This is a genomic window from Micromonospora sp. MA102 (assembly GCF_025460765.1).
GTDB classification, from domain to species: Bacteria; Actinomycetota; Actinomycetes; order Mycobacteriales; family Micromonosporaceae; genus Micromonospora; species Micromonospora halotolerans.
The window spans coordinates 450,569-504,774 of record NZ_JAMWEG010000001.1 but is presented as its reverse complement, the minus strand read 5'-3'; the positions used below and the strand labels follow the sequence as shown (position 1 = coordinate 504,774).

Genomic DNA, 54,206 nt, shown 5'->3' with positions numbered 1-54,206 from the left:
GGCGCGCCGCGGCCGCTAGCGTGGTGCGGGACATGAGCCCGACCCAGCGCCACCTCGACCCGGATCAGGTCCGGCGCTACGTGGCGGCCTCGCTCGGCTCCACCCCCGGGGTGACCGACTGCGGGCCGCTGACCGGCGGCGGGTTCGCCGCCGTCTGGTGGGCGACCCTCGACGACGGGCGGGCCGTGGCGCTCAAGGTGGGCCCGCCGCCGCACGTGCCGCTGCTGCGCTACGAGCGGGACATGATCGGCGCGGAGGCGCGCTACCTGCGGCTGGTCGCCGCGCGGGCGCCCGCCGTGCCCGTGCCACCCCTGCTGCACCACGGCCGCGACCCGGTGCTCGGCGACTGGCTGCTCACCGGCCTGCTGCTCGGCCGCACCCTGTGGGACCTGACCCGGGCCGGCGCCGAGGTGGCCGCCGTCCGGGCCGAGTTCGGCCGGGCGCTGGCCACGCTGCACGGCGTCACCGGCGACCGCTACGGCTACGACGGCGACCGGGCCAGCGCACCCACCTGGCGCGGCGCCTACACGGCGATGCTCGACGACCTGCTCGCCGACGCGGCGGACTGGGCGGTGCCGCTGCCCGTCCCGGCGGCCCGCATCCGCGAGCTGGTCGACCGGCACGCCGCCGTCCTCGACGCGGTGCGCCGCCCGGCGCTGCTGCACTTCGACGGCTGGGCCGGCAACGTCCTCGCCCTCGACGATCCCGACGGAAGGCCCCGGCTCACCGGGCTTGTCGACGGCGAGCGCCACCTCTGGGGCGACCCCCTGCTGGACCTGGTGTCGCCGCTGCTGTTCCGGCGTGCCGAGGACGAGCCGGACGACCCCCTCGTGCGGGCCTACCGGGCGGCCGCGCCGTTCCCGCTGGACGCCGGGGCGCGCCGCCGGCTGGGGCTCTACCGGCTGCACCTCTACCTGCTGATGACCGTGGAGATGCCCAGCCGGGGCATCACGGCCGAGTCCGACCCGGGGCGGGTGGCCCGCCTCGCCGAGCTGCTCGACGCCGAACTGTCCGACCTGGACCGGCCCTGACCGCTCAGAGCCAGCCGGAGCGCCGGAACAGCCGGTGCAGGGTGACCGCGGCCGTCGCCATGAGCAGCAGCGCCCCCGCGTAGCCGTAGCGCCAGCCCAGCTCCGGCATGTGCGCGAAGTTCATCCCGTAGACGCCGGCCACCGCGGTCTGCGTCGCGGCGATCGCCGCCCAGGCCGCGATCTTGCGCATGTCGTTGTTCTGCTCGACGGCCAGCTGCGCCAGCCGGGACTGGAGGATCGAGTTGAGCAGGTCGTCGTACGAGCCGATCCGGTCCACCGCCCGGGTGAGCCGGCTCTCCACGTCGGCGAACCAGCGGTGCAGCCCCGGCGGCGGGCCCTCGCCCCGCTGCTCCAGCAGCGCGCGCAACGGCGCCTGCAACGGCAGCACCGCCCGCTTGAACTCCACCACCTCCCGCTTGAGCTGGTAGATGTGCTGGATGTCGGCGTCCCGCTCGCGGGCGAAGACGGTCTCCTCGGCGCGCTCCAGGTCCCGCTCCAGGTGCCCGGCGACCTCCAGGTAGAGGTCGACCATCCGGGCGCAGACCGCGTACGCCACCGCCCACGGCCCCTCGGCCAGCAGGCCCGGCCGGCGCTGCACGTCCTCCCGCACCGGGGTCAGCGCGCCCGTCGCGCCGTGGCGGACGGTCAGCGCGAACCGGTCGCCGAGGAACACCATCACGTCGCCGGTGTCGATCACCTCGGAGGTGGCGGTCAGCTCGGTGTGCTCGACGTAGCCCGCCGTGCGCAGCACCAGCAGCGTCACGTCGCCGTGCCGCTGGACGGTGGGCCGGTGCCCGTCGGCGAGAGCCTGCGCCACGGCCAGCTCGTCCAGCCCGAAGGTCCGCCCGACCGCGGCCATCACGGCCGCGCCCGGCTCGTGCAACCCGAGCCAGACGAACGCCCGCCGAGTGCGGCGGGCCCGTTCGTACGCGTCGGCGTAGTGCGGCCGGCCCGGCTCCCGCCGGCCGGCCACGTAGATCGCGCAGTCCACCACGGCGTCCGGGTTGGCGCGGCGGGGCACCGGCCCGGTGGCCTCGCCGGCGCGGCCGAGCAGGCGGGTCAGGAGGCCGGGTATCAGTCGCCCGCCCCACCGGGTCCGTGTCGCCGACCGGCCCACCGCACACCTCCGCCGCCCAGGAACTGACGGCCTACCGTACGGCCTTCCGGCCCGGCGGCGGTGTTCGGCCCGCGTCAGCGGGCGGCGGTGGCGAAGACCACGATGTTGTCCGGGTAGTTGCCGGTGCGCGGGTCGAACCGGCCGCCGCAGGTGATCAGCCGGAGGCGGGCCTCGGCGCCGCCGCCGTACACCCGCTCGGTGGGGAAGCGCTCCTTCGGGTACGCGCCGACGCCGTCCACGGTGAACACCGCGACCCGGCCGTCGGCCCGGGTGACCTCGACGGTGTCGCCGGGGCGCAGCCGGCCGAGGTCGAAGAACACGGCGGGACCGCGCAGGGAGTCGACGTGGCCGACCAGCACGGCGTTGCCGGCCTCGCCGGGGGTGGGGCCGCGGCGGTACCAGCCGGCGATCTCCGGGTGGTCCAGCGGCGGCACCTCCAGCGCGCCGTTGGCGTCGGTGGCGACCGGGACGACGTCGGCGTCGACGCCGATCCGGGGAATGGCGACGCGGAGCGGCTCGGAGCGGGGGAGCACCGGGCCGGCCGCCCCGGAGCGCTCGGCGGTCGGCGCGGCCGAGGCGCCCGGCTGGGGCGGCGGGTCCGAGGTGGTGCCGAGGCCGGCGGCGACCAGCCCGGCGCCGGTGGCGCCCGCGAGGGTGACCGCGGCGACGATGACGGCGGTGCGGGCTCTCGACCGCCCGTCCGCGGGGTGGCGCTGCGACGACAGGGTCCCACCTCCGTCCGTCGTGGACGCGGTGCCCGCGCCGGTCGGACCGGCGCGGGCACCCGCTCAGGGATGGGTGGCGGGCCGTCAGGCGACGACGCTCGCGCGCCGGCGGCGGCGCACCATCACGTACGTCCCGCCGGCGACCGCCGCGGCGGCCAGCGCGCCGCCCGCGACCAGCACGCCGGTGTCGCCGTCCCGGCCGCCGGCGCCGGCCTGCGCGCCGCCGATCGGGGTGACGGTGAAGCTGGCCGTGCCGCCGTTGCTGCCGTCGCCGCAGGTGGCGGTGACCGTGTACGTGCCGAGCGTGAACCCGGCGGTGAAGAGCTCGGCGCTCAGCCCGCCGCCCGCCGCGGCCGTGGTGGATCTGACGTTCTGGTCCCGGTTCGGGCCGGTGACGCGGAAGAGCGCGTCGCCCGCCTTCGGGTTGCACGTCGTGGTGAGCACGACGGTCCCGCCGACCGGGGTGGTGGCCGGTGAGACGGTGGTGTCCGCGAGGGCGGCGGCCGGGAGCAGCAGTGTGCCGAGGCCCACGCCGACCGCCGCCGATCCGAGAACTGTCTTTGCCTTCATCCGCGTCTTCCCTCACTTTTCGTCCGCTGTCTGCGTGGGACGTCGTTCGGGTGGCCAACTCCGTGACTAGCACCGGTGTGGCCAACACTAGGAGGGTTGCGGCGGTCACTCGGCGTAATTGAGAAATCTTCGTTGCCGTCACGTGTTCCCGGTCGCTCCCGGGAGCGGCGGACATGCCCGCCCAGCCCGGGCAACCGGGCGGCGCGGGTCGTCCCGGGCTGCGTGCGACGTCCGGTGCCGGGGCGGCGCGGCGCGTCTGTCCGGTTCGGTCCCGCCTGCGCCGCTCGGCCCGGCCTGGGACGGCGTCAGCGGGGCGGTGGCTCGGGGCGGGCCAGGCCCACGTCGTAGGCGAAGACCACCGCCTGGATCCGGTCGCGCAGGCCGAGTTTGGTGAGGATGGCGGAGATGTGCGTCTTCACGGTGGCGGTGCTCAGGAACAACCGTTCGGCGATCTCCGCATTGGACAGTGCGCGCGCGGCGAGCGTCAGCACCTCCACCTCCCGGGCGGTGAGCGCGGCCAGCCGCCCCCGGTCGGCGGGCGCGCCGGGCAGCCGGTCGGCGAACCGGTCGAGCAGCCGGCGGGTCACCGTCGGCGCCAGCAGCGCCTCGCCCCGGGCCACCACCCGCACCGCCTCGGCCAGGTCGGCCGGCCGGGTGTCCTTGAGCAGGAAGGCGCTCGCGCCGGCGCGCAGCGCCGCGTACACGTGCTCGTCGAGGTCGAAGGTGGTGAGCATGACCACCCGTGCGGGGTTGCCGCCGGACACCAGCTCCCGGGTGGCGGCGATGCCGTCCAGCCGCGGCATCCGCACGTCCATCAGCACCACGTCGGGGCGGGTCCGGTTCGCCACCGCCACCGCCTCGACGCCGTCGGCGGCCTCGCCCACGACGGTCAGGTCGGGCCGGGCGTCGATGACCATGGCGAGCCCGGCACGGATCAGGTCCTGGTCGTCGGCGACCACCACGCGGACGGTCACGGTGCCCCCTCGGTTCGCGACTGCGGGGCTCGCAGGCCCGGCTCACTCCTCGCGCTCACGGTGCCACCTCGGTTCGCGACTGCGGGGCTCGCAGACCCGGCTCACTCCTCGCGCTCACGGTGCCACCTCGGTTCGCGACTGCGGGGCTCGCAGGCCCGGCTCACTCCTCGCGCTCACTGGCCCCGCCCCCACCGGCAGCCGGGCCGCCACGCGGAACCCGCCGGCGGGCAGCGGACCGGCCTCCAGCGTGCCGCCCAGCAGCCGGGCCCGCTCCCGCATACCGACGATGCCGCGCCCCGCGCCCGCGCCGGGGCGGCGCGGTGGCGCCGTGCCGTCGTCGACCACCGCCAGGCTCAGCACGCCGTCGCCGTAGCGGACGCTCACGTCGGCCCGGGTGGCGTGGCTGTGCCGCAACGCGTTGGTCAGCGACTCCTGCACGATCCGGTACGCCGACAGCTGCACCCCGCCGGGCAACTCCTCGGCGCCGGTGTCGCGGTCCATCGTCACCTCCAGGCCCACGGCCCGGACGGCGTCGGCGAGGGCGTCGAGCTGCGCGAGGCCGGGCTGCGGTCCGTCCGGATCCGCGCCACCGTCGGCGGCCAGCGCGTGCAGCATCGCCCGCAGCTCGGTGAGCGCGGACCGGGCCGCCGCGTTGATCGCGCCGAGCGCGGCGCGGGCCCGCTCCGGGTGCGCGTCGAAGACGTCCTCGGCGGCGGCGGCCTGCACGGCGATGACGGCCACGTGGTGGGCCACCACGTCGTGCAGCTCGCGGGAGATCCGCTCCCGTTCCCGGGTGAGCGCCTCCCGCTCCCGGTCTCGGCGGCGGTGGAACTGGCCGCGCTGCAGCTCGCCGAGGGTCCAGCCGAGGCCCAGCGCGGTCACCGCGAACAGCAGGTCCCGCCACCCCCCGGTGACCAGCTCCCACGGCGTCGGCAGCACCAGCAGCCCCAGCGCGACCAGTGAGAACCGGGGCGGGCGGAGCCGGGCCACGTACGCCAGCGGCACGGTGACCAGGCCGAGCCAGCCGAGCGGGGGGCAGAGCACCTCCAACCCGACGCCGGCGAGGGCGGCCACCGCGAGCGCGTACCCCGGTCGCCGGCGGATCCACAGCAGACAGCTGGCCTGCGCGGCGGCGAGGCCGACCGCGGCGGCGGTCCCGGACGCCGAGTCCGGCGGGGTGCCGGGGGCGAGCACGACGGTCAGGGCGACGGCGAGCATCACGGCGGCGATGCCGCCGTCGAGCAGCAGCAGGAAATGGGAGCGGGGCCGGCAGTTCACGCCCCGGATGCTAGGCGGTGCACCTGCCCGGGTTCATCGGTCGCCAGACGGAGATCTTGGCCGGATCTGGTCCCTGGGAGGGAGGCGCGAACCGGTCCGCGGCGCGATCCGCGGGGGCCCGGTGCGGGCCTAGCGTTCCCGGTGACCGATCCCGCTGATGGAGGTACGCCGCCATGGACACCACGACCACCCCCGCCGTCATCGCCGCCCGTCCGACGCGCCGCCGCGACCGTGCCCTGGCGGTGCTCGCCGCCCCCGCCGCGACCCTGGCGGTGTGGGCCGCCGCCGTTCCCGGGGCCGGGGTGGACCTGGTGGTGCGCAACGGCGGGACCGAGCAGCCCGTGACCGCCGGGGCGGTCGGGGTCAGCACCCTGCTCGCCGGCCTGGCGGGATGGGCGCTGCTGGCCCTGCTGGAGCGGTTCACCGCCCGGGCGCGGGCCGTCTGGACGGGCGCGGCGGCGCTGGTGCTGCTGGTGTCGCTGCTCGGCCCGGTGGGCGGGGGAGTGGGCACGGGGGCGACCCTGACGCTGGTCGCCCTGCACCTGGTGGCCGCCGCCGTGCTCGTCCCGCTGCTGCGGCGCACGGCCCGCGGGTGACGGTGCCGGTCGGGGCTGTCGCCACGGGGGTGGGCAGCCCCGACCCGACCCGCGCACATCCGGCGCGGGCGGCCCAGCCGGCCCGGCGGATGCCCGGGCCGGCGGGTCGGACGGGCCGGGCGGGCTCAGCCCGCCGGGACCGGCTCCGGCAGCGGCTCGCCGGTCTCCAGCAGGCTCTTGAGGCTGGCCAGCAGCTCCGGCCAGCCGCCGCTGCCGTCGAGCTGGCCGCTGACGGCCCGGTGCATCTCGCTGTCCGGCGAGAAGTCGTCGTGGGTCACCGTCAGCCGCACCGCCTCGGCGTGCGGGGTGAGGTCGAAGGTGACCTTCGAGCGGCGCTCGCCGAGCCGGACGGCCAACTCCTCGTCGGACCAGCCGAAGTGCGCGGCGTGCTCGGGCTGGAAGCCGTGCCAGGTGTACGCGAGCCGCCGGTGGGGCTCGGCCTCCAGCACCCGCTGCCCGAGGTCCTTCGGCTCGCTGTCGGGGGAGTCCTGCCAGAGCAGGGGCGAGCCGGGGCGCCAGTCGGAGACCAGGGTGACACCGCCCCAGTAGCGCCGGGTGAACTCGGGCGCGGTGAGCGCCGTCCAGAGCCGCTCCGGTGTGGTGCGGATGTAGGTGGTGTAGACGAACGTCGGGCCTGCCATGGGCTGCCCCTCCAATGCTGTCTGCAGGTCGGCGAGGGCCTGTGCCCGGGCCCGGTCGTACCGGCCGATCCACCGGTCGGCGACGGCGTTGATCGGGGCGGCGTTGAGGTGGTGCAGCTTCTCCCGCCCGCGTCGCGCGGTGGTGACGAGGCCGGCCGCCTCCAGCACCGCGAGGTGCTTGCTCACCGACTGTCGGGTCATGTCGAGCCCGGCGCTCAGCTCGCGCAGGCTCTGTCCGTTGCGGACGTTGAGGCGGTCGAGCAGCCGGCGGCGGCTGGCGTCGGCCAGTGCCCGGAACACCTCGTCCACTCGTCCTCCGTCCGGAACAGGCAACCCCACGGCTGCCTGTTTCGAGAATAAGCAGCCGCGCGGTTGCCTGTCCAGCGTCGCCGCTATGGAGCTAGCCTCCTAGGATGCCCTAGGCACTGTGCGGGTCCGCACGACGGAGAGAGCCCACGCGGGTGGAGCGGGAACGGGCGGCGCTAGGGGAGGAGGCCGGCGCGGCGGGCGGCCACCACGACCTCCAGGCGCGTGTGCGCGCCGAGCTTGCGCATGGCCGAGCGCAGGTAGCTCTTCACCGTCTCGGGGCGCAGCCCGAGCTGCCCGGCCACGTCCGCGTTCGTGCAGCCCAGGGCGACGCAGGCCAGCACGTCGGTCTCCCGCGGTGACAGGGCCACGGCCGCCGGCGGCCCCGGGCGGCGCACCGCGCCGGCGAGCCGGTCGGCGACGGCGTCGAGGCGGTCGCGCAGCTCGGGATCGGCGATCCGGGTCAGCAGGCCGCGCAGCTCGGCGTGCGCCTGGCGGACCTGCTCCCACTCGGCCCGGTCGGGTCCGGACGGGACGGCACGGTCGGCAGGGCGGCCAGCGCCGTCCGGGCGGCGTCCCGGTCCGCGAGGCGGCGTTCCAGGTCCCGCCCGGCGTCCACGGCGGCGGCGACCAGGCGGTCGCCGAGGGGCAGGCGCTGGCGTACGGCGCCGTAGAGGACCGCGCGGACCTCGCGGCGCACCACCACCGGCACGGCGAGCACCGAGCGCAGTCCCTCGACGGAGACCGGGGCGTCGTACTCGTGGCTGATCGAGCGGGCCGCCCGGTAGTCGTCGACCCGCAGCGGCAGCCCGAGGGCGAGCGCCTTGCCGCCGAGGCCGGCGCCGGCGTGGATGGCGAGGCCGCGCAGCGCGGTCGTGCTGGTGCCGGTCAGCTCGGTGATGGTCATCCGGGGCGGGCCGCCCGGCGCGACCAGCCCGCCGAAGGCGACCGGCAGGCCGGTGCGGCGGCGCAGGATCAGCAGGCCGCGCCGGACCTCGTCGGCGTCGTCTCGCGGGTAGAGCGTCACCACCTGGCCACCTCCCGCCGGCCACCCCCGTCCGGGGGTGGTGAGACGTGCGTCACCCGATCGAGGATCAGCGTACTGCGCGCGGCGCCGTCCGCTCCCGGCCGCGCGCCCCGGACAGGAAGGACACCCCATGGCCACCGCCGGCACCCAGGCCTTCCGCGAGGCACGCGACTTCCTGCTCGCGCACCGGACGGACCACGAGACCGCGTACGAGAAGTTCCGCTGGCCCCGGCTGGACGAGTTCAACTGGGCGCTGGACTGGTTCGACGTGCTCGCGGAGGACAACGACGACACCGCGCTGCGGATCGTCGAGGCGGGCGGCGGCGAGGGAAGCTGGTCGTACGCCGAGCTGTCCCGCCGCTCGAACCGGGTGGCGAACTGGCTGCGCGCCCGTGGCGTCCGCGCCGGGGACCGGCTCATCCTCATGCTCGGCAACCAGCTCGAACTCTGGGAGACCATCCTCGCCGCGATCAAGCTGCGCGCGGTGATCATCCCGGCCACGCCGCTGCTCGGCCCCGCGGACCTGGCCGACCGGCTGGCGCGCGGCGCGGCCCGGCACGTGGTGGTCGGCGCGGAGCACGCCGGCAAGTTCGCCGAGGTGGCCGGCGACTACACCCGGATCGCGGTCGGCCCTCCGGTCGACGGGTGGCACGACTACGCCGACGCGTACGGCGCGGACGACGTGTTCATTCCGGACGGGCCGACCCGGGCCGGCGACCCGCTGCTGCTCTACTTCACCTCCGGCACCACGGCCCGGCCGAAGCTGGTGGAGCACACCCACGCCTCGTACCCGGTGGGGCACCTGTCCACCATGTACTGGATCGGGCTGCGCCCCGGCGACGTTCACCTGAACATCTCCTCGCCGGGCTGGGCGAAGCACGCGTGGAGCAACGTGTTCGCGCCGTGGAACGCCGGCGCCACGGTGTTCGTCTACAACTCCGCGCGCTTCGACCCGGCCGGGCTGATGGCCGCCATGGACCGGTGCGGGGTGACCAGCTTCTGCGCGCCGCCGACGGTGTGGCGGATGCTGATCCAGGCCGACCTGACCCAGCTCGCCCGCCCGCCGCGCAGCGTGGTCGGCGCGGGGGAGCCGCTGAACCCCGAGGTGATCGAGCAGGTCGAGGCGGCCTGGCGGGTCACCGTCCGGGACGGGTACGGGCAGACCGAGACCACCGCGCAGATCGGCAACCCGCCCGGCGCGCCGGTGAGGCCGGGCTCGATGGGGCGTCCGCTGCCCGGCTACGTGGTGCGCCTGGTGGACCCGGTCACCGGGGAGGTGGGCGACGACGGGGAGGTCTGCCTGGACCTGGCGCACCGGCCGACCGCGCTCATGGTCGGCTACCACGGCGACGAGGAGTTGACCGCCACCGCGATGCGCGACGGCTGGTACCACACCGGTGACATCGCCTCCCGGGACGCCGACGGCTACCTCACCTACGTGGGGCGCACCGACGATGTGTTCAAGGCGTCGGACTACCGGGTGTCGCCGTTCGAGCTGGAGAGCGTGCTGCTGGAGCACGAGGCGGTGGCCGAGGCGGCCGTGGTGCCGTCGCCGGACCCGGTGCGGCTGGCCGTGCCGAAGGCGTACGTGGTCCTCGCGCCCGGCTGGGCGCCGGGGCCGGAGACCGCGGCGGCGCTGTTCGCGCACTCGCGGGACCGGCTGGCCCCGTACCTGCGGGTGCGGCGGTTGGAGTTCGCCGACCTGCCGAAGACCATCTCCGGCAAGATCCGCCGGATCGAGCTGCGGGCCGCCGAGCGGGAGAAGCACGGTGACGCGGAGGCGCGGCCGGCCGGCGAGTACCGCGAGGAGGACTTCCGATGAGCCTGCCGTCCTACGCGAGCGGGATCTCCGACGCGCCGCTGCTCGGCGACACCATCGGCGCGAACCTGGCCCGCGCCGTGGAGGCGTACCCGGACCGGGAGGCCCTGGTCGACTGCCCGAGCGGCCGGCGCTGGACGTACGCCGAACTGGGCCGCGCGGTGGGTGAGCTGGCCCGCGGCCTGCTGGCGGCGGGGGTGGCCAAGGGAGACCGGGTCGGCATCTGGGCGCCGAACTGCGCGGAGTGGGTCCTCGTGCAGTACGCCACCGCCGCGATCGGCGCGATCATGGTGAACATCAACCCGGCCTACCGGCGGTACGAGCTGGAGTACGTGCTGAACCAGTCGGGGGTGCGCCTGCTGGTCTCCTCGCCCGGCTACCGCAGCAGCGACTACCGGGGGATGGTCGCCGAGGTCCGCGGCGCCTGCCCGGCGCTGGGCACGGTGGTCTTTCTCGGCGAGTCGAGCTGGGACGACCTGGTGGCCGGCGGGGCGGCGGTGCCGGTCGAGCGGCTGGCCGCCCGGGCGGCGGAGCTGAGCTGCGACGACCCGATCAACATCCAGTACACGTCGGGGACCACGGGGTTTCCGAAGGGCGCGACGCTGTCGCACCACAACATCCTCAACAACGGCTACTTCGTGGGCGAGCTGGTCCGCTACACCGAGCGGGACCGGATCTGCCTGCCGGTGCCGTTCTACCACTGCTTCGGCATGGTGATGGGCAACCTGGCGGCCACCAGCCACGGCGCCTGCGTGATCATCCCGGCGCCGACCTTCGACCCCGCCGCGACGCTGCGGGCGGTCGCCGCCGAGCGGGCCACCTCGCTGTACGGGGTGCCGACCATGTTCATCGCCGAGCTGGCCCTGCCGGACTTCGCGGACTACGACCTGTCCAGCCTGCGTACCGGCATCATGGCCGGCTCGCCGTGCCCGGTGGAGGTGATGAAGCGGGTCATCGACGGGATGCACATGGCCGAGGTGGCGATCTGCTACGGCATGACCGAGACGTCGCCGGTGTCCACCCAGACCCGGCACGACGACGACCTGGACCGGCGGACCGCCACGGTGGGGCGGGTGCTGCCGCACGTCGAGGTGAAGGTGGTCGACCCGGCGACCGGGGTGACCGTGCCGCGCGGCGAACCGGGGGAGCTGTGCACCCGGGGCTACTCGGTGATGCTCGGCTACTGGGACGAGCCGGAGAGGACGGCCGAGGCGATCGACCCGGCGCGCTGGATGCACACCGGCGACCTGGCGGTGATGCGCGACGACGGCTACCTGACCATCGTCGGCCGGATCAAGGACATGATCATCCGGGGCGGGGAGAACGTCTACCCGCGCGAGATCGAGGAGTTCCTCTACCGGCACCCGAAGATCTCCGACGTGCAGGTGGTCGGCGTGCCCGACGAGCGCTACGGCGAGGAGATCCTGGCCTGCGTGATCCTGCGCGACGGGCACGACACGCTCACCGTCGAGGAGATCGCCGAGTTCTGCCGGGACCGGCTGGCGCACTACAAGATCCCGCGGCAGGTACGGGTGATGGACGCCTTCCCCATGACGGTCAGCGGCAAGGTGCGCAAGGTCGAGCTGCGCCAGGCGGGCCCCGCCTGACCGTCACTCCCCGCGCGGCCCGGTTCCGGCCCCGATCCTGGGCGTATCGTGAGCGGTCTTCTCGGGAGATCGGCGTGGGGCACCTGTTCGTCAGGCTGGCCGGGCACGGCGCCCGGCTGGTCCCGTACTGGCCGTACCGGTTCGCCGGGTCCGCGGGGTCGTCGACGGTCGAGGTCACCGTCGGCGACGGAGGTGAGCGGCGGGCGGTCGTCGGGCCCGGCGCCGCGTCGGTGCCCCCTCCCTCCCGGCCGGCGGTCACGGTCGGGAGGGAGGAGGCCCGCTATCTGGTCAGGCGACCGGTTCGGGTGCGGCGCCCGCGCCGGTCTCGGTACGGGCTGCGGGGACGAGCCGGCGGTCGCCCGCGTCGGCGTGGTAGTCGTCGGCGGTCGTGCCGTCGGTGCCGTCGGTCACCTTCGCGGCCCGCAGAATCAGCGTGCCCAGCACCGCGACCAGCAGGTTCACCAGTACGGCTACAAAGCCGACGTAGACAGTCCTGGTGGTATCGAAGCCGAATTCTCCGAGGGAGAAGGCTGAGCCCCCGAAATGCTGCCGGCCGTTCGCGCCCGGGATCTGATAGAGCATCCACATGCCCAGGCCCATCCCGGCGACCCAACCGGCGATCAGCGCGCCCCGGTGGAACCAGCGGGTGTAGAGGCCCAGCGCGACGGCGGGCAGCGTCTGCAGAATGATGACCCCCCCGATCAACTGCAGGTCGATGGAGAATTGCGGGTCGAGGAAGACGATGCAGCCAACGGCGCCGACCTTCACCACAAGTGAGGTGATCTTCGAGACGTTCGCCTCCTGGGCCGGGGACGCGTCGCGCCGCAGATATTCCTTGTAGATGTTGCGGGTGAACAGGTTCGCGGCCGCGATCGACATGATCGCCGCCGGTACCAGGGCGCCGATCCCGATCGCGGCGAACGCGATCCCGGCGAACCACCCGGGGAACTGCTGGTCGAACAGCAGCGGCACGATGGTGTTGTTGTCCACCGAGCCCTCCTTGGCGCCTGGCAACGGGGTTACCCCGGCCGCGATCGCCATGTAGCCGAGCAGTGCGATCAGTCCCAGGAGCAGGGTGTACGCGGGCAGCGCTGACATGTTCCGCCTGATCACGTCACGGTTCCGGCTGGCCAGCACGCCGGTCAGGCTATGCGGATAGAGGAACAGCGCCAGGGCCGAGCCAAGTGCCAGGGTGATGTATTGCCACTGGTTGTTCGCGTTGAGCAGGACCCCGTCACCCGGCGCGGGTGAGGCCTGGAACTTCGCGTCCGCCGCGTCGAAGATCTTTCCCCAACCGCCCAACTTGTAGGGCAGGTAGATGACCGTCACGAGGATCACGATGTAGATCAGAGAGTCCTTGACGAAGGCAATCAGCGCGGGCGCCCGCAGGCCGGACTGGTAGGTGTACGCGGCCAGGATGGCGAACGCGATGATGATGGGCAGATGCCGGGCGATGGTGCTTTCGCCGGTCACCCCCATCGTTTTGAGCACCGCCTCGATCCCGACAAGCTGGAGCGCGATGTACGGCATCGTGGCGGCGATGCCGGTGATTGCCACCAGCAGGGCCATCGTCGGCGAGCCGAACCGTGTCCGAACGAAGTCAGCCGGAGTGACGAAGCCGTGCCGATGCGACACCGACCAGAGCCGGACCAGCACGAGGAAGACGATGGGATAGACGATGATTGTGTACGGCACGGCGAAGAACCCCGCCGCACCGGCGCCGAAGAGCAGCGCCGGCACCGCGACGAACGTGTAGGCCGTGTAGAGGTCACCACCGACGAGGAACCAGGTGATCCAGCCGCCGAAACTGCGCCCGCCCAGCCCCCACTCGTCGAGGTGTGCCATGTCCTTCGGCGCTCGCCACCGCGCGGCAACGAACCCCATGGCGCTGACCAGGAGGAAGAGGAAGGTGAAGATGATGATTTCGGTGAGGTTGTCACGCCACATGGCCGCTCACCCCCGCCGCTTCGTCATCTGGTAGACCACCGTCGTGGTGGTGACGCCGAGGATGATGAAGGCCAGTTGTAGCCAGTAGAAGGTCGGAAAACCCAACAGCCGCGGGGCGTCCCAGTTGAACAAGGGCGTGATCAGCGGCACCACGATCGGTACGAACAACAGCCAGTTCCACGTGCTGCTGTCCTTGGCTCTGGCTCTGGCTCTGGCTCTGGCTCTCGGATTCGGCGGCACAGTCTGCTCCTGTTCGTGTCTGCGGGAGGGCATCGGTGCGATGTGCGAGATTCGGACTGGCCGGCGCGGTAGCCGGAGTCAGTGCGGACCGGAGCGCCCGGTACGCCGGTGGGTCAGGTAGGCGCAGACCAGGCACGCTGCGGTGAAGGGGACCCACGCGAGCTGGTACCAGTGGAAGAAGGGCACACCGAAGAGTCGCGGTTCGGCACGGGCGAACACCGGCGTGGCCACCGCGCCCAGGACGGGCAGCGTCAGAGCGACCGCCTGTAGCCACGCCCAGGCGCGGGCGGGTCGTGCGGTTGGCGCCACGACGTCGCCTTTTTCACCTGAGTCCATACGCGTCTCCCCTTCACCTCGACGCTTGATTCTCATGTTTCGGAGTGGTTAACTCTCGATCAACTTCTCTTGCCCTACTGCGTTCCTCCCTGCTGGTTCCCTCACCACCTCAGTTGCGGTCCGAACCCGAAAGGTTTACCCGCATCGGATGTGGACCCCGCCAGCCGCACGGGAGGAACCAGCACATGGCAGAGTTCGCGGTCCGTAGTCACACCGGACGTGGGAAGTGGACGTGACAGCGGCGGTCGCCGCGGTCGTCGTCCTGTCGGCGTCCGTGGTCGCCCTCGTGGCCTTCCGCGGCCGCGGTCGCCGCTCGCTCGCCGAGCGCGACCTGGCCGGCTGGGCCCTGGCCGACCGCGGCCACGGGCATCTGATGACGTGGTGCGTCCTGGGCGGCACGATCTACACCGCATACACGTTCCTGGCCGTTCCCGGGCTGGTGTTCGGCTCCGGCGGTGTCGGCTTCTACGCTCTGACGTACACGGTCGTGGTGTACGTGTTCGCCTTCATGGTCCTGCCACGACTGGCCGGCATCGCGCGCACCCACGGCTACGTGACGGGGGCCGACTTCATCCGCGGCAGGTACGGCAGCCCGGGACTGGCGCTCGCGGTGGCGATCACCGGGATTCTGGCCACGATGCCGTACATCGCCCTGCAGTTGCTGGGCATACGGGCGGTGCTCAGCGTGCTCGGGGTCGAGTCCGACGGTGTGGTGGGTGACCTGGTGCTCACCGTCGTGTTCGCGGTACTCGCCGTGTCGACCTACCGGCACGGGCTGCGTGCGCCCAGTGCCGTCTCCATCGCGAAGGCGATCCTGGTCACGGCGTCCGCCGTGTCGATCGCGGCGCTCGTGTGGACCCGGATCGGTTCACCGGGCGAGCTGTTCGCCGCGGCGGAGCAGACAATCACCGCGCGGGACAGCCGATTGAGCGTCGTGCTGGACCCGGCGCTGGGGCCCGCGTACGTGTCGTTGGCACTGGGGTCGGCTCTGGCGCTGTTCGCGTTTCCGCACGTGCTGATGGTCGCGTTCTCGGCCCGCACCGACGACGTCGTTCGGCGGTCGACGGTGACGCTGCTCGGCTGGACCGGCCTGCTCGGGCTGTTCGCCGTGTTCGGCGTGGCCGCGCTGGCCTCGAACCTCGTGCCCCCTCCGGGTCGGGCCGACCTCGCCGTACCGATGCTGGTGCACGAGCTGGCACCGGCATGGCTGGCCGGGGCCGTGCTGGGCGGCCTGGTGGTGGCGGCGCTGGTACCGGCTGCCGTCATGTCGATCGGAGCTTCCGCCCTGTTCGCCCGCAACGTGTATGTGGAGTACGTCAACCCGACCGCCACCGCGGAGCAGGAGACCAGGGTGGCCCGGGTCGTGTCGCTGCTCGTGAAGCTCGGCGCCCTGGGCTTCGCCATGGGCCTGCACGATCAGAACGCCATCAACCTTCACCTGCTGGGCGCGGTGTGGGTCCTGCAGACGTTGCCCCCTCTCGTCCTCGGCCTCGCACCCCGGGCACCGCACCGGTTCGCTCTGCTGAGCGGCTGGTTCGTCGGGATGATCGCGGGCACCGCGATGGTCGCCCACGGCGGCTTCTCACCGACGGTGCTGGTGTCCCTCGGGCCGGTCCACACGCAGCTGTACGCGGGGCTGCTCGGGCTCGCGGTCAACCTCGTCGTCGTCGGCATGGCCGAGTTGCTGCTGCGCCGATGGGGGCCCGGCCGGGGTCTCGATCGGACGGTTGACCGACGAAATACGCGGACGCTGCCGGCCACCAGTTCGCCCTCGGTGCCGTCATGAACCTCGACCGAGCGCAGCGCCGCGGCACTGTGGATCGCCGCGACCAGCTTGCGCAATCCGAGATCGTCGGCCCTGACCCCGACGGCTCGCTGGCGAAGGGACCCGGCCTCGATCTCCGCGATGTGGAACGCGAAGCTGCGATGGTCGCCCTTTTCGACGGACTGCACGCCCAACTCGTCCGACTTGCCTTCCTGCTCGGCGCCGACCACGACGCCGAGGACCTGGTCTCGGAGGCGTTCTGCGAGCTGCATCGACGCTGGTACCGGCTGCGTGATCCGGCGGCGGCACCGCAGTACCTGAGGTCGATCGTCTGTAACCTGACTCGTATGCACATCCGGCATCTGCAGGTGCGTCGCAGCCATGCCGGCGACGAGCTGCCTGCGGGCCGGTCCGGCGTCGTGGACTCGGCGGAATCGTCCGTGCTGCTCCGAGAGGATCAGCGGGCGGTCGTGGTGGCGCTACGGCAACTGCCGGTGCGCCAGCGCGAAGCGCTGGTGCTGCGCTACTGGCTGGATCTGAAGGAAGCCGACATCGCCGGCGCCATGGGCATCAGCACCGGTGCCGTGAAGTCACACATCTTCCGGGGCATGGGCGCCCTGGCGGCGCTCATGGGCGCGTCCCGATGACCATCGACGAGACCGAGACCCGGCTCCGGGACACCCTCCAGGTGCTGGCGACCACCGCCGTCACCTCCCCGGATGCATACGCCAACGCCCGCGGCAAGTGGCAGCGGCGGGAGCGGCGCCGGCGGCTGCTCACCATCGTCCTGGCACTGCTGCTGGTCGGCCTGGCCGATGTGGTCGGGCTCTGGGCACTCAGCAATCACCACCACACGAAGCCGACGCCGTACGACAAGCCCGTGGCCCCTGGCAACGAGGTCCGGCTCGACAGCGTCGTGATCATTCCCTGACCTGGGTTGGTGACCGGGGCAGCCCGTCGCGGGCCGGCGGCGCGCGGAAGGGCGAGCGCCGCTGAGATCGCGAGCGCTCGCCCTTCGCCTCGTGGCAGGTGTCAGGCCATCTTGCCGGACAGTTCCCAGGCCGCGTCGACGAGCCGGTCGACGTCCTGGCTCTGGTGGAACAGGTGCGTGGAGATGCGGACGGGACGATGCGACTGGGCCGATCCGATGACCGGGAAGTCGCTGTTCCGGATCGTGATTCCGTACTCGTCGTGCATCCGCGCGACGAACGCGGCCGACTTCTCCGCGTTGAGCACATCGGTCGGATTGCGGAAGGGGTTGAACGACGTCAGGGCGCAGACCAGGCGCGGGTCGTCCTTCGGGGAGTACAACGATCGGACCCCCCACCGCTCGACGACGAGTTCCTTGAGGTACGACGACAGGCCGACGACGTGGTTCTCGATGCGCTGTCGTCCGATGCGGTCCCACACCCCGCAGACGGTCCTGACTCCTTCGGTCAGGGCAATGCTGCCGTTGCCGACGGACTGGAGGTAGCTGCCGATGTTGTAACTCGCCGTGTCGGTCGACGAGCGGGGCGGCACGCCGCCTTCCTGCGGGTAGCTGCTGGACACGACCGGCCAGAACTCGGGCAGGGGGTTCGGGTTGTACTGGGACAGGACCTTGTTGCGGATGTACAGCACGCCGGTCCCGCCCGGGCCGCACTGCCACTTCGCGGCGGAGCCGGCAAGGAAGTCCACGCCGAGCTCGTGGAAGCTGTAGTTCATCATCCCGGGGATGTGCGCCCCGTCCACGACGCTGATCAGTCCGTGGTCCTGCGCGAGCTTGGCCAGCATCCGGATCGGCAGCATCGTCCCGGTCTTGTACGTCGGGGCGGAGAACAGCAGAACCTTGGTCCGGGCGGTGATCGCCTGCCGGAACAGCTCCACGTAGTCCTCGGCCCGCTGGTCGTTGCCCACGGGCAGGGCGACCTTGCGGATGACGACGCCGTGCCGATCCCGGGCCAGGGCCATCGGGACGAGCCCGCCGCCGTGCTCGTGATTGGTCGTCAGGATCTCGTCACCCGCGCGCAGGTTCAGCCCGGCGATGATCTTCGACATGCCGTCACTGGTGTTGTGCGAGATCACGAGCTCGTCCACGTCGCAGCCGTACCCCCGGGCCGCGACGGCCCGGATGTCGGCGAAGTCGCTGTAGGCGGAGAGGGCGTCACGGGCGACGTCCCGATTCGTCTTGTCCAGAGTGTCAAGGACCTCGCGGGGTGGGGAGCCGACTGTCCCCACGTTCATGAAGAGGACCTTCTTGTCGAGGGTGAACAGCTTCTCGACCTGGCGCCAGAAGTTCGCGTCGTTCGCGAGCGGCAACGACGACGACCCGGCAGCGGTCAGCGGGGCTGCCGCCGCGGGAGAGGCGGCGGCGAAGTTCAACCCGGCCGCACCCGCGACGACGGCGCCCGCGCCGGCGCCCATGAACTGGAGAATGCCTCGACGCGAAACGCCCTTGGGCGCCGTGTCCCCAGGGACTGGGGCCTTGTTGTTCAGCACAGTGTGTCCCCCTTCTTGGTGAAGTCAGCGCACCGCGATTGCGGAGATCTCGACCTTGGCGTCCTGCGGCACCCGCGCCACCTGGACGGTGGCCCGGGCCGGCGGCTTACTGCCGAAGAATTCGGCGTACGCGGTGTTGAAGCGGGCGAACTCGTTGAGGTCTGCCACATAGACCGTGGTGCTGACGATGTTGTCCAGGGTCATTCCACCGGCCCGCAGCACCGCATCCAGGTTCCTCAGGACCTGGCGCGTCTGGTCCTCGATGGACGCACCCGCCAGGAGCTTGTTCGTGACCGGGTCGATGGGAAGCTGGCCGGACAGGTAAAGGGTGTCTCCCACAGCTATGGCCTGGGAGTACGGACCTATCGCGGCCGGGGCGTCCGGCGAGGTCACCACCCGGTGACGCTTGCCACCGTTCTTCTGCTCGCTGGCATTGGCGGCCGGTTCGTGTCCTGTGATGACGGCACCGGCTGTGCCAGCCAGCGCGCAGGCGAGAACTGCGGCAACCAGGCGAGTCCGTCGAAATCCGACAATGGAAATTCTAGGAGACACGCGTCTCTCCGCTCGTCGTGGATGTCTGCCGACTTCCGCAGGCCTGCGAGGTTGTCGTCATCCGTAAGTTGCCGCCCACGCGCGTACGGTTTACCGCCTGGAGCTATTTGTTTGGCCGCGATGTCGGCGCCGGCAGTGCGGTGACGGGCATGATCAACGCTGGAGAGCCGGGCATAGCGGCGATGGGAAGGTGCCCGCCACCTCGGTGAGCCGGAGTGGATCCTGGAGGATTACCGGGCTACCACCCTGACGGTCACTGCGCCTGACCGCGCCCGAGCCGTGCGGCCACCCGCTCGTGCAGTGCCGCCAGCGCCGGGCTGACCGTCGCGGTCAGCGGCGTCGGGTCGGCCAGCCGGCGGGCCGGCTCCGGTAGCCAGGCGAGATCGGCGTCGAAGCGGGCACGGGCGGCGCGAACCGCCTCGGCCGGGTCGGTGGGGTCGAGCAGGCGGCCACCGCGCATGACCGGCACCAGCAGCGGCTCCCGGTCGCCCGGTGGTGGCTCGTCGCGCAGCCCCACCACATCGCCCGCCCCGCCGGTGGGATCACGGAAGACCTGCTTGGCGGCGGGCAGCGTGGCCTTGCCCGGGGACAGCTTCAGCACCGGCCGGTCGCCGTAGGCGACCAGCTTGTAGGCGCTGTCCAGCGACGGCGCGTCGTACGAGACGCCCATCCTGGTGCCCACGCCGTACCCGTCGATGGGTGCGCCCTGCGCCACGAGGCCCGCGATGACATCCTCGTCGAGGCTGCCGCTGGCGATGATCGTGGCCTGCCGCAGCCCGGCGGCGTCCAGGATCGCCCGGGCCTGCCGGGCCAGCGCCCCGAGGTCCCCGGAGTCGAGCCGCACGCCGACCGGGCCGGTCAACCCGAGTTCGGTGACGACGTCGACGGCGGCCCGGACTCCCGCCGGCGTGTCGTAGGTGTCGACCAGGAAGATCGGGTTGGTCGGGAAGTCGGCGGCGAACGCACGGAACGCCGCACGCTCGTCGGGGAACGCCTCCACGTACGAGTGGGCCATCGTCCCGGACGGGGCGAGCCCGTACCGCATGGCGGCCTCGACGTCGCTGGTCGCGGCGAAGCCGGCGATGGCCGACGCCCGCGCCACCCCGGCGCCGGCCTCGATGCCGTGGGTGCGGCGGAACGCGAAGTCGATCAGCTGCGCGCCGGCGGCGGCGAGCCGGCAGCGGGCCGCCTTGGTGGCCACCGTGGTGTGGAACGTGATCAGGTTCAGCACGGCGGTCTCCACCAGCTGCGCCTCCGCGATCGGCGCGGTGACCTCCAGCAGCGGCTCGTCGGCGAAGACCACGCGACCCTCCGGCACGGCCCACACGTCCCCGGTGAACCGCAGCCCGGCCAGCGCCGTCAGGGCCGGCTGGTCGAACCCGACGACGTCGCGCAGGTAGCCCAGCGCGGCGTCGTCGAAGACGAAGCTCTCCAGGAACGCCAGGGCCTCGGCCAGCCCCGCGGCGACCAGGAAGCCGCGCCGGTGCGGCAGCCGGCGGACGAAGAGGCTGAACGTGGCGTGCTCCGTCATGTCCCGGCGCAGGTAGCTGGCCGCCATCCGCAGCTCGTACAGGTCGGTCCGCAGTCCCGTCATGCCACCTCCTCCGCCACGCCCCCACTGTGATCCATCCGGTGGCGAGGCGTACCGGAAACGGGAGATCCGCCGCGGGCGGTGGCCGCCGGCGGCTCAGCGGGGGCCGACGGCCCGCCAGAACTGCCGGGGCGCGTAGCCCTCGCGGCGCAGCCAGTGCTCGGTGTAGACGATCCGCTCCGCCGGCACCACCACGAGCGGCCCGGACGGCGGCTCGTCCAGCGGCCGGGACCGCTCCACGTGGTCGGACTGCCACCGGTACGCCGGCCAGTGGTGGTCGAAATCCGCGTCACCGGGGTGCAGCACCCGGGCCCGGCCGAAGACCTGCGCGCCACGGCTGCTGGCCTGGCCGATCAGGGGCGCGAAGATCCCGACCGAGACACGCGGGTCGGCGGCGAGGTTGCGCATCTTCGGCGAGTCGGCGACGGCCGTGAACATCAGGGTGAAGTCCAGGTGGAAGTAGCGCACCGGGGTGGCCAGCGGGCCGTCCGGGCCGGTGGTGGCCAGCACGCACATGTTCTGCGTGGAGAACAGGTGGAGGATGCGCTCCTCCAGCCGGCTCCGGTCGAGGCGGGCGGTGGGGGAGGGGCCGGCGAGCCAGGGGTTCGTGACGGGCATGGGTGATCTTCTCATGCCCGGCGACCGGGCCGGCGCTGCGCCGTTGCCGGAGTTGATCGCTTCGCGTAGCGTCGTCGACCGTGAACACCGGACTGGCGCCACGCCACGCACGGATCGGCGACCCGGTGGACGGCTGATCGCCGGGCGGGTGCGGAGCAGGCACCCCCTCGGTCCGGCACGCGGGCCTCCACGCGCCTTCGCGCGACAGGTCCCGTCCAGTGCCGAACAACAGCGAGGTCAGCCGAATGACAGTCACGTTCAACCACACCATCATCGCCGCCAAGGACCGCGAGGAGTCGGCCCGATTCTTCCGGGAGCTGCTGGAACTTCCCGAAGCCCCGTCCTGGGGCGTGTTCACCAACATCCAGCTCGACGGTGGCGTGCTGCTCCAGTTCGCCGAGCCGCCGGTGGAGATCCAGATGCAGCACTACGCCTTCCTGGTCGACGAGGATCTGTTCGACCGGGCGTATCGGCGGCTGTGTGACCGCGGCATCACCCACTGGGCCGATCCGCAGATGCGCCGTGCCGGCGAGACCAACAATGAGCACGGTGGTCGCGGTGTCTACTTCAAGGATCCCGCGGGCCACGCGATCGAGTTGATCACCCGCCCGTACCTGTAGCCGGGATGCTCACCGGCCGGGCCGACCGGGAACCACCTCGGCCCGGCCGGTGGGTTCGCTCGCCGCACGGGGGCGGCAGCCGGATCGCCGGGGCCCCCTGACGGGCACAGTGGACGCTAGGGTCTGGGTCCATGCGGTATCGACTCCTGGGCAACACCGGCCTGCGCGTGTCCGAGCTGTTCCTCGGAGCGATGACCTTCGGCGAGCAGGGTGGCGTGGGCGCGCCGCTGGACGAGTGCCGCCGGATGCTCGACCGGTACGCCGACGCGGGCGGCAATGTGGTGGACACGGCGATCAACTACCGCGCGGGCGCCAGCGAGGAGTTCCTCGGCGAGCTGCTGACCGGCCGCCGGGACCGGTTCGTGCTGGCCACGAAATACACCGTCTCCCGCGACAGCGGTGACCCCAATGCCGCCGGCAACCACCGCAAGAACCTGGTGCTGTCGCTGGAGACCAGCCTGCGGCGGCTGCGTACCGACTACATCGACCTGTACTGGGTGCATCTGTGGGACCGGCACACCCCGGTCGAGGAGACCATGCGGGCACTCGACGACGCGGTCCGCGCCGGCAAGATCCTCTACGTCGGCATCTCCGACACCCCGGCCTGGGTGGTGTCGCGGGCCAACGTGCTGGCCGAGTGGCGCGGGTGGACGCCGTTCGCCGGGCTCCAGGTGCCCTACAGCCTGCTCAACCGGGACGCCGAGCGGGAGCTGCTGCCGATGGCCGAGGCGAGCGGGATGACCGTGGCGGCGTGGAGCCCGCTCGCCGGTGGCATCCTCTCCGGCAAGTACACGCGGCGCGAGGCGGCCGACAGCGCTCGCCTGGCCACCGCCACCCTCACCGAGCGCGACCACGCGGCGGCCCGCGCCGTCCAGGAGGTCGCCGACGAGCTCGGCGCCACCCCGTCGCAGGTCGCCCTGGCCTGGCTACGCGCCCGCTCACGCGCCGTGCACCCGATCGTCGGCGCACGCTCCGTCGAGCAGCTCACCGACAATCTCGGGGTGCTCGACGTCGACCTTCCCGACGAGGCGGTCCGGCGACTCACCGCCACCACCGAGATCGAGCTGGGCTTCCCCGCCGACTTCATCGGGCAGACCAGCGGCTGGGTCTTCGGCGATGCCGGCGATCGGGTCGACGGCCGCCGGTGACCGGGGCGGGACGCGCGGAAACCCGGTTCGGGTAGCACTCGACCCCTGGTAGGTTCGCTCGCCGTGACGGGGACGGCGGGGGATCGGCTCGACGGGCGGTTCGCCCGGCTCTGGACGGCCAGCACCATGTCGGCGCTGGGCAGCGGCATGGCCACCGTGGCCGCCCCGCTCTACGTGGCCTCGCAGACCGACGACCCGTTGACCGTGTCGGCCGGCGCCGCGGTGGCGTGGCTGCCCTGGTTGCTGTTCGCGCTGCCCGGCGGGGTGCTGGTGGACCGGGTGGACCGGCGCCGGCTCATGGTGGTCATCGACTGGGTGCGGGTGGCCGTGCTGGCCGTGCTGGCGGCCGCGCTGGTCACCGACCGGGCCGGGGTGCCGCTGCTCTACGCGGTGCTGTTCGTGGTCAACACCGGCGAGGTGGTGTTCCGCACCGCGGCCCAGGCGGTCGTGCCGGCCGTGGTGCCCCGGTCCCGGCTGGAGCGGGCCAACGGCTGGCTGGGCGGGGGCACCCAGATCATGCAGAACATGGTCGCCGGGCCGCTCGGCGGCTTCCTCTTCGTGCTGGCCGCGGCGATCCCGTTCGCCGTGAACGCCGGCACGTACGCCCTCAGCGCCGTCCTCGTCGGGCTGCTCGCCGGGTCGTACCGGGGCGCGCCGGGTGCGGGCGGGCGCCGCTCGGTCCGCGCGGAGGTCGCCGAGGGGTTCCGCTGGCTGTTGTCCCAGCGGCTGCTGCGCACCATGGCCCTGTTGATCGGGCTGCTGAACGTCACGCTGACCGCCGCCCTCGCGGTGCTGGTGCTGCTCGCCACCGACCGGCTCGGCCTCGGCTCGGTCGGCTACGGGGCGCTGTTCACCTGCATGGCCGTGGGCGGGCTGCTCGGGTCGGCGGTCGGCGACCGGCTGATCGCCACCATCACCGCCACCTGGACCGTGCGGGTGGGCCTGCTCATCGAGGCCGGCCTGCACCTGGCCCTGGCCGCCTCGCGCAGCGCCGTGGTGGTCGGGGTGGCGCTGTTCGCCTTCGGGGTGCACAGCGCGTTGTGGAACATCGTCGCGAACTCGCTGCGCCAGCGGCTCACCCCGCCCGCGCTGATGGGCCGGGTGGGCAGCACCACCCTGTTCGTCGCGGCGGGTGGCAACTGCGTCGGGGCGCTGCTCGGCGGGGTGCTCGCCGACCGGTTCGGGATCACCGCGCCCTACTGGGTGGGGCTCGTGGTGGCCGTCGCGGTGATCGGTATGACCTGGCGGGTGTTCGACCGGGCCACCGTTGCCGCCGCGTACGCCGACCCGGCCCCGGACGGCCGGGACACCCCGGCGACGGTCGCCTGAGCGGGCCTCAGGGCACCGGCAGGGTCACGCCCTGAGCGGCCGCCTGGTGCGCCAGTTCGATCAGCTCGACCACCCCGACCGAGTCCATCGGGTCCACCGGCAGCGGGGCGCCGTCCCGCAGCGCCGCCGCCAGTTGCGCGTAGAAGTCCTGATAGCGGCCCGCCTCGGTGGGCACCGCCCGCAGTTCGCCGTCGGCGCCGAGCCGGCCGTACCGGTCGGGGTCGACCTCGCCCCAGCCGGGCGTGCCGGGCCGGCCGCCGTCGCGCAGCGCCGCCTCCTGCGGGTCCAGGCCGTACGTCGTGTAGGCGGCGCGGTCGCCGAGCACCCGGAAGCGCGGGCCGAGCTGGGCGGTCACGGCGCTCATCCACAGGTGGGAGCGGACCCCGCCGGCGTGGGTGAGCGCGACGAACGCGTCGTCGTCCACCTCGGCGCCCGGCCGGCGCCGGTCCACCTCGGCGTAGACCCGCTGCACCGGGCCGAACAGCCGCACCGCCTGGTCCACCAGGTGGGCGCCGAGGTCGAACAGGGCGCCGCCGGCCTCGCCGGGCGCGGCGCTCTCCCGCCAGCCGGGCTTGATGGCCGGCCGCCACCGCTCGAACCGGGACTCGAAGCGGGCCACCCGGCCCAGCTCGCCGGCCTCGACCAGCCGGCGCACGGTCAGGAAGTCGCCGTCCCAGCGGCGGTTCTGGAACGCGGTCAGCGGCACGCCGGCGGCGGCCGCCTCCGCGACCAGCGCGCGCCCCTCGGCGGCGGTCGGCGCGAGCGGCTTGTCGACCACCACCGGCAGCCCGGCCGCCACGGCCGCCCGGGCCATCGGCACGTGCTGCCGGTTCGGCGTGGCCACCACGACGAGGTCGAACGTGTCGGCGGCCCGCCAGAGCTGGTCGGCGTCGTCGAGCACCCGGGCGTCCGGGTGCTCGGCGTGGACCTGCGCGCGGCGCTCCGGGTCCCGGGTGACCACCGCGTGCAGCCGTAGGCCGGGCGTGGCGGCGACCAGGGGGGCGTGGAACACCCGCCCGGCGATCCCGTATCCCAGCAACCCCACCCGCAGCGGCGCCTGCGCCATGCCGTCCCCCGTCCTCGATGATCCCCTGCGAATCTACGCGGCGCGCCGGGCCCGGGACGGCGGGTCCCGGGCGGCGGCCCACCCGGGGGTGTGGCAGCGTGGGCGGGTGCATCCCATCCCGGTCGAGGTCGACGTCGCGCTGGTCGGCGGTGGTGGCGCCGCCTCCCTGGTGCTGGCCGCCCTGGACCGGCACGGCGTGACCGGCCTGCGGGTCGCCGTCGTCGACCCGGTACGCAAGCGCGGCCAGGACCGCACCTGGGCGTTCTGGGGCGCCCCGGGCGGCGACCTCGACCCGCTGCTGAGCGCGAGCTGGTCGGAGGTCGACGTGGTCACGCCCGCCGGCCGCCGCGTCCTGCCGCTCACCCCGCTGCGGTACGCCATGCTCCGCTCCGCCCCGGTCTACGACCGGGCTGCCGCGGCCGAGCGGCGGCTGGGCGCGGTGCGGATCGGCGCGCCGGCCGGCGTGCTGGCCGACGACGGTCACCGGGTGACCGTCCACGACCCGGAGGGGCGGCCCCTGGTCCGCGCCGGCTGGGTGCTGGACTCCCGGCCCCGCCCGCCGGCCCGGCCCGGGCGGACGAGCTGGTTGCAGCACTTCCGCGGCTGGTGGCTGGCGGCCGACCGGGCCACTTTCGACCCGGGCCGGGCGGTGCTCATGGACTTCCGCACCCCGCAGCCCGCCCGGGGCGTCTCCTTCGGCTACGTGCTGCCGGTCGACGACCGGTACGCCCTGGTCGAGTACACCGAGTTCGGCCCGGCCGTGCTCACCGACGCGGGCTACGACGCGGCGCTGCGCGGGTACGCCGGCCTGCTCGGCCTGGACCTGTCCGGGCTGCGGGTGCGGGAGGTGGAGAACGGGGTGATCCCGATGACCGACGGCCCGTTCGTGCCCCGCCCGTCGCCGCGGGTGGTCCGGCTCGGCACCGCGGGTGGCGCCACCCGCCCGTCCACCGGGTTCACGTTCTCCGCGATGCTCCGGCAGGCCGAGCAGGTGGCCCGGGCCCTGGCGGCGGGCCGGCCGCCGGTGCCGGCGCCCGCCTATCCCGGGCGGCACCGGTGGATGGACGCGGTGGCGCTGCGTGCCCTGGACCGGGGGCACCTCGGCGGGGTGGCGTTCTTCGAGCGGCTGTTCGACCGGAACCCGCCGGAGCGGGTGCTGCGCTTCCTCGACGGGGTCACCTCGCCGGCCGAGGACCTGGCGGTGATGCGGTCCAGCCCGCTGCTGCCGATGACCGGCGCGGTGCTCGGCGACGCGGCCGGCCGGCTGCGCGCCCGGTGGGGCCGCGGCCCGGCCCCGGCCCCCGTGCCGGAGGCCGGGCCGCGCGCCGCCGGTCAGGCCGGTTCGTAGCGGGCGATCACGACGCCCGTGGTGGTGGTGACGCTGTCGGTCGACCGCAACGCGCCGGGCTCGTCGCCGGGTCGAACAGCCGCGGATTCGACAGCGGTCAGCGGCCGAGTTCCGCGGCGACGCGGTCGCGGACCAGCACCCGCAGCCGCTCCATCGGGTCGCCGTCACCGGCGCCGAGCCGGTTGCGCACCGCCGCCACGGTCAACCCCAGTTCCGGGTACGCGAACGCCAGGCTGCCGCCGCTGCCGGCCGTGCCGAACGACCCGTCGGCGTCGACCGCGTAGCCAAGGCCGAACGTCGCCTCCTGCCCGAACACCCACTCCTCGGCGCGCACCGCCACGGCGGAGACCTCCCGGAGCCGTTCCGGCGAGATCAGCCGCACCCCGTCGACCGGGCCGAGCAGCGCCGCGTACATCCGGGCGACCGCGCGGGCGGACATCGTGCCGACCGCCGGCACGTCGGCGCGGAGCACCTCGGGGCGGCTGCCGGTCGTGGCGTCCGGGCGTACGTGCGGCGGGGCCACCGCGTCGAAGTTCGGCAGGTTCGCGCCCGCCCAGGTCATGAGGGCGGCCAGGCCGGCGTCCTCCAGCCGGGCCAGGCGGGGGAGGTCGGTCTCCGGCACGCCGAGGAACAGCTCGCCGGTCACGCCGAGCGGCCCGGCCACCTCCTCGGCCAGCACCTGCGAGACGGGCTTGCCGGTGACCCGCCGGACCACCTCGCCGACCAGCCAGCCCCACGTCCAGGCGTGGTACGCCAGCCGCTCGCCGGGCGCCCAGAGCGGCTCGGCGTCGGCGAGCAGCCCGCACATCCCGTCCCAGTCGGTGAAGTCCGCCGGGGTGATGTCGGCGGGCAGGGTCGGCAGCCCGGCCGTGTGGGTGAGGGCGTGCCGCAGCGTGATGCCGTCCTTGCCGTGCCGCGCGAATTCCGGCCACACCTCGGCGATGCGCAGGTCGTAGTCGAGCCGCCCCCGCTCGGCGAGCACGTGCACGACGGTGGCGGTGAGCCCCTTACCGGTGGACACGGCGTGCACCGGTGTGTCGGCGGTCATGGGCCGGCCGGTGGTGGTGTCGGCCAGCCCGGCCTGCTCCTCGACGATCGGCGCGCCCGCCACGTACGCGGCCACCTGCACCCCGGTCTCCCGCCCGGAGGTGACCAGCTCGTCGACTGCCGCGCGTACCTCGGCCCGCAGGCCGTCCCAGCGTCCGTCCATGATCAGCGACCCTGCCAGACCGTGTCGCCGGTGTCCCGCGGTTTTCCGTCACCGGCCGGCCGCGGGCGGGTCGGGTGGTCCCGCGCCGGGGCGTACCGGGTAGGTTGCCGGCATGGTGGAGGCGGCGACCGGCGGGGTCGTGGAGATCTGGACCGACGGGGCGTGCAGCGGCAACCCGGGCCCCGGCGGGTGGGGCGTCCTGCTGCGCTGGGGCGGGCACGAGCGGGAGCTGTGCGGCGGCGAGGCCACCCCGACCACCAACAACCGGATGGAGTTGATGGCCGCGATCCGGGCGCTGGAGAGCCTCACCCGCCCGGTCACCGTGCGGCTGCACACCGACAGCACGTACGTGCGCAACGGCATCACCGGCTGGCTGGCCTCCTGGAAGCGCAACGGCTGGCTGACCGCCGCGAAGCAGCCGGTGAAGAACGCCGACCTGTGGCAGCGGCTGGAGGCGGCCTGCGCCCGGCACGACGTGACCTGGCTCTGGGTGAAGGGCCACAACGGGCACCCGGAGAACGAGCGCGCCGACGCGCTGGCCAACCGGGGGATGACCGAGGCGCGCGCGGCGGCGGTGGCCGCTCGCTGAGCCGGGTGGGTTGTGTCGACCCCGGTCGATGGGTAACGTAGCGGATCGGTACCGTCACGGACAGTCGCCCTCCCGGAGGTCCGCGTGACCGTTGCTCCCCTCACCGACCTGCCGCTCTGGCCACCGACCAACCTCGACCGTGATCCGCTCGTCCCGCTCGACGCGGGGGAGCGGCGGCGGTTCGCCGGTCCGGTCACCCGGGTCCGGCTCCCCACCGACGCCACGGCCTGGCTGGTGACCCGGCACGCCGACGTCAAGCAGATGCTGCGCCACCCCGGCTTCAGCGCCGACCTGACCCGTCCCGGCTTCCCCCTGCTGCGCCGGATCGCGCCCGGCGCGTTCGGCGACCGCCGGGGCGGGTTCATCCGGATGGATGGCGCCGAGCACGCCCGGCTGCGCCGGATGCTCACCGCCGAATTCATGATCAGGAACGTGCGGCGGATCGAGCCGCTGATCCGGCAGACGGTCGACCGGGCACTGGACGACCTGCACGCCGCCGGCCCGCCCGCCGACCTGGTCACGCACGTCGCCCTGCCGGTGCCGTCGATGGTGATCTGCCACCTGCTCGGCGTCCCCTACGCCGACCACGAGTTCTTCCAGGAGCGCAGCCGCACGCTCATCGACCGGGACGCCCCGCCCGAACGGGTCCAGCGGCACGTGCGGGAGCTGCGCGACTACCTGCACCGGTTGGTCGAGGCGAAGGTGGCCGCCGGGGAGCGCGCCGACGACCTGCTCAGCCGGCTGGCCCGGGACCGGGTCGACACCGGCGAGCTGGCCGTCGACGAACTGGTCGGCATGGCGGTGCTGCTGCTCATCGCCGGCCACGAGACGACCGCCAACATGATCGGCCTGAGCATCCTGCTGCTGTTGCGCCACCCCGCCCGGTACGCCGCGCTGCGTGACGACGCCGGGCACGCCGAGGGAATGGTCGACGAGCTGCTGCGCTACCTCAGCATCGTGCGCACCGGCCTGCCCCGCCTCGCCACCGAGGACGTCGAGATCGGCGGGCGGCTGATCCGGGCCGGGGAGGGGGCCATCGCGGTGCTGTCCCTGGCCAACCGGGATCGGACCGCCTTCGACCAACCGGACGAGTTCGACCCCTACCGGGCGGCGCAGCAGCACGTCGCGTTCGGCTTCGGGGTGCACCAGTGCATCGGCCAGCCCCTCGCCCGCGCGGAGCTGCGGATCGCGCTGGTGGAGCTGGCCCGCCGGTTCCCCCGGCTGCGGCCGGCCGTCACCGCCGGGCGGCTGCCGACCCGGGACAGCTCGGTCGTCTACGGCCTCGACGCGCTGCCGGTGACCTGGTGAGCGGGGCCGTGCGGGTCCGGGTGGACCGGGACCGCTGCTGCGGGGCCGGCAACTGCGTGGTGACCGTGCCGGAGGTGTTCGACCAGGACGACGCGGACGGTCTCGTGCTGCTGCGCCGGGCCGAGCCGCCCGCCGACACGGCCGACCGGGTGCGGCTCGCCGTGGAGCTCTGCCCGGCCGGGGCGATCACCGTGGCGCCCCGGCCGGTGCCGGAGCGCTCCTCGACACCGTGAGGCGCCGGGCCGCTCACCGCTCGGGCCGGCCCTCCTCGATCTCCTCCGGCTCGTTCGCCGGGTCGGTGGTGCCGGAGACGTCGGCCACGTCGTAGCCGGCCCGGCTGATCTCCCGGGCGGAGCGGCGATCCTCGGCCGGCAGGTCGGCGAAGTCGTCGCCGGTGTCGTCGGTGCTGCGCATCGACTCGCCCGGCGGGCGCAGCGACGCCTCGTACGCGGTCGCGCCGTCGGGCTCGTCGGTGGCGGCGCGACCGAAGGACTCTTCACTGGTCATGTGGCACTTCTGCCCATCCCGGGCGGGGACAAACGCTCACCGGGCCGCGTCCGGGTGCGTCGGCATCGAGGAGCCGCCGGAGCTGCTGCCGGAGGACCCACCGGCCACGCCGGAACCGTCGTCCTCGGTCACCACGTCCGGTTTCGGCGCACCCGGCTCCGGCGCGGGCACGTCGGTGTCCGCTTCCACCTGGACCAGTTGGGCCTGGCCGGCCTCGTCCTCGGCGTGCGCCGGGTCGACCGGCTGCCTGCTCTGCCGTGTCTCGTATTTCACCGGCCGTGTCTCAGGTTTCACCGGTCCGCCTCCCGTCCGTCGCGCGGTGACGCGGCCTACCCGGCGCGCTCGCGGCGAAACCCCGGCCGTCCCAGCGAGGTTGGCGAGGTCAGCGGCGGCGTCGCCCGGTCGGACGCCCGCCCGCCGACCGCCCACCGGACGGCCGGGTGCCGACGGGCGACCCGACCGGGGTGACCGTCAGGGACCAGTGCGCCGGGCGGCGCAGGCCGCGCGGCAGGACCGTGCGGTGGTCGCCGCGGGCCGCGTCGAGCTGGGACTGGTGCACGAACAGGCAGTCGCCGAGGTCGGCCCCGCGCAGGTCCGCGCCGCGCAGGTCCGCCCCGGTCAGGTCGGCCGCGCCGAGGTCCACCCCGCGCAGGTCGGCGCCGATGAGGCACGCGCCGCGCAGGTTCGCCCCGGCCAGGTCGGCCCGGCGCAGGTCCACGCCGATCAGCGCGGCGCCGCGCCGGTCCACGCCGGCCCGGCCGGCCCGCGCCTGCTCACCGGCCCGGGACAGCAGCCGGTTGACCCGGTCCCGCTGCGCGTCGACGTCGACGGCGAGCAGCTCCTCCGGGGTGCCGTCGGTGAGCCGTCCGGTCTCGGTGAGGGCGGCGGCCAGCTCGTCCCGCAGCGGCCCGGCCGGGGTCAGCGCCAGCGCCTCGGTCAGATACCAGAGCAGCTCGTGCAGGGGTCGCATGACCGCGAAGGTGTCGAACATCCGCCGTGCGGTCGCCGGGTCGGCCCGCCAGTCGCGGCCGCCGAAGGTGCCCTGCGCGACGTGCTGACCCGCGCCGAAGCAGTCGAAGACGGTGCAGCCGGGGAAGCCGCGCTGCCGCAGGTCCCGGTGGATGCCGCAGCGGGAGTCGGCGCGCAGGTTCGGGCAGGGCTGCCCGGCGGGCTTGTCGAGGGCGAAGTCGGCGGAGGCGGCGAACGCCGGCGCGACGCAGCAGATCCCGAAGCAGCGCGCGCAGTCGGCGCGCAACTCGCGGGCGCCGCCCGCCGCCCGCCGGTCCACTGCCTCCGACATCCCGCCCGGCCTCCCGCCACCGTCGGGCGCGCCCCTCGCGCCCACCGCCATTCTCCGCCGGGTCCGCCCGGACCGGCCGGCGGGGCGCGGCGGTGTGACGGACCCGGGGGCCGGCGCCCGCGCGGGGCGGGCGCCGGCCCTCCAGCTCAGAAGTCGAACAGCGCGTCGGTGCCGCGGTGCAGCTCGCACCGGTTGTCGAAGGTCCGGGTGTACGCGACCGGCCGGTCCTGCCAGAAGCCCACGGCCCGGGCGGTGACCGGTGCGTACTCGCGGGTGCAGGGGCCGGGCCGCACGTCGAGCGCGTCGAGGTGGCCGTTGACGCGGGCGACGAGCCGGCACGCGGTCGCCGGGTCGGGGTGCAGCCCGCCCGCGGGGCCGCAGACCAGCAGCGTGGCGCGCGGGTCGTCGCCGCCGCCCTCGACGGTGAGCTGCAGCGCCGAGGGGGTCTCCGGGCCGGGGCGCGGCGCCGCGCCGGCCGCCGCCGGTGCGGCCGTCGCGGCGAGGCCGCCGAGCGCGGCGGCCAGGGCCAGGGTCGCGGTACGTCGGGCGAAGGGCATGGGTCGTCCTTCCGTCGGGGCCCCGGGTCGGGGCCGGGCGTCGGCCGGGCGTCGTGCGACCGGGCCGACGAGAACCCTAGGTGGACGGTGTGAACGCGAAGCGTCACGAAGTGTTACACCTCCCGGCCTCCATGGACGGCGGGTGTGACATCGGCGCCGGGAAATGTCCGATCGGTTGACAACCGGGACCGGACCCTGCGGAAAAGCATTGCCGAACTGTCGCGCGAATGGCCGAACGGATGACAACCGAAGTCGGCCGTTATTGCGACGAGGCTTTCCGTAAACCGTATCGTTGTCGATTCCTGACAACCGATCCGGCCGTTACCGTAACGATTCAAAGTGCTGATCCGAAGCGGTTTACCGTCGAATGGCAGGACGTTTCTCGTCGCCGTCGGGAGGACTCCTCATGAGTGACCTGTCCCACCCACCGTCGTTGACCGCGCCCGGCGAACCGGCCGCGCCGGACCCCGCCGTCAACGCCACCGTCCCGCCCGGCGCCGCCCGCCGGGAGATCGTCGGCCGATCGCCCAACCAGCTCGCCTGGCTGCGTCTCAAGCGCGACCGCACGGCCCGGGTCAGCGCCCTGACGCTGGCCGTCGCCGGCCTCGTGGCGCTCGGCGCGCCGCTGCTCGGCCGGCTCACCGGAATCGACCCCACCGACAAGTTCGTCGGCCGGCTCAACGATTTCGGAATGCCGATCGGCTACGCCGGCGGCATCAGCGCCGACCACTGGCTCGGGCTCGAACCCGGCAGCGGGCGGGACATCCTGCTCCAGTTGGTGTACGGCCTGCGCACGTCATTGTTCATTGCCTTCGCCTCGGCCCTGCTGGCGTCGTTCATCGGGGTCGCGGTCGGCGTGCTGGCCGGTTGGGCACGGGGCTGGCTGGACAGCGCGGTCAACTGGTTGATCGACCTCACCCTGGCGTTTCCGTTCCTCATTTTCGCCCTCGCCGTGATCCCGATCCTCCAGGACCGCTTCTACACCGAACGGGAGGCGCCGCCGCCGGCCTTCCGGGTCGCCCTGATCATCGCCACCTTCGGCCTGTTCAGCTGGACCTACACCGCGCGGCTGGTCCGCGGCCAGGTGATCTCGCTGCGCGAGCGGGAGTTCGTCGAGGCCGCCCGGGCCGCCGGCGCCGGCACCGGGCACCTGCTGTTCCGGCAACTGCTGCCGAACATCTGGGCGCCGATCCTGGTCACCGTCTCGCTCAACGTGCCGCAGTTCATCGCCATCGAGGCGGCGCTGGCCTTCGTCAACATCGGCGTCACCGAACCCACGCCCGACCTCGGCCGCATGATCTACAACAGCATCGGCTACGTCGCGAGCGACCCCTGGTACACCCTGTTCCCCGGGTTGACGATCTTCCTGCTGGTCCTGGCGTTCAACCTCCTCGGTGACGCGCTGCGCGACTCGCTGGATCCCCGGTCCACCCGGTAACCCCACGGCCATCGACACGCCCGGCCGGCGGGGGCCGCCGGGCGGGAAGGGAGCACACCCGTGCGTACACGAACCCGGACACTGACCGGTGTCCTGGCCGCGGCGGCGCTCGTCGCCGCCGGTTGCAGCCCCACCACGGACGGCGGAGGCGGCAGCGACGAGAAGGCGAAGACCCAGACCGGCTCGATCTCCTACGAGGCGGCCGACAACCAGGGGCCGGCGAAGGCGGTCGACGGCGCCAAGGCCGGCGGCACGCTCACCGTCATGCAGAACACCGACTTCGAGCACCTCGACCCGGCCCGCAACTACGTCAACACGCAGCAGGTGACCGGCGGGCTGCTCTACCGGGCGCTCAACGGCTACAAGGAGGACGGCAGCGGCAAGCTGCTGCTCGTCGGCGACCTGGCCACGAACCCCGGCAAGGACGTCAACAACGACTGCAAGGTCTGGGAGTTCACCCTGCGCGACGGGGTGAAGTACGAGGACGGCTCCGCGGTGACCAGCAAGGACGTCGCGTACGGCCTCGCCCGCTCGTTCGCCGCGAACCTCAACGAGGGACCGCACTACATCCAGCAGTGGCTCTACCCGGAGGGCGCGTACAACGCCACCTACTCGGGGCCGTACGACGGTGGCAAGGCGACGCCGGACGGCGTCGAGACGCCCGACGACCGGACCATCCGGTTCACCTTCCCGCAGCCGCACTGCGACCTGCCGTACGCGGCCGCGCTGCCCACCACGGCTCCGGTGCCGGCCGCCAAGGACACCCGGGCCAACTACGACCTCCGGCCGTTCTCGTCCGGCCCGTACAAGGTGAAGTCGTACGAGCGGGACGTGGCGCTGGAGCTGGAGCGCAACCCCAACTGGGACCCGAAGAGCGACCCGATCCGCAACGCGTACCCGGACGCCATCCGGGTCACCTTCGGCCTGGAGCAGGCGCAGATCGCCGAGCGGCTGGTCGCCGACGCCCCGGCCGACCAGGCGGCGCTGAGCTGGACCGACGTGCCGCCGGCCGTGCTGCCCCGGACCACCGCCGCCGGGGTGGCCGAACGGGTGGTCAAGGGCCCGACCCAGTACACCTGGGTGCTCAGCATCAACACCCAGCGGGTCACCGACCTGACCGTCCGCCGCGCGCTGAACTACGCCGTGGACAAGGACGCGGCGCTGAAGGCGATCGGCGGGCAGGCCGCCGGCAGCCCGGCCACCACGCTGATGTCGCCGACCACCGCCGGCTGGCAGAAGTACGACGTGTTCAACGCCCCGGTCACCGGGGACAGGGCGAAGGTCACCGAGCTGCTGGCCGGGAAGAAGCCGAAGCTGGTGCTCGCCCACTCCAACACCGAGCTGCGCACCCAGCAGGCCGAGGCGATCCGGAAGAACCTCACCGACATGGGCTTCGACATCGTCATGAAGCCCATCGACAGCACCAGCTACTACGACGAGATCGGCCGCAAGAACAATCCGTACGACCTCTACCTCAGCGGCTGGGGCTCGGACTGGCCGACCGGCTCCACCATCATCCCGCCGGTCTACGACGGCCGGGAGATCGTCGACGAGGGCAACAACAACGTCTCGTACCTCAACGAGGCGTCGGTCAGCGCGGAGGTCGACCGGGTGCGCAACCTGCCCGCCGCCCAGCAGGACGCCGCCTGGATGGCCCTGGACGAGAAGATCATGCGGGAGTACGCCCCGGTCGTGCCCTGCTACTACGACGCCACCTACGAGCTGCACGGCTCGAAGGTCGGCAACGCGTTCCTCAGCGACGCCTTCGGCATCATCTCGCTCAACGGCATCCACGTGAAGCAGTGACCGTCCGTGGGGGCGGTCCACTCCGGACCGCCCCCACCTGTCCACCGGGGGAGGTGCTCCCGTGCTCCGATTCGTCGTCCGGCGGCTGCTCGTCGCCGCGGTGACCCTCGCCGTGATCAGCCTCGTCACCTTCGGTCTCTTCTTCGCGGTGCCGAGCAGCCCGGCCAAGGTGATGTGCGGCAAGAACTGCACCGCCGCGGACATCGCCCAGGTCGAGCGGCGGCTCGGCATCGACCAGCCGCTGCCACGCCAGTACACCGAATTCGTCAAGGGCGTCTTCGTCGGCCGCACGTACGGCGAGGGGGACTTCCGCCAGGACTGCCCGGCGCCCTGCCTGGGCTATTCGTTCCGCAACAACCAGCCGGTCACCCGCATCATCGTCCAGCGCGCCCCGGTGACCTTCAGCATCGTCCTCGGCGGCGCGGTGCTGTGGCTGACCCTGGGCGTCTCGCTGGGCATGGTGTCGGCGTTGCGCCGGGGCTCGGCGCTGGACCGGGCCGCCATCGGGGTCACCCTTGCCGGGGCGTCCATGCAGGTCTACTTCTTCGGCCTGATCCTGCTCTACCTGCTGGTCTACGCCACGGGCCTGCTGCCATTCCCCAGCTACACCCCGCTCACCGAGAACCCGGCCCGCTGGGCGGTGGGGCTGCTGCTGCCCTGGATGACGCTGGGCTTCCTCAACTCGGCGCTCTACGCCCGGCTGGCCCGGGCCCAGATGCTGGAGACCCTGTCGGAGGACTTCGTCCGGACCGCCCGGGCGAAGGGGCTCTCCGCGCGGCAGGTGCACACCCGGCACGCGTTGCGTGCCGCGGTCACGCCGATCGTCACGATCGCCGGCCTGGACGTCGGCACCAGCCTCGGCGGCACCTTCATCACCGAGACGATCTTCGGCCTCCAGGGGCTGGGCAAGGCCACCGTGGAGGCGGTGCAGTTCCTCAACCTGCCGGTGGTCATGGCGACCGTGCTGCTGGCGGCGGTGTTCATCGTGGTCGCCAACATCGTGGTCGACGTGCTCTACGCGGTCATCGATCCGCGGGTCCGGCTGAGTTGACGGGAGGTATCGACATGGTGGAGCTTCCGGCGCCGCGCCCGGGCGGTGGGCCCTACCTGCGGGTGAGCGACCTGCGGGTGCGGTTCGACACGGAGGACGGCGTGGTTCGCGCGGTGGACGGGATGTCGTTCTCGGTGGAGCGCGGTCGCACGCTGGGCATCGTGGGGGAGTCGGGTTCGGGGAAGAGCGTCACGTCGCTGGCGATCCTGGGTCTGCACAACACGAAGCGGGCCACCATTTCGGGGGAGATCTCGGTGGGTGGTCGTCAGTTGGTCGGGTTGCCGGAGGAGGAGGTGCGGCGGCTGCGGGGCCGGGACATGGCGATGATCTTCCAGGATCCGTTGTCGGCGCTGCATCCGTACTACATGGTCGGCAGGCAGATCGCGGAGGCGTATCGGGTGCATCATCCGCGGGCGGGGAAGCGGGAGGCGCGCACCCGGGCGGTGGACATGTTGGGCCGGGTGGGGATCCCGCAGCCGGGGAAGCGGTTCGATCAGTATCCGCATGAGTTCTCCGGGGGTATGCGGCAGCGGGCGATGATCGCGATGGCGTTGGTGAACGACCCGGATTTGTTGATCGCTGACGAGCCGACCACGGCGTTGGATGTGACGGTGCAGGCGCAGATCCTGGATCTGCTCAGTGATCTTCAGGATGAGTTCCGGTCGGCGATCATCCTGATCACGCATGACCTGGGTGTGGTCAGCCAGGTGGCCGATGACGTCCTGGTCATGTACGGGGGGCGGGCGGTCGAGCACGGCAGTGTGGAGCAGGTGTTGCGGCGGCCGCAGCATCCGTACACGTGGGGGTTGTTGTCGAGCGTGCCGTCGTTGCACGGTGACGCGGACGCGGACCTGGTGCCGATCAAGGGCAACCCGCCGTCGTTGATCAACCTGCCGTCGGGGTGCGCATTCCATCCGCGCTGCCGGTACGCCGGCCGTAACGGCGACCGCTCCCGCACCGAGGTGCCCGACCTGCTTCCGGCGACCGAGCGCGGGCACCTGGTCGCCTGCCACCTGCCGGAGGCCGCCCGGCAGCGCCTCTACCGTGACGAGATCGCGCACGTGGGGGTGGCCCGATGACCCAACCGCTGCTCAAGGTCCGCGGTCTCGCCAAGCACTTCCCGGTGCGCGGCGGTTTCCGCGCCGGCAGCCTGGTCCGGGCCGTCGACGGTGTGGACTTCGACGTGCGGCCGGGGGAGACCCTCGGCCTGGTCGGGGAGTCCGGCTGCGGGAAGACCACCACGGGTCGGATGCTGGTGCGGCTGCTGGAGCCGACCTCCGGCACCATCGAGTTCGCCGGGCGGGACATCACCCACGCCCGGCGGGGTGCGTTGCGGCCGCTGCGGCAGGACCTGCAGATCATCTTCCAGGACCCCTACGCCTCGCTGAACCCCCGGCACACCGTCGGGCGGATCGTGGCCATGCCGTTGCAGGTCAACCGGATCAACCCGCCGGGCGGCATCCGCAAGCGCGTGCAGGAACTGCTGGAACTGGTCGGGTTGAACCCGGAGCACTACAACCGCTACCCGCACGAGTTCTCCGGCGGGCAGCGCCAGCGCATCGGCATCGCCCGCGCCCTCGCGCTGCGCCCGAAGCTCATCGTCGCCGACGAACCCGTCTCGGCCCTGGACGTCTCCATCCAGGCCCAGGTCATCAACCTGCTGCGCGACCTGCAACGCGACCTCGACCTGGCGTTCGTCTTCATCGCCCACGACCTCGCCGTGGTGCGGCACTTCTGCCACCGCGTCGCCGTCATGTACCTCGGCAAGATCGTCGAGATCGGTGACCGCGACGACATCTACCAACGGCCGCAGCACCCCTACACCAGGGCCCTGCTGTCGGCCATCCCCGACGTCACCGCGCTCGGGCCGGCCGGGCGGATCCGCCTCACCGGCGATGTGCCCACCCCACTCAACCCACCGTCGGGCTGCCGCTTCCGCACCCGCTGCTGGAAAGCCCAGGAACGCTGCGCCACCGAGGAACCCGCCCTCGTCAGCCGGGACGGCGGCAACCAGGCCACCGCCTGCCACTACCCCGAGAGGGGAGCACTGTCCGAGACCAGGGAGGCTGTGCCGGGCTGACCACCCCTCAGACCGACCGCCACGAATCGTCGGGCAACGACGACGCCTGCGGACCCATCATCAACATCCCCCCGTCCACCGGCCAGGACGCCCCGGTGACATAGGCGGCGCCGGGCGAGGCGAGCAGGGCAACGACCGCCGCCACCTCCCGGGCGTCCCCGGGCCGCCCCACCGGCACCCCCGGGCGTTCCTGGGTGAACGGGTCCACGTCCTCCTGGCCGGTCATCGGGGTGGCGATCTCACCGGGCGCCACCGCGTTGACGGTGATCCCGTCCGCCGCCAACTCCTGCGCCATCACCTTGGTGAGCAGGCCCAGCCCGCCCTTCGCCGCGCAGTACGCCGACGAGCCGACCCGCGGGGCGTGCTCGTGCACGCTGGTGATGCTGATGATCCGGCCGCCCCGGCCGGCTGCCCGCATCCGCCGGGCCGCCCGCTGGGAGCAGAGGAACGGCCCGTCCAGGTCCACGGCGAGCACCTCCCGCCACTGCTCCCAGGCCACGTCGACGAACGGCGTGGCCAGCCCGGTGCCGGCGTTGTTGACAAGCACGCCGAGCCCGCCGAGCCGGTCGGCCAGCTCGTCGACGGCCGCGGCGCCCTCGGGCAGCCGGGTCAGGTCCATCTCGGCCACCTCGCAGCGGCGGCCGACGGCGCGTACCTCGGCGGCGGTGCGCTCGGCGCCGTCCGGGTCGCCGTACCAGGTGATGCCGATGTCGAAGCCGGCCTCGGCGAGCGCCACGGCGCACGCCTTGCCGATGCCGGAGTCCGCGCCGGTCACGACGGCGATCCTGTCGTATTCCTCGTATCGCTGGGGCATGCTGGCGCACTACCCGGATCGGGCGGGCTGAATCAGACGGGGTGTAACCGCTCGCGACCGGGGTAGCCGGGCCGGATGGACCTGGTCGAGGAGTCGCCGTACCGGTTCCGGATCGACCGGCACGAGCCGATGCGGGTGCCGGGCGTGGTCTTCGCCTCCCGCGCGCTGCTGCCGGACGCCGGGGCGGACAAGTCGCTGGAGCAGGTGGCGAACGTGGCCACCCTGCCCGGCATCGTGGGCGCCTCCTACGCCATGCCGGACGTGCACTGGGGCTACGGCTTCCCGATCGGCGGGGTCGCCGCCACCGACGTCGAGGACGGGGGAGTGGTCTCGCCCGGCGGGGTCGGCTTCGACATCTCCTGCGGGGTACGGCTGCTCACCGCCGACCTGGACCGGGCCGCGCTGCGCCCCCGGCTGGACGCCGTCATGGACGGGCTGAGCGAGTCCACCCCCCGCGGCATGGGCAAGGGCGCCGTGTGGCACCTGACCGACCGGGCCGAGCTCGACGCGGTGCTCCGCGGCGGCTCCCGGTACGCCGTCGAGCGCGGCTTCGGCGTCCAGCGGGACCTGGACCGCTGCGAGGACCAGGGGGCGGTGGGCGACGCGAACCCGGCCCAGGTGAGCGAGCGGGCGGTGGAGCGCGGCGCCCGCCAGGTCGGCAGCCTCGGCTCCGGTAACCACTTCCTGGAGGTGCAGGCGGTGGAGGAGGTCTACGACGAGGCCGTGGCGGAGGCCTTCGGGCTGCGCGCCGGCCAGGTCTGCGTCATGATCCACTGCGGGTCGCGGGGGCTGGGCCACCAGATCTGCACGGACTACGTCCGGGAGATGGAGAAGGTGATGCCCCGGCACGGCATCCACGTGCCCGACCGGCAGCTGGCCTGCGCGCCGGTCTCGTCCCACGAGGGCCGGGCCTACCTCGGGGCGATGGCCGCCGCGGCCAACTACGCCCGGGCCAACCGGCAGCTGCTCGCCCACGCCGCCCGGCAGGTGTTCGCCCGGGTCACCGGCTGCGACCTCGACCTGGTGTACGACATCTCGCACAACCTCGCCAAGATCGAGACGCACGACGTGGACGGGGCGCGGCGCCCGCTCTGCGTGCACCGCAAGGGCGCCACCCGGGCCCTCCCGCCGGGACACCCCGAGCTGCCCGACGACCTGCGCCCGGCCGGGCAGCCGGTCCTCATCCCCGGCTCCATGGGCACCGGCTCGTACGTGCTCACCGGCGTGGCCGGCTCGCCGGCCTGGGCGTCCACCTGCCACGGGGCGGGCCGGGTGCAGAGCCGCAAGCAGGCCACCCGGGCGGTCGCCGGGCACGACCCGCGCCGCGAGCTGGAGGCGCAGGACATCGCGGTGCGGGGCGCCAGCCGGCGCGGGCTGGCCGAGGAGATGCCGGCCGCGTACAAGGACGTCACCGCCGTGGTGGCGGCGGCCGAGGGGGCCGGCCTGTGCCGGAAGGTGGCGCGGCTCGTGCCGCTCGGCGTGGTGAAGGGCTGAGCCCGCTCACACGTCCAGCGTCACCGCGCAGCGCCAGCCGGCGGGCTCCGCCGCGAAGCGCAGCTCGTGCAGGGACACCGCCTTGGGAACCGCGCCCACCAGCTCCACCGCGTCGGTGCCGGTGGTCCGCCAGCGCACCGCCAGGCCGCCGTCGTCGGCCGTACGCACCTCGGTCTCCAGCGGCAGCTCGTCCGCCGTCTCCAGCCGGAAGATCACCTCGTCGAGGACGCCGACCAGCAGGTCCGCGTCGGCGCCCGGCGGCACCCGGAACCCGGTCTCCCCGTCGGCGACCGCCCCCGTGGTGTCCACGAAGGTGTCCACCAGCGCGGTGACCGCCTCGGCCACGCAGCCCTCCCGGTCCGGCGCCCACGCCTCGATGCGGACGTCGGCGGTGTGCGGGATGTTCCGGTGCCCGCGGGCCGGTCGTCGCTCCATGCCCCGATCATGCCGCCGCCCGCCCGGCGTCCCACCGGTTTCGACGACCTCCTGAGGACCGACGACCCGGACCACCCGGCGGCGGCACGCCGCCACGCGGGCGGCTAGCGGCCGGCGGCGGCCGCGCCGGTCCGCTCGGACACCACGAAGTCGGGCGCCCCGGCGGTGAGCACCGCCGTCCGGGTCGGCGCCGCCCAGTCCGCGGCCAGCGCGGCGGCCAGCTCCGCGAGCATCCGGGGCACGACCCGGGGCCCGTCGTCGTGCATCGCCTCGATCACCACCAGCACCTCGGCGGTCTCCGCGCGCACCGCCGACGCGCCGCTCTGCCGGTGCGTCCAGCGCCGGGAGTGCGCCCGGCCGGCCGCGTCGGCGAAGATCAGCTCATCCGGCTCCGGATGCTCCTCGTCCCCGCCGAGGGTCCGGTAGACCTCCGTGCCGAGAGCCGGGCGCACGGTCAGGTCCCCGGAGATCCGGGCGAGATCCAGCACGGCCACCGGCACGGCGTAGCCGAGGGAGAGGGCGTTGCCCAGGTCGACCAGCGGGTGCAGCCGGGGCAGCGTCCCCTCGCGGCGGAACCGGCGCAGCAGCGACTCGGCGGCGCACCGGTAGCGGGTCGGGGGCGAACCCGCCCGGGCGAAGGCCCGCCGCCAGGCCTGGATCTCCGGGAAGCCACCTTCCGTGCCGCCGGCGAGGCGGGCCCGGGCGGTGTCGGCGTACCGGGCGAGCCGCGGCGTGACGTCGACGTCGGGGGTGATGCCGGTGGCGTGCAGGACGCCGCAGGTCAGTTCGGGAAAGGTCGACCAGACCTGCGGGGAGTGCCGGAAGCGCACGGGAAACTCCTATCGGGCGGTGAGGGCCAGGCCGAGGCCCAGGGCGAGGAAACTGCCGGCGAAGCCGTGCCGCAGCAGCGCGGTGAGCCGGGGCCGGGCCAGCACGCGGCGGCGCAGGGCGCCGGCCAGCAGCGCGTACCCGGCGAAGACCACCAGGGTGGCCGCCATGAACACCGCGCCGCAGGCCAGCATCCGGACCGGCGCGTCCAGCGCGTCCGGCGGGACGAACTGCGGCAGGAACGCCACGAAGAAGACGGTCACCTTGGGGTTGAGCAGGTTCATCAGCACCCCGTCGCGGAACAGCTGGCCGGCCGGGCGGGGCGGGCGGTGCTCGTCCACCGGCAATGGGCCGCGATCGCGCAGCGCCGCCCACGCCATCCAGAGCAGGTACGCCACGCCCAGCCAGGTCACCACCCGGAACGCCGGGGTGCCGGCGCGGAGCAGGGCCGCCAGCCCGGTCACCGCGGCGACCAGGTGCGGCACGAGGCTGAGGGTGCAGCCCGCGGCGGCCACCAGGCCGGCCCGGCGGCCGGCGGAGAGACCGGTGGCGAGGGTGTAGACGACCCCGGTGCCCGGGGTGATCACCACGACGAGCGTGGTCAGCAGAAAGGCGATGCTCACGAGGTCCAGCCTGGGCCCATAATGGTCGGATGGACAGGGCCAAACAGTCGACGGTCGAGGGGTCCATAACGCCCGGTGCCGACTTCCTCCAGCTCGACGTCGGCGAGGCCCCGCCGGGCGGGCGTGCCGACTGGCTGGCCGCCCGGCTGCGGGCCGCGATCGCCGACGGTCGGGTGCCGGTGGGCGCCCGGCTGCCGGCCAGCCGGGTGCTCGCCGCCGAGCTGGGCGTGTCCCGGGGCGTGGTGACCGAGGCGTACCAGCGGCTGACCGAGGACGGGCACGTGGTCGGGCGGGGCCGGGCCGGCACCGTCGTGGTGGCCACGCCGGCCGCCGTGGTCACCCGGGCGCCGGCGCCACGCCGCCCGCCGGAGGTGTTCGCCGCGCGGCCGGACACCACGGTCTTCGACGCGCTGCGCAACGCTCCGGCGGAGCTGGACCTGACGCCCGGCGTACCCGATCTGGCGGCCTTTCCCCGCGCGGCCTGGCTGCGCGCGGAACGCGCCGTGCTGCACCGCCTGGCGCCCGCCGCCTTCGGGTACGGCGACCCGACCGGCACCCCCGCGCTGCGGCTCGCCGTCGCCACCTGGCTGGCCCGCAACCGCGGCATCCGGGTGGACCCGGCCGAGGTGGTGGTCGTGGCCGGGGTGTCCCAGGCGCTCGGCCTGCTCGCCCAGGTGCTGCACACCCACGGGGTGCACACGGTGGCCGTGGAGGATCCCGGCTCGCTCGGCGTACGCCAGCACCTGAACAACTGGCGGCTGGACACCCCGCCGGTGCCGGTCGACGCCGACGGCCTGCGGGTCGACCGGCTGGAGTCCAGCGGTGCCCCGGCCGTCATGCTCACGCCGGCGCACCAGTTCCCGACGGGGGTGGTGCTCGACGGCGACCGGCGCCGCCGGCTGCTGCGCTGGGCGCGGCGCGGCGGGCTGGTCATCGAGGACGACTACGACGCCGAGCACCGCTACGACCGCCCGCCGGTGCCGGCGCTGCGCGGGATGCTGCCGGACCAGGTCTGCTACACCGGCAGCGTGTCCAAGCTGCTCGCCCCGGCGCTGCGGATCGGCTGGGTTCTGATGCCGGCACGCTGGCACGCCGACCTGGTGGCGGCCAAGCGGATGGCCGACCTCGGCAACGCCGCCCTGCCGCAGCTGGTGCTGGCCGAGCTGATGGACTCCGGCGCGCTGGAACGCCACCTGCGGCTGCTGCGCCGCCGGCACGTCCGCCGCCGGGACGCGATGATCCGGGCGGTCCGGGAGCACCTGCCCGGCGCGGTGGTGCACGGCGCCGCCGCCGGCCTGCACCTGCTGGTCACCCTGCCCGGCGAGGTCGACGACACGGCGCTGGCCGCGGCGGCCCTGCGCCGGGGCGTCAAGGTGCAGCCGCTGTCCTGGCACGGCCAGCGCCCGCAACCACCCGGCCTCGTCCTCGGCTACGCCGCCAATCCGCCCTCGGACATCGACCGCGCCCTGACCACGCTGGGCGCCGTCCTCCGCGGCCTGCGCTGACCCGCCTGCCTGCCCCGTCGACCGGGATCGGGCCCGCGAGCAGATCGATCCGAGACGTACACCTTGGGCGGGCACGCGTTCCGGCCCGCGGCCGCGGGGTAAGGAGTGGTGAGGCAGGCGGTCATGACGGCGGGGGAGGGCAGCGGGATGGTGCTGGAGCGGGCGCCCGCGATGCCGGATGTGGACGGTCGGCCGCGGGCGGTGCTCGGCCGCTACGCCACGGCCGCCGTGCTGGTGCGCCTGGCCGACGAGGGCGCCCGGGTGGCCCTGGTGCTGCTGGCGATCGAGCGGACCGGCAGCGCGGCGTACGGAGGGCTGCTGGTGGCGGCGCTCATGGTGCCGCACGTGGTGGCCGGCCCGGTGGTCGGCGCGGTCGCCGACGCGGTGCGCCGGCGCCGCCTGTTCTACACCTTCGCCCTGCTCGGGTACGGTGGGGCGCTGGTCGCCGCCGTGGCGTCGGCGGCCACGTCCCGGCCGCTGTCGATCGCCCTCGTCGTGCTGGCCGGGTGCCTCGCGCCGATCATGCTGGGCGGGATGACGAGCCTGCTGGGCGACCTCGTCCCGGACCGGCTGGACACCGCGTTCGGCATCGACGCCACGTCGTACAACCTGGCGGGCATCGCCGGTCCGGCCATCGCGGCGGTCGTCGCCGGGGCGGCGGGCGCCACCGCGGCGACAGTGGTGCTGGCCGCGCTCGTGGCCGTGGGCGGCCTCATGCTGTGGACGCTGCCGATCCGCGACCGCGCGGCGCGCGCACGCCGCGACGCGGGGCCCGGCCGGCGCGACCCGCTGGGCGGGGTGCCGCTGCTGTGGCGGCGGCCCCGGCTCGGCGCGGTGACCCTGGCCAGCAGCCTCGGGCAGCTCGGCGTCGGCGCCCTGCCGGTGGTCGCGGCGCTGCTCGCCGGCCGGTTCCAGCACACCTCGTACACCGGGCTGTTCCTGGCGGCCGCGTCGGTCGGCGGGCTGGTCGGCTCGTTGTGGTCCGCGCGCCATCCGATCCGCTCGCACCCGCCCGAGCGGGTGGTCCTGGTCAGCGTGCTCGCCATGGCGGTGCCGTTCGCGCTGGTGCCGCTCGTGCCGTCGGTGTGGGCCACGCTGCCGCTGTTCGCCGCCGTCGGGATGCTGAACGGCCCGCTGTTCTGCGCGGTGCTCGCGGTGCGGGAGCGGGAGGCGCCGCCGGAGGCACGCACCCAGGTGTTCACCGTCGGCGCCGGCCTGAAGTGCGGCGCGGCCGCCGCCGGCGCGGCACTCGCCGGTGCCCTCACCGGCTCGGGGGTCGGCCTGCTGCTGCTCGGCGTGGCCGCCTGCCAGGCCCTCGGCGCTGCGGCGGGCGCCGCCGTCCTGCGTCGGGCGGGCCGCCCGTAGCGCGCGGTCAGGCCGGTGGCCGGTGGTAGAGGGCGGCCAGGGCGGTGGCGGTCTCCGCCAGCCGGTCGCGCAGCGCGGCGGGGGAGAGGACCTCCACCTCGGCGCCGAGCCGCAGCAGGTCGCCGTGCGCGTGGGTGAGCGACTCGATGGGTACGACGGCCCGCACCCAACCCTCCGCGTCGGGCGGCCCGGCGCCGGCGTCCACCGCCCCGACCACCGCGTCGCTGGCGATCTCGCGCAGCCGCGCCCGGCCGGCGGGCGAGAGCCGGATGGTCGCCTCGTCCTGGTGCAGCCCGGCCCGGAAGGCGGCCACGTGTGCCCGCCACCAGGCCGGCAGGTCGAACTCCGGCCGGTCGAACGGCTCGTCCAGCGGGGTCAGGTTGAGGATCTGGTTGACCCGGTAGGTCGCCGGCTCGGCCCGGTCCGGGCGGGCGGCCACCACGTACCAGCGGCCGCCCTTGAGCACCAGCCCGTACGGTTCGAGGACCCGGCTGACCTCGCCGCTCCAGCTCCGGTAGCGGACCCGGACCCGGTGCTCCCGCCACACCGCCTCGGCCGCGGCGGCCAGGTACGGCGACGAATCGCCGTCGGAGTACCAGCCGGGGGTGTCCAGGTGGAAGCGTTGCTCGAGCCGGGCGGCCCGGTCGGCGAGCGGCGGCGGCAGCGCGGCGCGCAGCTTCAGTTGCAGGGTGGCCACCACCGACTCGTAGCCCAGTTCGGCGGCCGGCCCGGGCAGCCCGGCGAAGAGCAGCCGGTCGGCCTCCTCGGCGGTGAGCCCGGTCAGCCGGGTCCGCCAGCCGTCCACGAGCCGGTAGCCGCCGGCGTGCCCGGCCTCGCCGTAGAGCGGGATGCCGGCGGCGTGCAGCGATTCCACGTCCCGGTAGACGGTGCGGACGGAGACCTCCAGCCGGCGGGCCAGCTCGGCGGCGGTCAGCCGGCCGTGGGCCTGGAGCAGCAGCAGGAGGGACAGGAGACGACTGGCCCGCATTCCACTGACACTAGCTGTCAGGGGAGGGGGCCTACCGTCCCGGTATGGCTTTCCAGAACAAGGAACTGACCGTGCCGGGGACCGTCGAGGTCGCGGGCCGGCACGTCAAGCGCTACCACATCGACCAACCGGACCGCCGCCTCGAACCGGAGGTGGTCGAGGCCGCGTACGCGTACCTGCCGAAGCTGCTGCCCGGCCCGGACGGCAGCACCCCGCCGGCGAGCTGGGTGGTGCTGCACCGGGGCGCGGACACCGGCGCGTACCTGCTGGCGTACAGCTGGTTCTTCGACAACGTGGTGGAGTGCCGGAGCGCGATCGCCGGCCAGCCCGCGCTGGACTGCCCGGACGACGACCCGGCGCACTTCGTCCCGCTGGACCGGCCCGCCGTGGGCTGCGTCTGGGAGCTGGGCGTGCTGGAGCACGAGCGGACGGCCTGGGTGCGGCACGTGCTCGCCCCCGACCGGCCGGACCTGGCCGGCTACCTGGCCGACAACCGGACCGAGGGAATGGTGGGTTTCTGATGGGCGACTTCGACTTCCTGGTGGGCACCTGGGACGTGGCCAACCGGCGACTGGTCAAGCGGCACGTGGGCAGCGACGAGTGGGATGAGTTCCCCGGCACCTCGGTGGCGCACTCGTTCTTCGACGGCGCCGGCAGCTTCGACGAGATGCGCTGCCCGACCCGCGGCTTCTCCGGCTCGACGGTCCGCATCCGCGACGCGGAGAGCGGCCTATGGTCGATCTACTGGATGAACAGCAAGCGCGGGGTGCTCGAACAGCCGCCGATGGTCGGCCGGTTCGTCGACGGCGTGGGCACCTTCTACGCCGACGACACCGACGAGGGACGGCCGGTCCGCTGCCGGTTCATCTGGTCGCGGAGCACGCCCACCTCCTGCCGCTGGGAGCAGGCGTTCTCCACCGACGGCGAGCGCACCTGGGAGACCAACTGGACCATGGACTTCACCCGGACGGGCTGACCGGCGGCGTGGTGGTCCGGTAGATCGCGGTCAGCCAGACGTCGAGCAGCACGTCGACCACGTCCCGCTCGGCCACCGCCGGTCCGTCCCCGGCGAAGGTCGCGTACCAGACCCGCTCGTTCATGGAGTTCAACGCGATGGCGAGGTCCCGGGCGGGCAGCCCGTCCGGGGCCGCGCCGCGCGTGCGTTCCCCCTCGATGGCCGCCTCGACCGCGCGTACCCAGCGTTCCAGGACCTCGGCCCAGAGCCGGCGCACCTCGGCGTTGGTGCCGCGCACCTGGGCACAGGCCAGCACCACGTCCCGGTGACCGCCGAAGGTGGCGTGAAACCGGGCGATCAGCTCCCGCCAGCGGGCCCGCGGGTCCTCGGCGAGCCGGACCAGCGCGTCACCCGCGGCCGCGTCCGCCTCCTCGGTCACCCGGTCGAGGAGGGTGAGCAGCACGGCGTCCTTGGACGGGAAGTAGAAGTAGAAGGTGGGCCGGGAGATGCCCGCGCCCCGCGCCAGGTCGTCGATGGAGATGTCGCCGAAGGGCCGCTGCCGCAGCAGCCGCTCCGCGGTGGCGAGGATGGCCACCTCGCGGTCGTCGCCGGCGGAGCGGCCGGGTCGCCGCCCGCGCGTCGGCGCGGTGCCGGTCGGCGTACGGGCGGGTGTCATGTCGGCCGATGTTACACCCGCTCGACACCCTGTCGATTGCACTCGACAGGGTGTTGACTGGTGTCGACGGTGGTGGATAGTGTCCGTCCACTGCCGGCCGAACGGGAGATGTCATGGCCTCCGACCACGTCGACGTCCTCATCGTCGGCGCCGGGCTCTCCGGCGTCGGCGCCGCCGTCCACCTGCAACGCCAGTGCCCGGGCAAGACGTACGCGGTGCTGGAGGCGCGGGGCGCGGTCGGCGGCACCTGGGACCTGTTCCGCTACCCGGGCATCCGTTCCGACTCCGACATGTTCACCCTCGGCTACTCGTTCAAGCCGTGGACCAATCCCAAGGCGATCGCCGACGGCGACGCCATCCGGTCCTACGTCCGGGAGACCGCCCGCGAGCACGGGGTGCAGCGGCACATCCGCTTCCACCACCGGGTGCTGCGCGCCGAGTGGGACAGCGCCACGGCCCGCTGGACGGTGCGTGCCCGCCGTGACGACACCGGCGAGGACGTGGTCCTGACGTGCGGGTTCCTCTTCACCAACTCCGGCTACTACCGCTACGACGAGGGCTACACGCCCGAGTTCCCCGGCGTCGAGCGGTACGCCGGCCGGCTCGTGCACCCGCAGCACTGGCCCGAGGACCTGGACTACGCCGGCAAGCGGGTGGTGGTGATCGGCAGCGGCGCCACGGCGGTCACCCTGGTCCCGGCCATGGCCGAGCGGGCCGGCCACGTCACCATGCTCCAGCGCTCGCCCACGTATGTGATCTCGCTGCCCTCGCGCGACGCGTTCGCGGACGCGGCGCGGCGCTGGCTCCCGGCGAAGGCCGCGTACGCGGTGACCCGCTGGAAGAACGTCGCGCTCGGGGTGGCCAACTTCCAGCTCAGCCGGCGCGCCCCCGGCCTGGTGAAGAAGTTCCTCCGCCGGGCCGCCCGGGGCAAGCTCCCGGTCGGCTACGACCTCGACCGGCACTTCTCACCCCGCTACGACCCGTGGGACCAGCGGCTCTGCGTGGTGCCCGACGGGGACCTGTTCGCCGCGGTCAGCGCCGGGACGGCCTCGGTGGTCACCGACACCATCGACACCTTCACCGAGCGGGGCATCCGGCTCAGCTCCGGCGAGGAGCTGCCCGCCGACATCGTGGTCACCGCCACCGGCCTCAACCTGCTCGCCCTCGGCGGGATGACCCTGGCCGTGGACGGCGCCGAGGTCGACCTCGCCTCGACGGTCGCCTACAAGGGCATGATGCTCTCCGGCGTGCCGAACTTCGCCATGACCATCGGCTACACCAACGCCTCCTGGACGCTGAAGGCCGACCTGGTCGCCACGTACGTCTGCCGGCTGCTGCGCCACCTCGACGACACCGGCCAGCAGGTCGTCACCCCGCTCGCCCCGGACTCGGACGACCTCGTGCCGATCATCGACCTCCAGTCCGGTTACGTGCTGCGCGCCGTCGACCAGCTGCCCAAGCAGGGCCCGGCGGCGCCGTGGCGGCTGCACCAGAACTATCCGCGCGACGTGCTGTTGATGCGGCACGGTCGGCTCACCGACGCCGGTGTGCGTTTCTCCCGCGCCGGTACGCCCGCCACCGTCACCGACCGGCCCGCGCCCGTCGCCTGACCCCTCAGGAGCGTCATGCGTGACTTCGTCTTCCCCGGCGGCACCGCGGTGCTGACCGGCGCGGCCAGCGGCATCGGCGAGGCCCTGGCGCACGGGCTGGCCCGGCGCGGCGCCGACCTGGTCCTGCTCGACCGGGACGCCGAGCGGCTGGACGCCGTGGTCGCCGCGATCCGCGCCGCGCATCCCGAGCGGCGGATCGAGACCCACGTGGTCGACCTCGCCGACGCCGACGCCACCGACCGGGTCGCCGCCGAGATCCACCGCGCGCACCCGCGCGTCCGGCTGCTGGTGAACAACGCCGGGGTGGCGCTGGGCGGCCGGTTCGACCAGGTGACCCTGGACGAGTTCTTCTGGGTCATCGAGATCAACTTCCGGGCGGTGGTGCGGCTGACCCACGCGCTGCTGCCCGCGCTCAAGGCCGAGCCCGGCGCGCACCTGGTCAACGTCTCCAGCCTCTTCGGGTTGATCGCGCCCGCCGGGCAGGCCGCCTACTCGGCCAGCAAGTTCGGGGTGCGCGGCTTCACCGAGGCGCTGCGGCACGAACTCGTCGACGACGGGGTCGGGGTCACCTCGGTGCACCCGGGCGGCATCCGCACCCGGATCGCGGCCAGCGCCCGGGTCGGCAGCGGCGTCCCGGTCGAGGAGTACGAGGCCGGCCGGAAGCAGTTCGAGAAGCTGCTCTCCATCGATCCGGCGAAGGCCGCCGAGGTGATCCTGCGCGGGGTCGAGCGCCGCCGCGGCCGGGTGCTGATCGGCTGGTCGGCGAAGCTGCCCGACCTGCTCGCCCGGGTCGCCCCCGCCGGGTACGGGAAGGTGCTGGCCCTCGGGATGCGGCCGCGCCCGGCCCGGGTGCCCACCCCGCGGCCCGCCGCGGAGGTCATCCCGCCGGAGCCCGTCCCGTCGGAGCCCGTCCCGACGGAGGTCGTGCCGTCGGAGCCTGTCCCGACAGAGGTCGTGCCGTCGGAGCCGGGACGGCCGGCGTGACCCTCGCCCTGCCGCCGGCCGACTCCCGGACCGTCGCCGGGCGGCGGATGCGCTACCGGATCGCCGGCGACGGCCCGCCGGTGGTGCTGCTGCACGGCATCGGCCGGACCATGGAGGACTTCTCCGCCGTGCAGGAGGCGCTGGCCCGCGATCACCGGGTGCTCGCCATGGACCTGCCCGGGCACGGCGGCTCCGCGCCGCTGGACGACCGGCACACGCTGCCGACCCTGGCCACGGCCGTCGCCGAGTTCCTCGACGCCGCCGGGGTCACCGGCCCGGCGCACCTGGTCGGCAACTCGATGGGCGGGGCGGTGGCCATGCGGCTCGCCGCCGACGCGCCGGAGCGGGCGGCCAGCCTCGTGCTGGTCAACAGCGCCGGCTTCGGCCGGGAGGTGACCGCCGCGCTGCGGCTGCTCGCGGTGCGGCCCCTGGCCCGCCTGCTGCTGCGCCCGCACCCGGCGATCGCCCGCCGCACCGAGCGGGCCATCTTCCACGACCCGGCGTACGTCACCGAGGCGCGGATCGCCACCGCCCTGGCGGCGGCCCGGCAGCCGCACGCCCCCCGGGTGATGCTGGAGCTGGTCCGCAGCCTCGGCACCTGGCGCGGGGTACGCCCCGAGTGGCGGGCCGAACTGCTCGACGCGGTGGCCGCGCTCGACCTGCCCACCCTGGTCGTCTGGGGCGACCGGGACCTGATCCTGCCCGCCGCCCACCTCGCGTACGCGCGGTCGCGGCTGCCGCGGGCGCAGGGCCACCTGTTCCGCGACACCGGGCACATGCCGCAGATCGAGCGGGCCGCCGAGTTCGCGGCCCTGGTCAGGCAGTTCTGGTCGCCGTCCGGTGCCGCAGGACCAGCGTGACGGCCACGAGCACGACCAGCACCCCGGCGATCAGGTCGACCGGCGCGAACAGCCACGGCGTCACCAGCACCAGCACCGCCGCGCCGGGGAACAGCGTCAGCCCGGCGCCGCGCTTGGCCGGCAGGTGCACCGCCCAGAGGGTGACCAGGTAGACCGCGACCGGCACGGCGATCGCGTAGCCGGCGACCCGTCCGGAGACGTGGCCGGTGTGCAGGTCGTGGTCGACCGCCACGGCCAGCCCGGCGCCGACCGCGGCGATGGAGGCGAAGACGAAGTAGTGGCCGTAGCCCCAGAACAGCGCGCCGGGCACCGACCGCGGTGGCAGCGGGTCGGGCCGGTCGAAGTAGAGCCACCAGATGGCGAAGACGATGAGCGTGCCGGCGGCGCCGAGCGACCAGAGCTGCTCGTTACCCGCGTCCACCCCGCGCTGGATCGCGACCGACGTGGACAGCACCACCTCGCCCAGCACGATGAGGGTGAACAGCTGGTACCGCTCGGCGATGTGCCGCGGGTGCCACGAGGTCTGTCCGCGCCGCTCGCCGATCACCGGCACCAGCAGGTCGGCGGCGACCAGCACCAAGTACGCGGGCAGCAGCCAGGCGGGCGGCAGGAGGAGCCGGAGCAGCCAGCCGACCTGCACCACGGCCACGCCGACCACGAACGTCAGGGTGGTGGCCCGGCGCTGCGGGTCGCCGGCGGCCGCCCGCATCCAGTTCACCGTGGAAGCCAGGCGCATCACCACGTAGCCGTAGGTGATCGTGGTGAAGTCGCCGTCGGCGAAGGCGCGGGGCACGCCGGCGGCGAGGATCAGCGCCCCGGCGATCTGCACGAGGACGGTCAGGCGGTAGACGTCGTCGTCGGTGTCGTAGGCGGAGGCGAACCAGGTGAAGTTCACCCAGGCCCACCAGATGGCGAAGAACACGCTCAGGTAGCCGCCGAGGCCGTGCGCGAGGTGCCCCTCCACCACGTCGTCGTGCAGGTTCGCGGAGGCCTGTGCCACCGCCACCACGAAGCACAGGTCGAAGAAGAGCTCCAGCGGGGTGGCGGACCGGTGCTCCTCGTCGCGCCGGCGCGCCCGCATCGGCCGGTACCAGGCGCGGACGGGCGCGCTGTTCCTCACTCGGTGCTCCTCGCCGCCGGCCGGTCAGCTGCGCCCACACGATAACCAGGTCAGGCCGCCACGGACCCCGCCGGTCGGGGAAGTCCGGCGGAAAGGGGCGGTGCGACGTCGGCGCGGGACAGCGTGACCAGTGCGGCCTCCAGGCCGGCCGGCAGCCGTCGCCGGTGCCGCAGCACCCAGCCGGCCTGGCGGGCCGCGTCGCGCAGGCCGGCCCGCCCGGCCGGATCCCGCCAGGCGTCGGCGACCACCTCGCGGAGCACCGGCGACGGCCGGCGCAGCGCCGCCGTGAGCACCCGGTTGCGCGCCTCCACCCGGCGGCGGGCTCGCGGGTCCCGGCCGTCCGGCTCCGGCAGGTGGTGGGCCACCAGCTCCGGCACGTACGCGAGGTTCCAGCCCGCGGCGGCCAGGTCCATGGCCAGCAGCGCCTCCTCGCCGTACGTGCCGAGCCGCTCGGCGAAGCCGCCGACCTGCCGGTACGCGTCGCGGCGCAGCACCACGGCGCAGGCCAGGAAGCCGAGCACCGTGGGCCCTGGCGCGTCCGGCTCGGTGCCCAGCGGCGCCCGGGCCATGGCGGCCGAGACCGGGTCCGGCCGGGCCGCCGCGCCGACCCGCACCTCGCCGGTGAGCAGCGCGGTACGCGGGTGCCGGCGCAGCAGCGTGGCGGCCCGGTCGAGTGCGCCCGGCGCCCAGTACGAGTCGTCGTCGGCGAACGCCACGTACGGCGTGCGGGCCAGGCCCACCCCGACGTTGCGGGCCGCCCCGGCGCCCGCGTTGCGGGCCAGCTCCACCACCCGGACGCCGGGGAACTCCCGGGCCACGGCGGCCGGCGTGCCGTCGTCGGAGCCGTTGTCCACCACGATGACCGGCGCGGTGTGCCGGGGCAGCAGGGCGAGGAGCTGGTGGCGCCGGTTGCGGGTGGCCACCACGATCGTCACGTCGGTCGTCATGGCGGCCCTGGTACCCCGGCCGGCGGCTCTCACGCGCGTGGCGCGGCGCGCGGCGGGAACACCCCGGCATGGCCGAGGTGACGCTCTTCCTCGCCGGTGACGTGATGACCGGGCGGGGCGTGGACCAGATCCTCCCGCACCCCGGCTCGCCTGAGCTGCGGGAGGAGCTGATCACCGACGCCCGCCGGTACGTGGCGCTGGCCGAGTCCGTGGCCGGGCCGGTGCCGCGCCCGGCCCCGCCCGGGTGGCCGTGGGGCGACGCGCTGCGCCTGCTCGACGCGGAACGTCCGGACGCGCGGATCGTCAACCTGGAGACGGCGGTGACGGCGCGCGGCGCGCACCATCCCGGCAAGGGCATCCACTACCGGATGCACCCGGCGAACCTGCCCTGCCTCACCGCCGCCCGGCTCGACGTCTGCGCTCTCGC

The 54,206-nt window shown here is 73.8% G+C and carries 57 protein-coding genes (1 of these 57 cut by a window edge); 28 read left to right on the top strand and 29 right to left on the bottom strand.

Going from position 1 to position 54,206, the window contains the following annotated elements:
• Positions 1-32: 32 nt before the first annotated feature.
• A complete protein-coding gene (locus NFX44_RS02440; protein ID WP_262281812.1) occupies positions 33-1,031 on the top strand; it encodes a fructosamine kinase family protein in 999 nt (332 codons plus the stop codon).
• 4 nt (positions 1,032-1,035) lie between these two features.
• On the opposite strand, the gene NFX44_RS02435 is transcribed toward NFX44_RS02440, so the two are convergent.
• From NFX44_RS02435 to NFX44_RS02415, 5 genes are all read right to left on the bottom strand, one after another.
• Positions 1,036-2,148, bottom strand: a complete 1,113-nt coding sequence (locus NFX44_RS02435; protein ID WP_262281811.1) for a magnesium and cobalt transport protein CorA — start codon at positions 2,146-2,148, stop codon at positions 1,036-1,038.
• 74 nt (positions 2,149-2,222) lie between these two features.
• Complete coding sequence (locus NFX44_RS02430; RefSeq protein WP_262281996.1) at positions 2,223-2,873, bottom strand: class F sortase; 651 nt, start codon at positions 2,871-2,873, stop codon at positions 2,223-2,225.
• An 84-nt stretch (positions 2,874-2,957) separates the two neighbouring features.
• Positions 2,958-3,443, bottom strand: coding sequence for a hypothetical protein (locus NFX44_RS02425; protein ID WP_262281810.1), 486 nt, complete (start codon positions 3,441-3,443; stop codon positions 2,958-2,960).
• A gap of 305 nt (positions 3,444-3,748) precedes the next feature.
• Positions 3,749-4,417 (bottom strand): response regulator transcription factor, encoded by a 669-nt coding sequence (locus tag NFX44_RS02420; protein ID WP_262281809.1) that lies wholly within the window; start codon positions 4,415-4,417, stop codon positions 3,749-3,751.
• A gap of 114 nt (positions 4,418-4,531) precedes the next feature.
• Positions 4,532-5,695 (bottom strand): sensor histidine kinase, encoded by a 1,164-nt coding sequence (locus NFX44_RS02415; protein ID WP_262281808.1) that lies wholly within the window; start codon positions 5,693-5,695, stop codon positions 4,532-4,534.
• A gap of 173 nt (positions 5,696-5,868) precedes the next feature.
• Here NFX44_RS02415 and NFX44_RS02410 point away from each other — a divergent pair, with 173 nt between their 5' ends.
• Positions 5,869-6,291: a DUF6069 family protein gene (locus NFX44_RS02410; RefSeq protein WP_262281807.1), complete on the top strand. Its 423-nt coding sequence runs from the start codon at positions 5,869-5,871 to the stop codon at positions 6,289-6,291.
• Positions 6,292-6,416: 125 nt separating this feature from the next.
• On the opposite strand, the gene NFX44_RS02405 is transcribed toward NFX44_RS02410, so the two are convergent.
• The 3 genes from NFX44_RS02405 to NFX44_RS02395 all read right to left on the bottom strand — a co-directional run bounded on the left by NFX44_RS02405 (position 6,417) and on the right by NFX44_RS02395 (position 8,268).
• Positions 6,417-7,241, bottom strand: coding sequence for a metalloregulator ArsR/SmtB family transcription factor (locus tag NFX44_RS02405; protein ID WP_262281806.1), 825 nt, complete (start codon positions 7,239-7,241; stop codon positions 6,417-6,419).
• A 173-nt stretch (positions 7,242-7,414) separates the two neighbouring features.
• Entirely contained in the window at positions 7,415-7,609 is a 195-nt protein-coding gene (locus NFX44_RS02400; RefSeq protein WP_262281805.1) for a response regulator transcription factor, read from the bottom strand.
• A 92-nt stretch (positions 7,610-7,701) separates the two neighbouring features.
• On the bottom strand, positions 7,702-8,268 hold the full coding sequence (locus tag NFX44_RS02395) for a hypothetical protein (RefSeq protein WP_262281804.1): 567 nt from the start codon (positions 8,266-8,268) through the stop codon (positions 7,702-7,704).
• Between the two features lie 127 nt (positions 8,269-8,395).
• On the opposite strand from NFX44_RS02395, the gene NFX44_RS02390 reads away from it, so the two are divergent.
• Both NFX44_RS02390 and NFX44_RS02385 read left to right on the top strand, forming a co-directional pair.
• Positions 8,396-10,087: an AMP-binding protein gene (locus tag NFX44_RS02390; protein WP_262281803.1), complete on the top strand. Its 1,692-nt coding sequence runs from the start codon at positions 8,396-8,398 to the stop codon at positions 10,085-10,087.
• Positions 10,084-11,691, top strand: a complete 1,608-nt coding sequence (locus NFX44_RS02385; protein WP_262281802.1) for an AMP-binding protein — start codon at positions 10,084-10,086, stop codon at positions 11,689-11,691. The genes NFX44_RS02390 and NFX44_RS02385 overlap by 4 nt, the downstream gene beginning before the upstream one ends.
• A gap of 288 nt (positions 11,692-11,979) precedes the next feature.
• On the opposite strand, the gene mctP is transcribed toward NFX44_RS02385, so the two are convergent.
• Genes mctP through NFX44_RS02370 form a run of 3 tightly spaced genes read right to left on the bottom strand, consistent with a single transcriptional unit; the run spans position 11,980 to position 14,187 of the window.
• Positions 11,980-13,638 (bottom strand): monocarboxylate uptake permease MctP, encoded by a 1,659-nt coding sequence (gene mctP, locus NFX44_RS02380; RefSeq protein WP_262281801.1) that lies wholly within the window; start codon positions 13,636-13,638, stop codon positions 11,980-11,982.
• Between the two features lie 6 nt (positions 13,639-13,644).
• A complete protein-coding gene (locus NFX44_RS02375; RefSeq protein WP_262281800.1) occupies positions 13,645-13,911 on the bottom strand; it encodes a DUF3311 domain-containing protein in 267 nt (88 codons plus the stop codon).
• A gap of 45 nt (positions 13,912-13,956) precedes the next feature.
• A complete protein-coding gene (locus NFX44_RS02370; RefSeq protein ID WP_262281799.1) occupies positions 13,957-14,187 on the bottom strand; it encodes a DUF3311 domain-containing protein in 231 nt (76 codons plus the stop codon).
• A gap of 259 nt (positions 14,188-14,446) precedes the next feature.
• Between NFX44_RS02370 and NFX44_RS02365 the strand changes: the two genes are divergently transcribed.
• Genes NFX44_RS02365 through NFX44_RS02355 form a run of 3 tightly spaced genes read left to right on the top strand, consistent with a single transcriptional unit; the run spans position 14,447 to position 16,910 of the window.
• Complete coding sequence (locus tag NFX44_RS02365) at positions 14,447-16,000, top strand: sodium:solute symporter (protein ID WP_262281798.1); 1,554 nt, start codon at positions 14,447-14,449, stop codon at positions 15,998-16,000.
• Positions 15,997-16,626, top strand: a complete 630-nt coding sequence (locus tag NFX44_RS02360) for an RNA polymerase sigma factor (protein WP_262281797.1) — start codon at positions 15,997-15,999, stop codon at positions 16,624-16,626. Before NFX44_RS02365 ends, NFX44_RS02360 begins: the two co-directional genes overlap by 4 nt.
• Positions 16,623-16,910 carry a hypothetical protein gene (locus NFX44_RS02355; protein ID WP_262281796.1) on the top strand — a complete coding sequence of 96 codons (288 nt, stop codon included), beginning with the start codon at positions 16,623-16,625 and terminating at the stop codon, positions 16,908-16,910. The genes NFX44_RS02360 and NFX44_RS02355 overlap by 4 nt, the downstream gene beginning before the upstream one ends.
• Before the next feature lie 101 nt (positions 16,911-17,011).
• Here NFX44_RS02355 and NFX44_RS02350 read toward each other — a convergent pair whose 3' ends face one another.
• The 4 genes from NFX44_RS02350 to NFX44_RS02335 form a co-directional block, all read right to left on the bottom strand.
• Positions 17,012-18,382 (bottom strand): aminotransferase class V-fold PLP-dependent enzyme, encoded by a 1,371-nt coding sequence (locus NFX44_RS02350; protein ID WP_262281795.1) that lies wholly within the window; start codon positions 18,380-18,382, stop codon positions 17,012-17,014.
• 99 nt (positions 18,383-18,481) lie between these two features.
• Positions 18,482-19,009: a RidA family protein gene (locus NFX44_RS02345; RefSeq protein ID WP_315974550.1), complete on the bottom strand. Its 528-nt coding sequence runs from the start codon at positions 19,007-19,009 to the stop codon at positions 18,482-18,484.
• Positions 19,010-19,262: 253 nt separating this feature from the next.
• The gene (locus NFX44_RS02340; RefSeq protein WP_262281794.1) at positions 19,263-20,603 is read right to left on the bottom strand and encodes a nicotinate phosphoribosyltransferase; all 1,341 of its coding nucleotides are present in this window, start codon (positions 20,601-20,603) and stop codon (positions 19,263-19,265) included.
• Between the two features lie 93 nt (positions 20,604-20,696).
• Complete coding sequence (locus NFX44_RS02335) at positions 20,697-21,218, bottom strand: pyridoxamine 5'-phosphate oxidase family protein (protein WP_262281793.1); 522 nt, start codon at positions 21,216-21,218, stop codon at positions 20,697-20,699.
• 245 nt (positions 21,219-21,463) lie between these two features.
• Here NFX44_RS02335 and NFX44_RS02330 point away from each other — a divergent pair, with 245 nt between their 5' ends.
• From NFX44_RS02330 to NFX44_RS02320, 3 genes are all read left to right on the top strand, one after another.
• Positions 21,464-21,838: a VOC family protein gene (locus NFX44_RS02330; RefSeq protein ID WP_262281792.1), complete on the top strand. Its 375-nt coding sequence runs from the start codon at positions 21,464-21,466 to the stop codon at positions 21,836-21,838.
• Positions 21,839-21,969: 131 nt separating this feature from the next.
• Entirely contained in the window at positions 21,970-22,986 is a 1,017-nt protein-coding gene (locus NFX44_RS02325; protein WP_262281791.1) for an aldo/keto reductase, read from the top strand.
• Between the two features lie 63 nt (positions 22,987-23,049).
• Positions 23,050-24,315: an MFS transporter gene (locus NFX44_RS02320; protein ID WP_262281790.1), complete on the top strand. Its 1,266-nt coding sequence runs from the start codon at positions 23,050-23,052 to the stop codon at positions 24,313-24,315.
• Between the two features lie 7 nt (positions 24,316-24,322).
• Here NFX44_RS02320 and NFX44_RS02315 read toward each other — a convergent pair whose 3' ends face one another.
• Positions 24,323-25,381 carry a Gfo/Idh/MocA family oxidoreductase gene (locus NFX44_RS02315; protein ID WP_262281789.1) on the bottom strand — a complete coding sequence of 353 codons (1,059 nt, stop codon included), beginning with the start codon at positions 25,379-25,381 and terminating at the stop codon, positions 24,323-24,325.
• Between the two features lie 88 nt (positions 25,382-25,469).
• Between NFX44_RS02315 and NFX44_RS02310 the strand changes: the two genes are divergently transcribed.
• Positions 25,470-26,729, top strand: a complete 1,260-nt coding sequence (locus NFX44_RS02310; RefSeq protein ID WP_262281994.1) for a lycopene cyclase family protein — start codon at positions 25,470-25,472, stop codon at positions 26,727-26,729.
• A 97-nt stretch (positions 26,730-26,826) separates the two neighbouring features.
• Here the strand turns inward: NFX44_RS02310 and NFX44_RS02305 are convergent, their stop codons facing one another.
• Positions 26,827-27,939 carry a serine hydrolase gene (locus NFX44_RS02305; RefSeq protein WP_262281788.1) on the bottom strand — a complete coding sequence of 371 codons (1,113 nt, stop codon included), beginning with the start codon at positions 27,937-27,939 and terminating at the stop codon, positions 26,827-26,829.
• A gap of 112 nt (positions 27,940-28,051) precedes the next feature.
• On the opposite strand from NFX44_RS02305, the gene rnhA reads away from it, so the two are divergent.
• The 3 genes from rnhA to NFX44_RS02290 all read left to right on the top strand — a co-directional run bounded on the left by rnhA (position 28,052) and on the right by NFX44_RS02290 (position 30,069).
• A complete protein-coding gene (rnhA, locus tag NFX44_RS02300) occupies positions 28,052-28,528 on the top strand; it encodes a ribonuclease HI (protein WP_262281787.1) in 477 nt (158 codons plus the stop codon).
• 84 nt (positions 28,529-28,612) lie between these two features.
• The gene (locus NFX44_RS02295) at positions 28,613-29,836 is read left to right on the top strand and encodes a cytochrome P450 (protein ID WP_262281786.1); all 1,224 of its coding nucleotides are present in this window, start codon (positions 28,613-28,615) and stop codon (positions 29,834-29,836) included.
• Between the two features lie 8 nt (positions 29,837-29,844).
• Positions 29,845-30,069, top strand: a complete 225-nt coding sequence (locus NFX44_RS02290; RefSeq protein ID WP_262281993.1) for a ferredoxin — start codon at positions 29,845-29,847, stop codon at positions 30,067-30,069.
• Between the two features lie 13 nt (positions 30,070-30,082).
• Here NFX44_RS02290 and NFX44_RS02285 read toward each other — a convergent pair whose 3' ends face one another.
• The 4 genes from NFX44_RS02285 to NFX44_RS02270 all read right to left on the bottom strand — a co-directional run bounded on the left by NFX44_RS02285 (position 30,083) and on the right by NFX44_RS02270 (position 32,200).
• Positions 30,083-30,343: a hypothetical protein gene (locus NFX44_RS02285; protein ID WP_262281785.1), complete on the bottom strand. Its 261-nt coding sequence runs from the start codon at positions 30,341-30,343 to the stop codon at positions 30,083-30,085.
• Between the two features lie 36 nt (positions 30,344-30,379).
• Entirely contained in the window at positions 30,380-30,616 is a 237-nt protein-coding gene (locus NFX44_RS02280) for a preprotein translocase YidC (RefSeq protein ID WP_262281784.1), read from the bottom strand.
• A gap of 109 nt (positions 30,617-30,725) precedes the next feature.
• Positions 30,726-31,643 (bottom strand): pentapeptide repeat-containing protein, encoded by a 918-nt coding sequence (locus tag NFX44_RS02275; RefSeq protein ID WP_262281783.1) that lies wholly within the window; start codon positions 31,641-31,643, stop codon positions 30,726-30,728.
• 146 nt (positions 31,644-31,789) lie between these two features.
• Complete coding sequence (locus NFX44_RS02270) at positions 31,790-32,200, bottom strand: subtilase-type protease inhibitor (RefSeq protein WP_262281782.1); 411 nt, start codon at positions 32,198-32,200, stop codon at positions 31,790-31,792.
• 406 nt (positions 32,201-32,606) lie between these two features.
• Between NFX44_RS02270 and NFX44_RS02265 the strand changes: the two genes are divergently transcribed.
• The 5 genes from NFX44_RS02265 (at position 32,607) to NFX44_RS02245 (ending at position 38,575) form a co-directional block, all read left to right on the top strand.
• Positions 32,607-33,638 carry an ABC transporter permease gene (locus NFX44_RS02265; RefSeq protein WP_262281781.1) on the top strand — a complete coding sequence of 344 codons (1,032 nt, stop codon included), beginning with the start codon at positions 32,607-32,609 and terminating at the stop codon, positions 33,636-33,638.
• A gap of 60 nt (positions 33,639-33,698) precedes the next feature.
• Positions 33,699-35,444: an ABC transporter substrate-binding protein gene (locus NFX44_RS02260; protein ID WP_262281780.1), complete on the top strand. Its 1,746-nt coding sequence runs from the start codon at positions 33,699-33,701 to the stop codon at positions 35,442-35,444.
• Positions 35,445-35,505: 61 nt separating this feature from the next.
• Entirely contained in the window at positions 35,506-36,495 is a 990-nt protein-coding gene (locus NFX44_RS02255) for an ABC transporter permease (protein ID WP_262281779.1), read from the top strand.
• Between the two features lie 14 nt (positions 36,496-36,509).
• Positions 36,510-37,574 carry an ABC transporter ATP-binding protein gene (locus tag NFX44_RS02250; RefSeq protein WP_262281778.1) on the top strand — a complete coding sequence of 355 codons (1,065 nt, stop codon included), beginning with the start codon at positions 36,510-36,512 and terminating at the stop codon, positions 37,572-37,574.
• Complete coding sequence (locus tag NFX44_RS02245) at positions 37,571-38,575, top strand: ABC transporter ATP-binding protein (protein WP_262281777.1); 1,005 nt, start codon at positions 37,571-37,573, stop codon at positions 38,573-38,575. Before NFX44_RS02250 ends, NFX44_RS02245 begins: the two co-directional genes overlap by 4 nt.
• A gap of 7 nt (positions 38,576-38,582) precedes the next feature.
• Here NFX44_RS02245 and NFX44_RS02240 read toward each other — a convergent pair whose 3' ends face one another.
• On the bottom strand, positions 38,583-39,389 hold the full coding sequence (locus NFX44_RS02240; RefSeq protein ID WP_262281776.1) for an SDR family oxidoreductase: 807 nt from the start codon (positions 39,387-39,389) through the stop codon (positions 38,583-38,585).
• A 75-nt stretch (positions 39,390-39,464) separates the two neighbouring features.
• Between NFX44_RS02240 and NFX44_RS02235 the strand changes: the two genes are divergently transcribed.
• Positions 39,465-40,883 carry an RtcB family protein gene (locus tag NFX44_RS02235; protein ID WP_262281775.1) on the top strand — a complete coding sequence of 473 codons (1,419 nt, stop codon included), beginning with the start codon at positions 39,465-39,467 and terminating at the stop codon, positions 40,881-40,883.
• A gap of 6 nt (positions 40,884-40,889) precedes the next feature.
• On the opposite strand, the gene NFX44_RS02230 is transcribed toward NFX44_RS02235, so the two are convergent.
• The 3 genes from NFX44_RS02230 to NFX44_RS02220 form a co-directional block, all read right to left on the bottom strand.
• Positions 40,890-41,318, bottom strand: coding sequence for an archease (locus NFX44_RS02230; RefSeq protein WP_262281774.1), 429 nt, complete (start codon positions 41,316-41,318; stop codon positions 40,890-40,892).
• 104 nt (positions 41,319-41,422) lie between these two features.
• Positions 41,423-42,148 carry a B3/4 domain-containing protein gene (locus tag NFX44_RS02225; RefSeq protein ID WP_262281773.1) on the bottom strand — a complete coding sequence of 242 codons (726 nt, stop codon included), beginning with the start codon at positions 42,146-42,148 and terminating at the stop codon, positions 41,423-41,425.
• Between the two features lie 9 nt (positions 42,149-42,157).
• Positions 42,158-42,769, bottom strand: a complete 612-nt coding sequence (locus NFX44_RS02220; RefSeq protein WP_262281772.1) for a LysE family translocator — start codon at positions 42,767-42,769, stop codon at positions 42,158-42,160.
• Positions 42,770-42,798: 29 nt separating this feature from the next.
• On the opposite strand from NFX44_RS02220, the gene NFX44_RS02215 reads away from it, so the two are divergent.
• Both NFX44_RS02215 and NFX44_RS02210 read left to right on the top strand, forming a co-directional pair.
• Positions 42,799-44,274, top strand: a complete 1,476-nt coding sequence (locus NFX44_RS02215) for a PLP-dependent aminotransferase family protein (protein WP_262281771.1) — start codon at positions 42,799-42,801, stop codon at positions 44,272-44,274.
• Positions 44,275-44,397: 123 nt separating this feature from the next.
• Complete coding sequence (locus tag NFX44_RS02210; protein ID WP_262281770.1) at positions 44,398-45,639, top strand: MFS transporter; 1,242 nt, start codon at positions 44,398-44,400, stop codon at positions 45,637-45,639.
• Between the two features lie 7 nt (positions 45,640-45,646).
• Here NFX44_RS02210 and NFX44_RS02205 read toward each other — a convergent pair whose 3' ends face one another.
• A complete protein-coding gene (locus tag NFX44_RS02205) occupies positions 45,647-46,627 on the bottom strand; it encodes a YafY family protein (RefSeq protein WP_262281769.1) in 981 nt (326 codons plus the stop codon).
• A gap of 44 nt (positions 46,628-46,671) precedes the next feature.
• On the opposite strand from NFX44_RS02205, the gene NFX44_RS02200 reads away from it, so the two are divergent.
• The gene (locus tag NFX44_RS02200) at positions 46,672-47,148 is read left to right on the top strand and encodes a hypothetical protein (protein WP_262281768.1); all 477 of its coding nucleotides are present in this window, start codon (positions 46,672-46,674) and stop codon (positions 47,146-47,148) included.
• On the top strand, positions 47,148-47,603 hold the full coding sequence (locus NFX44_RS02195; protein WP_262281767.1) for a hypothetical protein: 456 nt from the start codon (positions 47,148-47,150) through the stop codon (positions 47,601-47,603). Before NFX44_RS02200 ends, NFX44_RS02195 begins: the two co-directional genes overlap by 1 nt.
• Here NFX44_RS02195 and NFX44_RS02190 read toward each other — a convergent pair.
• Positions 47,587-48,258 (bottom strand): TetR/AcrR family transcriptional regulator, encoded by a 672-nt coding sequence (locus NFX44_RS02190; RefSeq protein ID WP_262281766.1) that lies wholly within the window; start codon positions 48,256-48,258, stop codon positions 47,587-47,589. The genes NFX44_RS02195 and NFX44_RS02190 overlap by 17 nt on opposite strands.
• 113 nt (positions 48,259-48,371) lie before the next feature.
• Between NFX44_RS02190 and NFX44_RS02185 the strand changes: the two genes are divergently transcribed.
• Genes NFX44_RS02185 through NFX44_RS02175 form a run of 3 tightly spaced genes read left to right on the top strand, consistent with a single transcriptional unit; the run spans position 48,372 to position 51,712 of the window.
• Positions 48,372-49,868 (top strand): NAD(P)/FAD-dependent oxidoreductase, encoded by a 1,497-nt coding sequence (locus NFX44_RS02185; RefSeq protein ID WP_262281765.1) that lies wholly within the window; start codon positions 48,372-48,374, stop codon positions 49,866-49,868.
• 15 nt (positions 49,869-49,883) lie between these two features.
• Complete coding sequence (locus tag NFX44_RS02180) at positions 49,884-50,852, top strand: SDR family oxidoreductase (RefSeq protein ID WP_262281764.1); 969 nt, start codon at positions 49,884-49,886, stop codon at positions 50,850-50,852.
• A complete protein-coding gene (locus NFX44_RS02175; protein ID WP_262281763.1) occupies positions 50,849-51,712 on the top strand; it encodes an alpha/beta fold hydrolase in 864 nt (287 codons plus the stop codon). Before NFX44_RS02180 ends, NFX44_RS02175 begins: the two co-directional genes overlap by 4 nt.
• Here NFX44_RS02175 and NFX44_RS02170 read toward each other — a convergent pair.
• The gene (locus NFX44_RS02170) at positions 51,669-52,832 is read right to left on the bottom strand and encodes a low temperature requirement protein A (protein WP_262281762.1); all 1,164 of its coding nucleotides are present in this window, start codon (positions 52,830-52,832) and stop codon (positions 51,669-51,671) included. The genes NFX44_RS02175 and NFX44_RS02170 overlap by 44 nt on opposite strands.
• A gap of 50 nt (positions 52,833-52,882) precedes the next feature.
• Positions 52,883-53,779 carry a glycosyltransferase family 2 protein gene (locus NFX44_RS02165; RefSeq protein ID WP_262281761.1) on the bottom strand — a complete coding sequence of 299 codons (897 nt, stop codon included), beginning with the start codon at positions 53,777-53,779 and terminating at the stop codon, positions 52,883-52,885.
• A 68-nt stretch (positions 53,780-53,847) separates the two neighbouring features.
• Between NFX44_RS02165 and NFX44_RS02160 the strand changes: the two genes are divergently transcribed.
• Positions 53,848-54,206, top strand: the 5' end (the start) of a protein-coding gene (locus NFX44_RS02160; RefSeq protein ID WP_262281760.1) for a CapA family protein. The gene runs 736 nt beyond the window's last position; only the first 359 of its 1,095 coding nucleotides appear in the window; it begins with the start codon at positions 53,848-53,850; the stop codon falls past the right edge of the window.

What these genes read in the sequence shown, in the direction of transcription:
- NFX44_RS02440 (WP_262281812.1), top strand. Translation starts at nt 33, where the DNA reads ATGAGCCCGACCCAGCGCCACCTCGACCCGGATCAGGTCCGGCGCTAC.
- NFX44_RS02390 (WP_262281803.1), top strand. Translation starts at nt 8,396, where the DNA reads ATGGCCACCGCCGGCACCCAGGCCTTCCGCGAGGCACGCGACTTCCTG.
- NFX44_RS02190 (WP_262281766.1), bottom strand. Translation starts at nt 48,258, where the DNA reads ATGACACCCGCCCGTACGCCGACCGGCACCGCGCCGACGCGCGGGCGG.
- rnhA (WP_262281787.1), top strand. Translation starts at nt 28,052, where the DNA reads ATGGTGGAGGCGGCGACCGGCGGGGTCGTGGAGATCTGGACCGACGGG.
- NFX44_RS02230 (WP_262281774.1), bottom strand. Translation starts at nt 41,318, where the DNA reads ATGGAGCGACGACCGGCCCGCGGGCACCGGAACATCCCGCACACCGCC.
- NFX44_RS02240 (WP_262281776.1), bottom strand. Translation starts at nt 39,389, where the DNA reads ATGCCCCAGCGATACGAGGAATACGACAGGATCGCCGTCGTGACCGGC.
- NFX44_RS02250 (WP_262281778.1), top strand. Translation starts at nt 36,510, where the DNA reads ATGGTGGAGCTTCCGGCGCCGCGCCCGGGCGGTGGGCCCTACCTGCGG.
- NFX44_RS02335 (WP_262281793.1), bottom strand. Translation starts at nt 21,218, where the DNA reads ATGCCCGTCACGAACCCCTGGCTCGCCGGCCCCTCCCCCACCGCCCGC.
- NFX44_RS02325 (WP_262281791.1), top strand. Translation starts at nt 21,970, where the DNA reads ATGCGGTATCGACTCCTGGGCAACACCGGCCTGCGCGTGTCCGAGCTG.
- NFX44_RS02205 (WP_262281769.1), bottom strand. Translation starts at nt 46,627, where the DNA reads ATGCGGGCCAGTCGTCTCCTGTCCCTCCTGCTGCTGCTCCAGGCCCAC.
- NFX44_RS02235 (WP_262281775.1), top strand. Translation starts at nt 39,465, where the DNA reads ATGGACCTGGTCGAGGAGTCGCCGTACCGGTTCCGGATCGACCGGCAC.
- NFX44_RS02265 (WP_262281781.1), top strand. Translation starts at nt 32,607, where the DNA reads ATGAGTGACCTGTCCCACCCACCGTCGTTGACCGCGCCCGGCGAACCG.
- NFX44_RS02210 (WP_262281770.1), top strand. Translation starts at nt 44,398, where the DNA reads ATGACGGCGGGGGAGGGCAGCGGGATGGTGCTGGAGCGGGCGCCCGCG.
- NFX44_RS02185 (WP_262281765.1), top strand. Translation starts at nt 48,372, where the DNA reads ATGGCCTCCGACCACGTCGACGTCCTCATCGTCGGCGCCGGGCTCTCC.
- NFX44_RS02385 (WP_262281802.1), top strand. Translation starts at nt 10,084, where the DNA reads ATGAGCCTGCCGTCCTACGCGAGCGGGATCTCCGACGCGCCGCTGCTC.
- NFX44_RS02245 (WP_262281777.1), top strand. Translation starts at nt 37,571, where the DNA reads ATGACCCAACCGCTGCTCAAGGTCCGCGGTCTCGCCAAGCACTTCCCG.
- NFX44_RS02195 (WP_262281767.1), top strand. Translation starts at nt 47,148, where the DNA reads ATGGGCGACTTCGACTTCCTGGTGGGCACCTGGGACGTGGCCAACCGG.
- NFX44_RS02315 (WP_262281789.1), bottom strand. Translation starts at nt 25,381, where the DNA reads ATGGCGCAGGCGCCGCTGCGGGTGGGGTTGCTGGGATACGGGATCGCC.
- mctP (WP_262281801.1), bottom strand. Translation starts at nt 13,638, where the DNA reads ATGTGGCGTGACAACCTCACCGAAATCATCATCTTCACCTTCCTCTTC.
- NFX44_RS02165 (WP_262281761.1), bottom strand. Translation starts at nt 53,779, where the DNA reads ATGACGACCGACGTGACGATCGTGGTGGCCACCCGCAACCGGCGCCAC.
- NFX44_RS02270 (WP_262281782.1), bottom strand. Translation starts at nt 32,200, where the DNA reads ATGCCCTTCGCCCGACGTACCGCGACCCTGGCCCTGGCCGCCGCGCTC.
- NFX44_RS02305 (WP_262281788.1), bottom strand. Translation starts at nt 27,939, where the DNA reads ATGGACGGACGCTGGGACGGCCTGCGGGCCGAGGTACGCGCGGCAGTC.
- NFX44_RS02200 (WP_262281768.1), top strand. Translation starts at nt 46,672, where the DNA reads ATGGCTTTCCAGAACAAGGAACTGACCGTGCCGGGGACCGTCGAGGTC.
- NFX44_RS02340 (WP_262281794.1), bottom strand. Translation starts at nt 20,603, where the DNA reads ATGACGGGACTGCGGACCGACCTGTACGAGCTGCGGATGGCGGCCAGC.
- NFX44_RS02425 (WP_262281810.1), bottom strand. Translation starts at nt 3,443, where the DNA reads ATGAAGGCAAAGACAGTTCTCGGATCGGCGGCGGTCGGCGTGGGCCTC.
- NFX44_RS02410 (WP_262281807.1), top strand. Translation starts at nt 5,869, where the DNA reads ATGGACACCACGACCACCCCCGCCGTCATCGCCGCCCGTCCGACGCGC.
- NFX44_RS02350 (WP_262281795.1), bottom strand. Translation starts at nt 18,382, where the DNA reads ATGGGCGCCGGCGCGGGCGCCGTCGTCGCGGGTGCGGCCGGGTTGAAC.
- NFX44_RS02285 (WP_262281785.1), bottom strand. Translation starts at nt 30,343, where the DNA reads ATGACCAGTGAAGAGTCCTTCGGTCGCGCCGCCACCGACGAGCCCGAC.
- NFX44_RS02330 (WP_262281792.1), top strand. Translation starts at nt 21,464, where the DNA reads ATGACAGTCACGTTCAACCACACCATCATCGCCGCCAAGGACCGCGAG.
- NFX44_RS02360 (WP_262281797.1), top strand. Translation starts at nt 15,997, where the DNA reads ATGAACCTCGACCGAGCGCAGCGCCGCGGCACTGTGGATCGCCGCGAC.
- NFX44_RS02275 (WP_262281783.1), bottom strand. Translation starts at nt 31,643, where the DNA reads ATGTCGGAGGCAGTGGACCGGCGGGCGGCGGGCGGCGCCCGCGAGTTG.
- NFX44_RS02180 (WP_262281764.1), top strand. Translation starts at nt 49,884, where the DNA reads ATGCGTGACTTCGTCTTCCCCGGCGGCACCGCGGTGCTGACCGGCGCG.
- NFX44_RS02375 (WP_262281800.1), bottom strand. Translation starts at nt 13,911, where the DNA reads ATGCCCTCCCGCAGACACGAACAGGAGCAGACTGTGCCGCCGAATCCG.
- NFX44_RS02355 (WP_262281796.1), top strand. Translation starts at nt 16,623, where the DNA reads ATGACCATCGACGAGACCGAGACCCGGCTCCGGGACACCCTCCAGGTG.
- NFX44_RS02215 (WP_262281771.1), top strand. Translation starts at nt 42,799, where the DNA reads ATGGACAGGGCCAAACAGTCGACGGTCGAGGGGTCCATAACGCCCGGT.